39 protein-coding genes are annotated in these 41,137 nt (G+C 61.3%); 14 read left to right on the top strand and 25 right to left on the bottom strand.

The genetic code is table 11. From position 1 onward, the window contains the following. The 3 genes from brxC to AB5758_RS04885 all read right to left on the bottom strand — a co-directional run. Positions 1-2,117 (bottom strand): BREX system P-loop protein BrxC (gene brxC / locus AB5758_RS04895; RefSeq protein WP_368155413.1); only part of this gene is annotated, 2,117 nt, incomplete at its 3' end. A gap of 77 nt (positions 2,118-2,194) precedes the next feature. Further along, positions 2,195-2,887 (bottom strand): DUF1788 domain-containing protein, encoded by a 693-nt coding sequence (locus AB5758_RS04890; RefSeq protein WP_320678079.1) that lies wholly within the window; start codon positions 2,885-2,887, stop codon positions 2,195-2,197. A 1-nt stretch (position 2,888) separates the two neighbouring features. After that, entirely contained in the window at positions 2,889-3,539 is a 651-nt protein-coding gene (locus AB5758_RS04885) for a DUF1819 family protein (RefSeq protein ID WP_320678080.1), read from the bottom strand. A 644-nt stretch (positions 3,540-4,183) separates the two neighbouring features. Between AB5758_RS04885 and serC the strand changes: the two genes are divergently transcribed. The 4 genes from serC (at position 4,184) to AB5758_RS04865 (ending at position 8,662) form a co-directional block, all read left to right on the top strand. Beyond that, complete coding sequence (gene serC, locus AB5758_RS04880; protein ID WP_320678081.1) at positions 4,184-5,308, top strand: 3-phosphoserine/phosphohydroxythreonine transaminase; 1,125 nt, start codon at positions 4,184-4,186, stop codon at positions 5,306-5,308. 69 nt (positions 5,309-5,377) lie between these two features. Further along, positions 5,378-6,541: a phosphoglycerate dehydrogenase gene (locus AB5758_RS04875; protein ID WP_006235446.1), complete on the top strand. Its 1,164-nt coding sequence runs from the start codon at positions 5,378-5,380 to the stop codon at positions 6,539-6,541. Between the two features lie 177 nt (positions 6,542-6,718). After that, positions 6,719-7,939, top strand: a complete 1,221-nt coding sequence (locus AB5758_RS04870) for a M20 family metallopeptidase (RefSeq protein ID WP_320678082.1) — start codon at positions 6,719-6,721, stop codon at positions 7,937-7,939. A gap of 39 nt (positions 7,940-7,978) precedes the next feature. Further along, positions 7,979-8,662, top strand: a complete 684-nt coding sequence (locus tag AB5758_RS04865) for a DUF1015 family protein (RefSeq protein ID WP_368141217.1) — start codon at positions 7,979-7,981, stop codon at positions 8,660-8,662. 129 nt (positions 8,663-8,791) lie between these two features. Here the strand turns inward: AB5758_RS04865 and AB5758_RS04860 are convergent, their stop codons facing one another. The 3 genes from AB5758_RS04860 to AB5758_RS04850 all read right to left on the bottom strand — a co-directional run bounded on the left by AB5758_RS04860 (position 8,792) and on the right by AB5758_RS04850 (position 10,741). Further along, positions 8,792-9,427 carry a histidine phosphatase family protein gene (locus tag AB5758_RS04860; protein WP_320678084.1) on the bottom strand — a complete coding sequence of 212 codons (636 nt, stop codon included), beginning with the start codon at positions 9,425-9,427 and terminating at the stop codon, positions 8,792-8,794. Between the two features lie 17 nt (positions 9,428-9,444). Further along, positions 9,445-9,987, bottom strand: a complete 543-nt coding sequence (locus AB5758_RS04855; RefSeq protein WP_152067871.1) for a histidine phosphatase family protein — start codon at positions 9,985-9,987, stop codon at positions 9,445-9,447. Between the two features lie 82 nt (positions 9,988-10,069). Further along, positions 10,070-10,741, bottom strand: coding sequence for a nitroreductase family protein (locus AB5758_RS04850; protein WP_320678085.1), 672 nt, complete (start codon positions 10,739-10,741; stop codon positions 10,070-10,072). 264 nt (positions 10,742-11,005) lie between these two features. On the opposite strand from AB5758_RS04850, the gene AB5758_RS04845 reads away from it, so the two are divergent. After that, a complete protein-coding gene (locus tag AB5758_RS04845) occupies positions 11,006-11,608 on the top strand; it encodes an HdeD family acid-resistance protein (protein ID WP_035137275.1) in 603 nt (200 codons plus the stop codon). Further along, complete coding sequence (locus AB5758_RS04840) at positions 11,609-12,091, top strand: YaiI/YqxD family protein (RefSeq protein WP_195239477.1); 483 nt, start codon at positions 11,609-11,611, stop codon at positions 12,089-12,091. It begins immediately after the preceding gene. A 106-nt stretch (positions 12,092-12,197) separates the two neighbouring features. On the opposite strand, the gene AB5758_RS04835 is transcribed toward AB5758_RS04840, so the two are convergent. Beyond that, the gene (locus AB5758_RS04835; RefSeq protein ID WP_161115852.1) at positions 12,198-13,286 is read right to left on the bottom strand and encodes a putative manganese transporter; all 1,089 of its coding nucleotides are present in this window, start codon (positions 13,284-13,286) and stop codon (positions 12,198-12,200) included. 172 nt (positions 13,287-13,458) lie between these two features. On the opposite strand from AB5758_RS04835, the gene AB5758_RS04830 reads away from it, so the two are divergent. The 5 genes from AB5758_RS04830 (at position 13,459) to AB5758_RS04810 (ending at position 19,088) form a co-directional block, all read left to right on the top strand. Further along, positions 13,459-14,427 (top strand): 3'-5' exonuclease, encoded by a 969-nt coding sequence (locus tag AB5758_RS04830; RefSeq protein ID WP_117639708.1) that lies wholly within the window; start codon positions 13,459-13,461, stop codon positions 14,425-14,427. A gap of 351 nt (positions 14,428-14,778) precedes the next feature. Next, positions 14,779-15,969: a putative endonuclease domain-containing protein gene (locus tag AB5758_RS04825; protein WP_320678086.1), complete on the top strand. Its 1,191-nt coding sequence runs from the start codon at positions 14,779-14,781 to the stop codon at positions 15,967-15,969. A 419-nt stretch (positions 15,970-16,388) separates the two neighbouring features. Further along, on the top strand, positions 16,389-16,754 hold the full coding sequence (locus AB5758_RS04820; RefSeq protein ID WP_035137284.1) for an ArsR/SmtB family transcription factor: 366 nt from the start codon (positions 16,389-16,391) through the stop codon (positions 16,752-16,754). Positions 16,755-16,816: 62 nt separating this feature from the next. Then, positions 16,817-17,035: a cation transporter gene (locus tag AB5758_RS04815; protein WP_035137286.1), complete on the top strand. Its 219-nt coding sequence runs from the start codon at positions 16,817-16,819 to the stop codon at positions 17,033-17,035. Between the two features lie 100 nt (positions 17,036-17,135). After that, positions 17,136-19,088 carry a heavy metal translocating P-type ATPase gene (locus tag AB5758_RS04810; RefSeq protein WP_320678087.1) on the top strand — a complete coding sequence of 651 codons (1,953 nt, stop codon included), beginning with the start codon at positions 17,136-17,138 and terminating at the stop codon, positions 19,086-19,088. A gap of 263 nt (positions 19,089-19,351) precedes the next feature. Here the strand turns inward: AB5758_RS04810 and AB5758_RS04805 are convergent, their stop codons facing one another. The 9 genes from AB5758_RS04805 to AB5758_RS04765 form a co-directional block, all read right to left on the bottom strand. Next, on the bottom strand, positions 19,352-19,741 hold the full coding sequence (locus tag AB5758_RS04805; protein WP_035137287.1) for a metal-dependent transcriptional regulator: 390 nt from the start codon (positions 19,739-19,741) through the stop codon (positions 19,352-19,354). 187 nt (positions 19,742-19,928) lie between these two features. Continuing rightward, positions 19,929-20,699, bottom strand: coding sequence for a Cof-type HAD-IIB family hydrolase (locus AB5758_RS04800; protein WP_035137289.1), 771 nt, complete (start codon positions 20,697-20,699; stop codon positions 19,929-19,931). Between the two features lie 6 nt (positions 20,700-20,705). After that, positions 20,706-22,565: an ABC-F family ATP-binding cassette domain-containing protein gene (locus AB5758_RS04795; RefSeq protein ID WP_320678088.1), complete on the bottom strand. Its 1,860-nt coding sequence runs from the start codon at positions 22,563-22,565 to the stop codon at positions 20,706-20,708. Between the two features lie 204 nt (positions 22,566-22,769). After that, positions 22,770-23,642 carry a phosphate ABC transporter ATP-binding protein PstB gene (gene pstB, locus AB5758_RS04790; protein WP_199409513.1) on the bottom strand — a complete coding sequence of 291 codons (873 nt, stop codon included), beginning with the start codon at positions 23,640-23,642 and terminating at the stop codon, positions 22,770-22,772. Next, positions 23,639-24,565, bottom strand: coding sequence for a phosphate ABC transporter permease PstA (gene pstA, locus AB5758_RS04785; protein WP_171021525.1), 927 nt, complete (start codon positions 24,563-24,565; stop codon positions 23,639-23,641). Before pstA ends, pstB begins: the two co-directional genes overlap by 4 nt. Continuing rightward, positions 24,558-25,466: a phosphate ABC transporter permease subunit PstC gene (gene pstC, locus AB5758_RS04780; protein WP_368141220.1), complete on the bottom strand. Its 909-nt coding sequence runs from the start codon at positions 25,464-25,466 to the stop codon at positions 24,558-24,560. Before pstC ends, pstA begins: the two co-directional genes overlap by 8 nt. Before the next feature lie 25 nt (positions 25,467-25,491). Further along, complete coding sequence (locus tag AB5758_RS04775) at positions 25,492-26,448, bottom strand: phosphate ABC transporter substrate-binding protein (protein ID WP_229030421.1); 957 nt, start codon at positions 26,446-26,448, stop codon at positions 25,492-25,494. 275 nt (positions 26,449-26,723) lie between these two features. Next, positions 26,724-28,160 carry a M20 family metallopeptidase gene (locus AB5758_RS04770; RefSeq protein WP_138374904.1) on the bottom strand — a complete coding sequence of 479 codons (1,437 nt, stop codon included), beginning with the start codon at positions 28,158-28,160 and terminating at the stop codon, positions 26,724-26,726. 54 nt (positions 28,161-28,214) lie between these two features. After that, complete coding sequence (locus AB5758_RS04765) at positions 28,215-28,910, bottom strand: HAD hydrolase-like protein (RefSeq protein ID WP_368141856.1); 696 nt, start codon at positions 28,908-28,910, stop codon at positions 28,215-28,217. 123 nt (positions 28,911-29,033) lie between these two features. Between AB5758_RS04765 and AB5758_RS04760 the strand changes: the two genes are divergently transcribed. Then, positions 29,034-29,894: a DegV family protein gene (locus AB5758_RS04760; RefSeq protein WP_195246612.1), complete on the top strand. Its 861-nt coding sequence runs from the start codon at positions 29,034-29,036 to the stop codon at positions 29,892-29,894. Between the two features lie 93 nt (positions 29,895-29,987). On the opposite strand, the gene AB5758_RS04755 is transcribed toward AB5758_RS04760, so the two are convergent. The 6 genes from AB5758_RS04755 to AB5758_RS04730 all read right to left on the bottom strand — a co-directional run bounded on the left by AB5758_RS04755 (position 29,988) and on the right by AB5758_RS04730 (position 34,268). Next, the gene (locus tag AB5758_RS04755) at positions 29,988-30,296 is read right to left on the bottom strand and encodes a type II toxin-antitoxin system RelE/ParE family toxin (protein WP_138374901.1); all 309 of its coding nucleotides are present in this window, start codon (positions 30,294-30,296) and stop codon (positions 29,988-29,990) included. A gap of 2 nt (positions 30,297-30,298) precedes the next feature. Further along, a complete protein-coding gene (locus AB5758_RS04750; protein WP_117747007.1) occupies positions 30,299-30,598 on the bottom strand; it encodes a type II toxin-antitoxin system RelB/DinJ family antitoxin in 300 nt (99 codons plus the stop codon). Between the two features lie 114 nt (positions 30,599-30,712). Further along, a complete protein-coding gene (locus tag AB5758_RS04745) occupies positions 30,713-31,471 on the bottom strand; it encodes a TIGR00730 family Rossman fold protein (RefSeq protein ID WP_368141854.1) in 759 nt (252 codons plus the stop codon). Between the two features lie 210 nt (positions 31,472-31,681). Further along, complete coding sequence (gene tgt, locus AB5758_RS04740; RefSeq protein WP_138374899.1) at positions 31,682-32,821, bottom strand: tRNA guanosine(34) transglycosylase Tgt; 1,140 nt, start codon at positions 32,819-32,821, stop codon at positions 31,682-31,684. 443 nt (positions 32,822-33,264) lie between these two features. Further along, positions 33,265-34,065 (bottom strand): SDR family NAD(P)-dependent oxidoreductase, encoded by an 801-nt coding sequence (locus AB5758_RS04735; protein WP_006235414.1) that lies wholly within the window; start codon positions 34,063-34,065, stop codon positions 33,265-33,267. 11 nt (positions 34,066-34,076) lie between these two features. Beyond that, positions 34,077-34,268 (bottom strand): hypothetical protein, encoded by a 192-nt coding sequence (locus tag AB5758_RS04730; RefSeq protein WP_368155411.1) that lies wholly within the window; start codon positions 34,266-34,268, stop codon positions 34,077-34,079. A gap of 91 nt (positions 34,269-34,359) precedes the next feature. Between AB5758_RS04730 and AB5758_RS04725 the strand changes: the two genes are divergently transcribed. Then, positions 34,360-36,135 (top strand): coiled-coil domain-containing protein, encoded by a 1,776-nt coding sequence (locus tag AB5758_RS04725; protein WP_368141878.1) that lies wholly within the window; start codon positions 34,360-34,362, stop codon positions 36,133-36,135. A 334-nt stretch (positions 36,136-36,469) separates the two neighbouring features. Here the strand turns inward: AB5758_RS04725 and queA are convergent, their stop codons facing one another. The 3 genes from queA to AB5758_RS04710 form a co-directional block, all read right to left on the bottom strand. After that, complete coding sequence (gene queA / locus AB5758_RS04720; protein ID WP_368141881.1) at positions 36,470-37,681, bottom strand: tRNA preQ1(34) S-adenosylmethionine ribosyltransferase-isomerase QueA; 1,212 nt, start codon at positions 37,679-37,681, stop codon at positions 36,470-36,472. Positions 37,682-37,751: 70 nt separating this feature from the next. After that, positions 37,752-38,327: an epoxyqueuosine reductase QueH gene (locus tag AB5758_RS04715; protein WP_138375223.1), complete on the bottom strand. Its 576-nt coding sequence runs from the start codon at positions 38,325-38,327 to the stop codon at positions 37,752-37,754. Positions 38,328-38,337: 10 nt separating this feature from the next. Then, complete coding sequence (locus tag AB5758_RS04710) at positions 38,338-38,904, bottom strand: DUF3267 domain-containing protein (protein ID WP_138375224.1); 567 nt, start codon at positions 38,902-38,904, stop codon at positions 38,338-38,340. A 132-nt stretch (positions 38,905-39,036) separates the two neighbouring features. Here AB5758_RS04710 and AB5758_RS04705 point away from each other — a divergent pair. After that, positions 39,037-41,137, top strand: a 2,101-nt coding sequence (locus AB5758_RS04705; RefSeq protein ID WP_368155410.1) for a class I tRNA ligase family protein, incomplete at its 3' end; no start/stop codon positions are given.

Below are 41,137 nucleotides of genomic sequence, written 5' to 3'. Positions count from 1 at the left end.
CTCAAAAGGACATCGGCCTCTTTCTCGTTATAGGCTGCCTCGCGCATCTTGGACTCGACGATCTGGCGCGTACTCGGCTGAAGCTCCTGGAGATTTCGCGTCTTGGCGTACTTGCGGATCTTGGCGGCGTTGACGAGCGTCTCCCAATAATCCGCCTCGTCGCTCAAAGCCACGATGGCTTTGCCCGAAGAAGCCAAGGCCAGCTCGGTATCGTCCGCACGGCCCAGATCGCTCGCCATAGTCGCCACGCAAAGCTCCATGCCGCCCATGCTGGCACCGTGGATTGAGCCGTCCACATAGCGGTCAAAAGGAAAGTCGTTGGCCCCGCGGTTGAGTTTACGCGCGGTGTAGATGCTGTCGAACAGGCGCTTTTTGATAGACTCGATCACCTGCGCGTTATCGACCGGAGTGCGTGCGATCTCCTGCGCTATCTCCTGCTCCTCGTCGGTGAGGAAGCTATAGGCATCGCCCTGGCGTGCCACGTAGTTCTCGCGCTCCAGGCGGGCAAGGGACTCCTTGACGCGGTCCTTGAGGGCGCGCATGTCCACGTCGAGGCCGTCGATCATGAAGATGGAGATGTTCTCGACCGTGGCCTTAACGTAGCCGATGTAACGAATCAGGTACAGGAGCTTGAGCACCTGAACGTCGTAGGATTCAAGGCCCTTTGCGTCCTCGGCCGCACGGACCGCGCGGTCGACCACCTGGTTGATGCCGTGCTCAAGGTCTTTGGAAATAGTGTCGAAGAAGCACCAGAACGGCACGAGTGCACCGGTCTGGTCATACTGGATGGCCTGAGCGCTCTCCTGGAACGCGCTCAGCATGGAGCGCTCGCCCGTTGACATGTGCTTGGCCTTGACACCGTGCTTGCGCACCTCGGTCATCACGTCGGGCAGGAGCTTAAACTGGTAGCCCACAAACGGGTAGCTGGCCACAAAATCCTTGGAGTTGGCGTAGCCGGCAAGGTCGGAGCGCGAGCCACCCTCAAAGGTAAAGTTGTTTTTAAGCACGGCGGCGTCTTGCTCGTAGACCTGTGCAAGCATATCGGCCGTCGGCGCGGTCTTCTCGAGCACACGGCGCTGGATGACCTCGTCCACGCTGGAGCTGGAGAGCGAAAGGCGGGTATTGAAGCGGCCCTGGATCTTTGAAAAGTCGTTGCCCACGGGCAGGCTCAGGTTGTCGATGGCCTCCTGGCTCGTAACCATCACCCACACGCGGCCACCGCAGGCGGCACCCAGCTCCTCGACGACGGTCTGAAGGCTCAGCATAAGGCTTGGGTCCTTGTCGTTTGTAATAAACTGACCCACCTCGTCGACCATAAAGAGCAAACGGAAGTTGCCGCCGTGGGCCGCTGCCTGAGCGTCTACGTAGTCCTTGACCTTTTTGGCAAAGACATCAGGGGCCAAAACCTCGTCCTCAGAACCCTCGAGCCAGTTCCATGCGGCCTTTTCGCTCATGCCGAGCACGCTCTGCAGCACCTCGACGACGTCGTCCTCAAAGTAGCTGTAGGTATCGCGGGTCTGGAGCCAAGACTCGCCGTTGACGCGCTCAAAGGCCTCGCGGAACTCCCGGGTCTTGCCCAGGGAATCGATGTAGTCCTCGAGCTTTGCAAGCTTGAGGTCCTCGCCGTAGAAGCCGCGCGCCTCGTAGAACATGCGCTCAAAGCCGCGAAGCAGCGCCGTGGGAGCCGTATCACCCTGCTTCCACTGGCCCGCCTTGCTATCGATGTTAAAGAGGATGGCCTGCGTGGGCACCGAGCACGCGCGCTCCATGGCAGCCGCGACCATGGGGTCGACGATTTTGCCGTCAAAGTAGCGAATGGCGCTCATGCCACCGATCTGGCGATTCTCGAGCAGGTAGCTCAGCATCTTGAGGAAGTGCGATTTACCGGAACCGAAGAAGCCACTGATCCACACGCCGATCTTGTCGGTGGGCACATCGATGGCATCGCCGTATGCCTTGAAGAACGTGGCAAGGTGCCCTTGCAGCTCGCGCGTCACCACGTACTCGTCAAGCTCCTGGCGGATGGACCCATCTTTTGAATCCTGGACCTTGACCACGCCGTTGATGGAGCGGTTGATGTCTTTTGCAAAGAGGTCGCGAATGATAGTGTTGTCCATGGGTGCTCCTTTGGGTTTGGGAACGTATGGCAAAGGGTTGTTGCCGGCGGCAGTGCCTTGTCTGCGGGGAGCCGTGCTTACGAGATATCGATGGCGCGGTAGTAGTTGTCGGCCGGCAGACGGTTAAAGAGCTGGAAAGAAGAGCCGTTGAAACTGCCCGGATAGGCGGCGACCACAGGCACCTCATCAAAATCCGCAAGCATGCAGTGGAGAAGCGTGTGTATGCGAAAGAACGGGAAAACCTCGCCCGCGCCGGTGAGGAGAACGACGTCTCCAGGCGCGTGCGGCTCGGTCTGCTCAAGGATGTACACGGCGACTTTCTCGGGCGAGGCGAACTTGGCCACGTCCTCGAGCACGCGCTGGGTACCGCGGCGCTCCTCTTGGTGCGGGATAGCCTTGAGGACACGGCGCTTTTCGAGAATTGCCAGCACGGCGTCGTAAAGGTTCACGACCTTGAGCGTGCACGGAAGCTTGTCGGCCTCGGCATCGCGTGAAAGGGTGTCAAATAATGCACGCGCCTCAAACTCCAGCGCGGGGTCATAGCAAAAAGTGTGGAAGCCGATCTCATTGCCTATGCCCTTGTTGGCCAAAAAGTCCTCGCTGCACAGGCACTCGCGCAGAAGCTGCGCACGGCGCTCAAATTCCTGACAGGCGCGCTCGGAGCGGGCATGCGCCGCCACGACGCTCTTGCGGGAATGGATACCGATATTGGTGGTGAGATCAGTCGCCGGGGTGATAACAGGGTCGACGGCGCTTTTGACGGGAGCCACGCTACATCACCGCCCTGCCGGTAAGGGCCGCGATAAGCGACTGCTCGCCCAGCTGAACCAAGGCTCGCTCGACATCGGAATCGAGGAAGAGTGGTGACAGGCGCTCGGACTCCGGGCCCTGGCCCTCGCCGATAAGGCCGGCATGGCGGAGCGTCTGGCGGAGCGAGCCCTTAATGCGCTTGACCGTGGCCTCAGTCCAGCGGGCCGCGTCCGGATACTCCGTGGTAAAGCGTGTCATAAAGGCGTTGAGGTCAACCGCCGTAAAGGCATAATCGAAGTTTTGTAGGCGCTCCCCTACCTCGACGAGCACGAGCTCGCGCACGATATCGTAGCGGCAGATCATGCTGTAGAAGATGGCCTGGTCCGCCTGCGTGGGAGTGCCGGATGCCATGAGCCTGGTTAGGGATGACGCAGCCTCGACGGCGGTTTTGGGGTCGATGCCGCGCGCGGCGCATACGGCGTCCGTGGGCACCATGGCGTCAAGGCGGCGAAGGCACACGGTTGCGCGGTTGGCGACCATGCGCTCCGTGGGATATTGAAAGAGGTTCTCGCTCTTTACGCGTACAATGACCTGCTCGTCGCTTGCGCCCTGCATACGAAGGGCAGCGACGATGCGCATCTCATGCGGGAGGAATTGCTCGCGGGTGAGCACCCCCCCCCGAACGCTTTTTGTGGTTACATCCACAGTACACGCTCCAAGGGTGTCAAAGGCTGTCACAAGTGCGCCGCAACCCGGCAGGCAGGCGCGGCGCACATGACAATAATCATACCTGTTGGTAAAAAAGTTACCACGCCCAGAGTGTCAAATGTTGAGCAACAAAATTTAATCCGGTTAACGGTCATTTTCGCAGCTTAGAAACTTTAACGAGGTCGCCCCAAATCACACTTGCCAGACAACCGCGCTTACGAATGCAGGCACGCATACGCACAACGCCACCCTCCGCTACACTCAACATAGAGTTCTACATATGATTCTATGTAAGGAGTTTCATATGCCTGTCGTAAAGCCTATTTCTGATCAGACGCGCGCTAACTACCATTCAGGAACGCGAAGATCACATTCAACGTACCATCGCTCATGGTTATGACGACCTCACCAACGGTCGTGTGCGCCCCTGGAAACAAGCGAAGGCCGAGGCAGATCGGATGCGAGCCATCAGGTAAGGTCACCCCCCATGTAACCATCCTGTAAATCATAGCGGCGTAGTCGAGTTTTACCGTGATGCGGTCGCGCCTGGCGCTCCACTGTGCTAAAGTATCCCGAACGTTCAAACGACTACGAGGGGGAACTAGAAGATGGCACGTGTGCACAACTTCTCAGCTGGCCCGGCCGCGCTGCCTACCAGCGTGCTCGCCGAGATCGCCGACGAGATGATGGACTACCGCGGTTGTGGCATGTCCGTGCTCGAGATGAGCCATCGATCTAGCATGTACCAGCAGATTATCGACGACGCCGAGGCAACCCTGCGTCGTCTGCTGAGCATCCCCGACAACTACCGTGTCCTGTTTTTGCAGGGCGGCGCCACGCTGCAGTTTGCGGGCATCCCCATGAACCTCATGCGCCGCGGGCGCGCCGGCTACATCGTGACCGGCAACTTTGCCAACAAGGCATACAAAGAAGCCGCCAAGTACGGCGAGGCCGTGCTGCTCGCGAGCTCCAAGGACACCAATTTCGACCGCATACCCACCATGGCCGACGTCAACGCGCGCATTGCCGCCGAGGCCGCGGGCGACGGGCTCGACTACGTTTACATCTGCCAGAACAACACCATCTTTGGCACCATGTACCACGAGCTGCCCGCTTGCGGCGACGTACCGCTGGTCGCAGATGTCTCGAGCTGCTTTCTGTCGCAGCCGCTCGACGTCGAGCGCTACGGGCTCATCTACGCCGGCGCTCAGAAAAACGCCGGCGCCGCGGGCGTGACCGTGGTTATCGTGCGCGACGACCTCATCGCCGACGGCCCCGCCTTTGCGCAGACACCGCAGTACATGGACCTTAAGGCCCAGGCCGCCAAGGGCTCCATGCTCAACACGCCCAACACCTTTGGCATCTACGTGTGCGGCAAGGTGTTCCATTGGGTCGAGGAGACCGGCGGACTTGCCGCCATGGCCGAGCGCAACTGGGCCAAGGCCAACCTGCTCTACGACCTGCTCGAGCACAGCGAGCTGTTCCATGGCACCACGCAGGCCGACAGCCGCTCCATCGCCAATGTCACCTTCCGCACCGGCGACGCCGAACTCGACGCGGCCTTTGTCGCAGGCGCGGCCGAGCACCAGATTCAAAACGTCAAGGGCCATCGCCTGGTGGGCGGCATGCGCGCCAGCGTCTACAACGCCGTAACCATGGAAGACGTGCAGGCACTGGCCTCGTACATGAAGGACTTCGAAACGCAGCGTAGTTTGAGCCCGCGATCTAACTAGCCCGCAACGCGCGGGCCGACCAGCCACTTCAAACCACCTGTTTAAACCAAACCTGCTAAGGAGTTTTTCATGCGCAAGATTAAGACCATCGACGACATCACCAAGGACGGCAAAGTCGAGTTTGGCGAGGGCTACGAATTTGTGAGCACCGCCGAGGAGGCCGACGCCATCCTGATGCGCTCGACTGACCTGCACGGCTACGAGCTGCCCGAGGGCATCCGCGCCATCGCCCGCTGCGGCGCCGGCGTCAACAACATCCCCGTCGAGGAGTACGCCAAGAAGGGCGTCGTCGTCTTTAACTCCCCCGGCGCCAACAGCAACGCCGTTAAGGAGCTCGTCCTAGGCATGCTGGTGCTCTCGAGCCGCGGCGTGGTGCAATCGATGAACTGGGTGCGCGACAACGCCGACGATCCCGAGATTCAGGTCGATGCCGAGAAGGCCAAGAAGGCCTTTGTGGGCCGCGAGCTCAAGGGCAAGCGCATCGGTGTCATCGGCCTGGGCAACGTGGGCTCCAAGGTCGCCAACGCCTGCGTCGACCTGGGCATGGACGTTTACGGCTACGACCCGTTCATTTCCGTCGAGCATGCGTGGGTGCTGAGCCGCGAGGTGCAGCGTGTGGGCACGCTCGAGGATCTCTGCCGCGGCTGCGACTACCTCACCGTACACGTGCCCAGCAAGGCCGACACCATCGGCATGATCAGCACCGAGCAGATCAACCTGCTGGCCCCGGACGCCGTGCTGATCAACTACGCACGCGAGACCATCATTGACGAGGACGCCGTCGACGCTGCCCTGCGCGAGGGCAAGCTGAGCTGGTTTAGCTGCGACTTTGCCACGCCCAAGACCGTCAAGATGCCGAACACGTTTATCACCACGCACTCGGGCGCCGGCACTGGCGAGGCCGAGGCCAACTGCGCCGATATGGCCATCAGCGAGCTCAAGGATTACCTGGAGAACGGCAACATCGCACATAGCGTCAACTACCCCGCCTGCAGCATGGGCAAGGCGCGCGCCGCAAGCCGCATCGCCTGCCTGCACGCCAACGTGCCCAACATGATCGGCCAGATCACGGCCATTCTCGCCAAGGACAACGCCAACGTGCAGCGTATGACCAACGAGTCCGCTGGCGAGAACGCCTACACCATGTTCGACACCGACGAGCACCTGGACAGCAGCACCATCGAGGCGCTCAAGCAGATTCCGTCGATGTATCGCGTGCGCGTAATCAAATAGCGCCGGCTGATCTGACGGGCAGTTCCCCATGTGGCCTGCCCGTCACTGACATTGAATGCCCGCGGGGACGCCTTTCGCACGAGAGGCGCCCCCGTTTTTGTGAGCACTCCATTAAATACACCGAGCCGCTTCTTGACATACAATCTGTATATTGACCTAACTATCTGTGAGGTGCCTATGGTTGATACAGATTTTGCTTGGCGGCTTACGCAAGGACTCGTGCGGATCGACAGCTCAGACCCGGGTGCGTATGAGGACGAGATTGAGCGCTATATCAAAGCGTTGGTTGAGGAACGGGTGGCACAGCTGAGCCATCCGGTGCTCCATGCCGTGCAGGTTGAGGAACTCGAGGTGCTGCCCGGGCGCCGCAACCTTATGGTCACCGTGCCGGGACTGAGCGACGAGCCACGGCTCGTCTATATCTGCCATATGGATACCGTTACGCTGGGCGATGGCTGGGACGCGGACATTCCGCCGCTCGGAGCGATCGTGCGCAACGATAAACTCTATGGCCGCGGTGCCTGCGATATGAAGGGTGGCCTGGCCTGCGCCATTGCCGCACTGGTCCATACGCTCGAGCGCGTGGCGGCAGAAGGCGAGCTGCCCCGCCGTGGCTTCTCACTCATTTGCTCGGTCGACGAGGAGGACTTTATGCGCGGCTCAGAGGCCGCGATCGATGCCGGCTGGGTCGGCTCGCGCGAATGGGTGCTGGACACCGAACCCACCGACGGACAGATCCAGGCGGCGCACAAGGGGCGCACGTGGTTCGAGATTGAAATGGCTGGCGTAACGGCGCATGCGAGCCAGCCGTGGAAGGGCGCGGATGCCGTCGCCGCCATGGCCGAGGTCGTGTGTTCGCTCCGTCGCGCGTTTGTGGCGCTGCCCGCGCACGATGAGCTGGGGCCTTCGACCATCACGTTTGGCCAAATCGAGGGCGGATATCGCCCCTATGTCGTGCCCGACCGCGCCAAAGTCTGGGTCGACATGCGCCTGACCCCGCCGACCGATACGGCCGCCGCGACGCGCATGGTAGAGCAAGCCATCGCCGTTGCCGAAGCCGCGGTCCCCGGCTGCCATGGAAGCTACACCGTGACAGGCGACCGCCCCGCTATCGAGCGCGATCCAAGCTCTCCTCTTCTAGCCGCGCTCAAGCGTGCCGCCGATGACGTGACGGGGGCGGACACGACCGTCGGCTTCTTTACCGGCTACACCGACACCGCTGTCATTGCCGGCAAGACAGGTAACCGCAATTGCATGAGCTACGGTTCCGGGTCGCTCGCGCTCGCGCACAAGCCCAACGAATATGTGCCCCATGCCGATATCGTTCGTTGTCAGCAGGTGCTGATCGCGCTCGCCGATAACGTGCTCTGGGACGCGAGCGGCCAAGTTGGGGCATAATAAGCCGCGAACAAACCGACTCGTGCGTTAGGACCGCCCATGAAAGCACTTCCGTTTCCCTGCATCCGCCCGGCTCAGGACCGCGTGCTCGAGGCGCTGCCTGCAATGGGCAGCATCCTGAGCGGCAACGATGCTCTGCGCGGAGCCATTGCCGATGGCCTGATGCTCAAGGACCCGGGCGCGGCGTATTACGTGTACGAATGCTCGGGCGAGCCGGGGCGCGTAACAGGTGTCGTGGCGATCTGCCCGACGAGTGTACTTGCGGGCGGCAAGGGCGTTGCCAGCGCTGACGTGGCCGCCGCTGCGCACGCGATCGCCGAACTCAAAGTTCAGCCTCGTCCCGTGTCGCTCGCCTACGAGGCCTCGCCCGTCATGGATATCATCCTGGGCGCCGCCAAAGAGGGCGCGTCGCTCTACGCCGTCACCGACCCCGCGGGCATTACGCACCGCGCGTGGGAGGTCAAGCGCGAGGACGCCGTCGGGGCCATCCGCGCTATGCTCGACCAAGCACCGGAGCCAGCACTGGTCGACGACCCTACCTACGCTGCCGCGCTGGTCGGGGCATCACAGCTCCTGACCGACGATGCCCGTGCCGCCGGCACCTACACGGGCAAAGAGCCGTTCAACTTTGCCGTAGCTGTGCTCTTCCCCGCCGCGCAGGTCAGCGGCGCCGCGCCGCAGGTTCCGACAGGTCTGCTCACGCACCAGGTCGCGCGGTTCTAGCAAGACCAGACCGCCCAACACAAAAATCGGCAGTTCAACAAACAGGGGGCGGAGATGCAGCAGGTACATGCATCTCCGCCCCTTTTGCGTCGAGTGGTTATGCCGGCGACTCGTGCCGCCACGTTCGCGTTATCCGCGCTGCGGACCTGCAGTAGCCACAAGCGGTTCAAGCCCCAGCTCGCGCGCGTAATCCTCCTGCGTAAAAATCTCAATCAGCTCAAACGTACCGGCCTCGTCGTCAAACACGAAATGCAGCACCGAGCAGTTGCCCGGCACGCGTTCGCGCTCGTCGGCCGCCGCACCCCTCACGTGGTCCATGAACTCCTTGATGGCCGAGCCATGGCTTACCGCGAGCACGCACGTATGGTCCGGACGCTGCATAAGCTCGGTCAGCGTCGCCACCATGCGCTCGCGCACCTGCATCTGGCCCTCGCCGCCAAACTGGCGATAGAAGTCGCGCCACGGGCGCTCGGGCATGAGCATCACGCGCTCGGCCTCATAGTCACCAAAGAACCACTCACGCAGGCCGTCCAGGCGCTCGTACGCCAAGCCCGGCCACAAGTTGGCGATAGTCTGCTCGGTGCGATGAAGCGTGGAGGTGTAGGCATGATCGGGCTCAATGCCGCGCGCACGTAAAAACATGCCGGCGCGCGCCGCCTGGTCGCAGCCCAACTGCGTAAGCGGCGAGTCACTCCACCCCTGAATGATACGCTTGAGGTTGAATATCGTCTGTCCATGACGGACCAGATACAGATCTTTATTCATAGGGGTCCTTTCGTTCGTTACCAATCAAGGAGCGAAAACGCCCCGTCGCAATAGCCAAAATGAAGCACGGCGCCGTTGTCGGGTAGCTCCCCCTCGCCAGTCACATACTCAAGAAACTCCTGGCAGGCTGAGCCGTGGGAAACCGCCAGCACGCAGTCGTGCTGCGGCCTGGCCATGATGCGGGACAGCGCCGCGACCATGCGCGACTGAAGCTCACTTTCCGACTCGCCACCAAAGGCAACCGGATAATCACCCCAGGGCTGCGGCGGCATCTCGCGATTTGATGTGCCCTCCAGCGAGCCAAAATGCCACTCACGCAGGTCATCGACCAGCTCTATGGAACGGCCCTCGCCAACGATAAGCTCGGCCGTATGCCGCGCCCGGCCCAACGGCGAGGAATACACATGATCAAAGGCCACGCCACGCGCCGCAAACGCCGTACGCGCCGTCAGCGCCTGCTCGCGCCCGCGCGCCGTAAGCGACGAATCGTGCCAGCCCTGCAAAATGCTCTGCACATTGAGCTCAGTCTGCCCATGCCGAACCAAATACAGATCTGCCACACACCCTCCCCTCGTACCACCACAAAGGGGACAGGCACCTTTGTGGTGGTTTACCGCCGGATCACACCGCGGTGACACTCAACTACACCAGCACGTCGGCGAGCGAACGCTTGGGTACGTGGTGCACCTGCGCCTCGTCGCGCCAATAATTGATGGAGCCGTCGGGGTTGGAATCGATCGCATCGATCACCTGTGTCTCGGCCGGAACGCCAAACGCCATGATCAGCTTGAGCTCATATTTGTCGTTATCGAGCCCCATGGCATCGATCGCGCGGGGCGTAAAGGCCTTGAACATGCAGGCTGCCACCTCGGGCGAGGCGCTGCGGGCGGCGAGCATCATCGTCTGCGCGGCAATGCCCGTGTCGACCTCGGTAATGGGAGCGGCGGGCTTGCCCGGAACGGCGCGCTCGGCCAGAATCGCGATGTAGCCGGTCGGGCGCTCACCCTCATCGGGGCCCGGCCAATCCTTGAGCGCACCGGCCCATGCAAGCTCGTCAAATACACGCGCGCAGTCCTCTGCACCGCTTACCACATGAAAACGCAGACGCTGAGCATTGGCGCCACAGGGAGCCAGGTGCGCCAGTTCCGCCAGCTCGAGCAAAAACTCGCGCGGCACGCGCATGGACTCGTCAAAGCGGCGGCACGTGCGAGCGCGGCGAACCAACGCATCGAACGCATCCAGGCCGAGCTTTTCGCAACCTTGCTTTGCCATCGATTCGACACTCGACGGTGCCTCGGGAACTGCTTCGTTCATAGGGACCCCCAATACAAGCCAATTGTCCTTAGGAGAATCTAACCTAAAACCTAGGCAATTACATACAGCGGCGTAATGTTCTACAATTGTTGATTAATCCTCACTGGAGCGGGAACAAAAGTAACAATTCGGGAATGTGGGGCGGCAATTCGTCCTTCCCGCCCCATGCATCGGCGCCCTTGGGCGATACTTGTTGCAGCACTTTTGGCGTACGCCGCACGGAGAGCAATGAACGCGACGTGCACCGCACGGAAAGGAGACATTATGGGCATCTTTAAGAATGATGACCAAAAATCGAGCCAGTTTGGATTTGACGAGAAAAGCATGGCAGGCAAGGCCGTCAAGGCCGTGCGCTGGATTTACGCCATCACGGGCGTCTTGGCGCTCGTCGCCGGCATCGCACTGCTGTTTGCGCCTGCCAAGTCCCTCGTCTTCCTAACGACCGTCTTGGGCTTCTACTTTGTGATCACGGCCGCGATCAGGCTGTTTACCGCTGTTTTCGAGCCACTGCTGCCCACCGGCTGGCGCGTGACGAGCATCATCTCCAACCTACTCATTATCTTGGGCGGCGTCATAATCCTGCGCAACCAGGCCTTCTCGACCGCGACGCTCACCACGATGGTGGTTATCGTGGCCGGCTTTGGCTGGATCGTCGAAGGTGTCATGTCCATTCTGGAGTCCGAGCTTTCGTCCAACCGTGCCCTCGCCATCCTGAGCGGCGCACTCTCCATCATCGCCGGCATGTTCGTGTTTATCTATCCGCTGTGGTCGGCCAAGATGCTCGTCATCTTTAGCGGCGCCGCACTGCTGGTGTTTGGCGTAACGCTGATTGTTCGCGCTATTCAATTTGGCAAACTGGTGCACTAGATGCCGCGAACGCTCTTTATTGATGCAGACGCCTGCCCGGTCACGCGCGAGTCGATTGACTGCGCGCGGCGGGCGGGCGTTGCCGTCGTTATCGCCGGCAACAGCACGCAGAACCTGGAACGCCACATTCGCCGCAACGATCCGCGCGACGTCGAGCATGCGCGACGCGGATTTTGGGTCACGACGCTCGATGTGAGCGTGGGCGCCGACAGCGCCGACTTTGCCATTGTCGAACGCCTGCAGGCGGGCGACGTAGTCGTGACGCAGGACATTGGCTTGGCGAGCATGGTGCTCGGGCGCGATGCCGCCGCCATCGGCGTGCGCGGGCGCGTCTACGATAAGGCGACCATCGACATGCAACTGTTTATTCGCCACGAGGAAAAGAAGGTGCGCCGCGCCGGCGGTCGCACTCGCGGTCCGGCGGCATTTACCAGCGAAGACCGGGCCCGCTTTAAGCGCAACCTCACCGAGCTGCTGCGCTAACCAAGGTAGATTTTCGGGACATGCCTAAAAATCTACCTTTTTGTTTTGGCAGCGGGGAATGCCCTGGTCACAGGGGTAGATCGTAAGACATGTCCCAATAATCTACTTAAAGGCCAACGGCGGATAGGATGAGGCCCCAGCCGGCACCGATGACGTACATCATGATCAGGAACAGGACGTTTTCGCGGGCGCTGCGGTTGGTGCGGAACAGCACCAGGTAGCCCACACCAGCAGAGATGAGCGTGCCGGCGAGCATCGGGGCCAGCTGCAGCGCGCCTTCCAGGTACAGTTGTGTGATGACGACGCTGGCCGAGCAGTTGGGAATCAGGCCGACAAGCGCCGAACCCAGGACGGCGAGCGTCTCGTTGCCACGCAGGAACTGCTCGATCGCGGACTCGCCGAAGGTCTCGAGCACGGCGACCAGAATCAGCGTCACCAGAAAAATGAATACCGATACCTGCACGGTGTGCGAGATGGCGCTGCGAATAATCGACAGGAGGGGCGCGCCCTCGTGAGAGCGGGAGTGACCGTGGCCATCATGGTGTTCATGCTCGTCCTCATGACCGTGATCGTGGCCATGTCCGTGTTCGTGCTCGTCCTCGTCTTCATCGCAACCGCAATGGTCGCGCTCGCACAGCTCATGGATGTGATCGGCGCTCACGCCCGCCTCGGCCACCTCGTCGATGATGTCACCGCCAGTGTGGTCGTCGTGCGCGCAGTTCACGTGGGCCGGGTTGGCCGCGGTTCCCAGCACGGTACGGCGAATCGCCGCATGCGCGCGAGCGTTACGACGCAGGCCGCGAATGGCGGCGTCCACGATAAAGCCCGTGACCAGCGCGATCAGTGCTTTCGAAGCCAAAAGCATCGCCATGGTCTGCACGGGCACCTGCTCGGCGAGCAACAGCGGCAGCATCTCATCGGAGGTCGAAAGGAACACCGCCACCAACGTGCCCAAGGTCACGACGCGACCGGCGTACAGTGTGGCCGCCATTGCCGAAAAGCCGCACTGCGGCACCATGCCCAGCAACGAGCCAACCACGGGACCCGCGGCGCCGGCGCGCTTGATGGCCCCGTTAACGCGGTCACCCGCGACGTGCTCCAAGGTCTCGAGAGCCAGATACGTCACCAACAAGAATGGCACCAGCGAGAGCGTGTCCTTGCCGGCGTCAAGCAGAATATCAATCAGCAAATCCATGACGGATGGAACCTTTCGTGTCTTTCGGCAGCATTGTAAAAGTCCTAGCGGTCAACTAGGGTATTGTAGTTGTCCTAGGCGCGATGCCAATAGTTGCCCATGGTAAACTATCATCTCGCCACATCTCAATGAACCCGAGCCGCGCGGTGCGGCCCGTCCAAGGAGCAGTTATATGAACGTTTCACAAGCACTCGAATACGAGCGCCAGCCGTTTATTCCCATGTTTATCTATGGCGATCACGGCGCCATGGAGTCCGAGCGCCAGAAGGGCGAGGAGGCCCTCAAGGTGCTCGAAACCGAGTACTTTACCGCCGAGGGCGACCCCAGCTTCGACTTTGCCACCGTGCGCGACCTGGCCGACCGCAACCGCGACCTGTGCGACCAGATTGGCGAGGCACGCCTGCGCAACGTGACGCCCGCGACGCTTTCGCGCGGCCTGTCCGATGCCGACACCTGCGCCGCCATCGGTAAGATGCAAAAGCGCACCGCCGCGTCGGTCATGCGCGAGATCCGCGGCGACCGCGACGCGCTCGGCGTGGCCTACGCCCGCAAGCCCATCCAGGGCACCGTGCTCGGTATCGACATCGAGACCACCGGCCGTGCACCCGAGCGCGGCTATATCATCAACGTGGGCTGGGAGATCATGGATCTCACCAGCGACGCCGTGCCGCATGACGCCGAGGCACACTACTGTGGCCTGCCCGACATCTACCGCGGCGAGGATGTGCCGTTGTCGAATATCCACCACATCACCTGGGACGACATTGACGGCAAAAAGCCGTTCCGCGAGAACAAGGAATTGCAGAAGCAGCTGCTCAAGCTTATGAAGAAATACCCGTACATGGCGCATAACGCCGCGTTCGAGGACAGCTGGTTCAAAATTCATCTGGACGGTTACGCCGAGGCACGCCGCGCCGGCAAGATTATCGTCATCGACTCGCGCCAGATCTGCCGCAGCCTGGATGCCGACGTGCGCTCGCTCCCCCGCGAGTCCGCGCCCGCCGCGCTCGAGAACTGGGCCCGCCGCCGCGGCACCCTCGCCGCCGACGCCAACGAGCAGCACCTGGGCCTCGACGACACCGACCTCATGCTCCGCACCGTCCAAGCCGAGTTCAACCTCAAGAACCTGTTTGCCAAGTAGAAACGTCTACGACAAACTCCGACGTAGATCACGAGCGGCCTCGCAGCGGGAAACCCCGCAGCGGGGCCGCCCTACGTTCCACAGATAGATCTGCCATCACAAATTCTGAACCCTCATTTTGAACGATTTCGACCAATTCCCAACACGCAATTCGTTGTCGGATGGTGATACATCGATATCAAATGTGCAGCAATTGAGTATTTATATGCTATAGCTAAGCTGCGAAAACTTTTATTTAGGGCATACCAACTCATAATTGCGTCAAGCTTTTGGACAGCATTTGGTTAGACCTCTAAAACGGCTTTTCCACTCAGCGCCGTCAACACGGCATTAGCTGACACGATATATATCATGAGTATCGTATTGTCACATACCACTGCAAAAGCGGTCTACCAGGCCGCGCATTCGGTGTCTGCGAAAGGCATCGAGTCCTGTAACCCTGCCGCGATTTACGGATCATGTCCCACCGGAACGCTCCTTGACGCAGCCGCAGAATGGCTCACCAAACATGATGTTTCCCTCGACGCGAATGATTCCCTCGAGGTGATGGTGTTTGATCGCAGGAATGCGCGCCATGCAATGAACTGTCAATGCCACGTTTCTTCAAAACGATTCTCGAACTCACGCTTTATAGAGCTTGAAGATGGCATCTTCATTGTTGGCGTTGAGCTTTGCGCACTTCAGGCCGCCACCTATCTTCCTTTTCGCGAACTGGTGGAGTACTACTTTGAACTATGCGGCGCTTATTCCCTTGGAACCGACTCTCCCACCTCCTATACCGAGCGTTTCGCGCTCACCTCGACCGAGAGATTGAAACAGTTCTTTAATTCCATTACCAGATGCGACGGTCTGGCTCTTGCCCGAAAGGCGATCCAATGTGTGCGCGACGGATGCCGGTCTCCTATGGAAACAGCCTTTGTCATGATGCTAACGCTGCCCAAAAGCGAAGGAGGGCTTGGTATTAAGGGAATTGAGACCGATTACGAGGTACAGGTCACCGCTGCCGCAAAGAATCTCACGAGACGCAAAAAGTTCTTTATGGATGCGTATCTAAAGAAATCTCGCACAGACATTGAATACAACGGTTTTTATCATGACGCGGAAGAAGACCGCGCCATCGATGAGGAGCGCAAGAATGCACTTGCGTCCATGGGGTACGGAATCATCACCGTCAGTCGTTATTCCTTTATGCATGCCAGCTCTTTCGTTAGGGTCATGGAAGCAATCCAGCGGAAAGAGGGCGTACGCCCCTCGCGTCTGCCAAAAGACTTTCAAATCATGCAAGAGGACCTGAGACAGTTTGTGCTCAGAAGGTTTATAGAAGAGAAAAAGCGAATTCAGAAGCAGCTTCGCCAGGATTCCGAAGAGCGTCAACGAATCGACCTCGAAAAAGCAACGCTCGAAGGCATCACGCTGGATGACCCGACAATTAATGAAGTTCCGGCAATCGATGACATGCAGACTGTCGAATCCGACAGCCCATCATTTGCCCAAACAAGCAGCCTCGCGCCCGAGGGCAGGGTCTTCGGGGCCGGAGACTAGGCCGGCTAACAAGGTGGGTACCCTAGCGACGTGCAAAATTGCGAGTATTCAGCAGAGCCGGGTGTCTATCACCCTCGAGTGGATCCAAATGTGAAGCGAAATCACTCTTGCGTGAGAGCGTTAGGCAACATTTGAGGAAGAACTCATCGGATTAACACCCTAAGATAACTCTTGAACTGCATTATATGGCCTGCAATAAATTAACAGACCCCCTATCGTTGCAGAATACTCCAATTTTTGCACGGCTCAGGGGCACCCACCCCGGCATCGGCTATCAAAACCGCTCAGTCCGGGATCTCGTCCACTATTCCCCATCATTTTGTACAACGAATTACCTGAACGTCATTGACATATGAACATGCACTCATATAATCGAAAGTAAATTATATGAGCGCATGTTCATATGAAAGGATATTGCAATGAGCATCCGCGTTGATGAAACGAAACTCGACATCGAGGCCACCGAACCCGCGATCCCGACCACCTGCTCGCCCGAGGACCTTCCCGACGAGGAGCTTCTCTACGACCTCGCCGACCTGTTCAAGGTCTTCAGCGACACCACGCGCATCAAGATCCTCTATGCCCTCATGGGCCGCGAGCTCTGCGTGGCAGACATCGCCGAAGCGACCGAAACCTCGCAGTCCGCGGTGTCGCACCAGCTGCGCACACTCAAGCAGTCGCACCTGGTTAAATTCCGGCGCGACGGGCGCAATATCCTCTACTCGCTCGCCGACGACCACGTCTACACCATGCTCAACCAAGGCATGAGCCACATCTGCGAATAGCGACCAACCACGGTACCAGCGCGGCCTGCACCCAAGCCGCAAATACAGAGAAAGGAACCCCCATGAAAAAGCAGTTCAAGCTCGACGAAATCGACTGCGCCAACTGTGCGCGCGAGCTTCAGGACGAGCTGGCCAAGCTCGAGGGCGTCAAATCCGTGTCCGTCAACTTCATGACCCAAAAATTGACGCTCGAAGCCGATGACGCCGAGTTCGACGAGGTACTCAACCGCGTTGTAGAGTTTACGGCCGACGCCGAGCCGGACTGCGAGATCATTCTCTAGCCCGGGTTTACGCCAACCTGCAAGGCCGCGCTTGCCGCGGCCTTTGCTCGCGAAATTATATGAGCGAGTGTTCATTCATTCAAATGGGAGGATACGAGTCATGACCACCGCCGATCCCAAAAAGAAAAAGAAGAAGCGTAAGAAGAAAGAGTCCCTTGAGCATAAGCGCAACCGCATCGTGGTAGCGCTGGGCATTTTTGCCGTGGTGTACGCCCTCGATGAGTTCGGCACCCTCACCGCCGCATTCGGTACCCCGGGCGACATCTACGCCAGCTTTATGCTGTTCCTCATACCGTTTTTGATTGCCGGCTACGACGTGCTGCAAAAGGCATTCAATAACATCCGCCGCGGCAAGGCCTTCGACGAGAGTTTCCTTATGGCCGTCGCGACCATCGGCGCGTTTGCCATGGTGCTCTTCCCCGATACCGACCCGCACATGGCCGAAGGCGCCGCCGTCATGCTGTTCTACCAGGTCGGCGAGCTGTTCCAGGCATACGCCGTGGGCAAGAGCCGTAAATCGATCAGCGCCATGATGGACATAGCACCCGACTACGCCAACGTCGAGCAACCCGACGGCTCACTCGAACAGGTCTTCCCCGATGACATCGCGGTCGGCACCGTGATCGTGGTCAAGCCCGGCGAGCGCGTGCCCATCGACGGCGTCATCGTCGAGGGCGAAACCCAGCTCGACACCGCCGCCCTTACCGGTGAGTCGGTCCCCCGCCCGGCCAAAACCGGAGACGATATCATCAGCGGCTGCATCAACATGACGGGGCTCATCCACGTGCGCACCACCAAGCCCTTTGGCGAGTCCACCGTCGCACGCGTCCTGGAGCTCGTGGAGAATGCCAGCGAAAAGAAGGCACGCACCGAGAACTTCATCACGCGCTTTGCCCGCATCTACACGCCCGCCGTCACCGGCGCTGCCGCGGTGCTCGCGCTCGGCGGTGGCCTGGTCACCGGTGCCTGGTCCGACTGGATTCTGCGCGGCCTGACCTTCTTGGTCGTCAGCTGCCCGTGCGCGTTGGTGATCAGCGTGCCGCTCAGTTTCTTTGGCGGCATCGGCGGCGCGTCCAAGCTGGGCGTTCTCATCAAGGGTTCTAACTACCTCGAGACGCTCGCCGACGTGGACACCGTCGTCTTTGACAAGACGGGCACCCTCACCAACGGCACGTTCTCGGTGGTCGCGGTACACCCCGAGGCAGGCTATACCGAGCAATCGCTGCTTGAAGTCGCAGCCCTTGCTGAGTCGTTCTCCGATCACCCCATCGCGCAGTCCGTACGTGTCGCCTACCAGGGCGAGGTCGACCCCAAGCGCGTAAGCGACTCCACCAACGACGCGGGCCATGGCGTGACGGCAACCATCGACGGCAAGCACGTCGTCGTTGGCAACGCAAAGATGCTCGCCGCGGCCGGAGTCGAAGCGCCCGATTGCGAGGTCGTCGGAACGATTCTGCATGTGCTCGTTGACGGCGTGTACGCCGGCCACATCGTGATTGCAGACACCGTCAAGGCCGATGCTGAGCAAACGATTCGCGACCTGCACGCCGCCGGTGTCAAGCGCACCGTCATGCTCACGGGCGACCGCGAGGAGGTTGCGGCGTCTGTGGTCAAGCAACTCAGTCTCGACGAGTTCCACGCGCAGCTGCTGCCGGGCGATAAGGTCGAGCGCGTCGAGGCGCTGCTTGCAACCGAGAGTGGCAAGGGCAAGCTCGCCTTTGTGGGCGACGGCATCAACGATGCGCCCGTGCTTACGCGCGCCGATGTGGGCATTGCCATGGGCGCTATGGGTTCTGACGCTGCGATCGAGGCCGCCGATGTCGTGCTCATGGACGACAAGCCGTCCAACATTTCCCGCGCGATCCGCGTGGCACGCAAGACCATGACGATCGTCTGGCAGAACATCATCTTTGCGCTGGGCGTTAAGCTGCTGATCCTTGTGCTGGCAGCGCTGGGCATCGCCAACATGTGGCTTGCCGTGTTCGGCGACGTAGGCGTGGCGATCATCGCCATCCTGAACGCCATGCGCGCGATGGGTGTCAAGAACTTGTAGCGTTCGTGGGCTGTCCGGCCGGGGCCGGGCTTGGTTTTGAAAACGTCCTCGACCAATGAAGTGCCCCCGTTCTGCTCCTTCGGAGCTACGAACGGGGGCACTTCTGGTCTGCGGAATGTTTTCAAAACCAAGCCCGGCCCCGGCCTGCGGTAACGTTGCTGGCGGTTCTTGGGCATCGCTTGCTGGTGGGGTTCCTTGTCTGAGTTGGACTTAGTTGGTGGGACCACTCATCTCGGTCGCTGTCCCGCGCCGCTGCGGGAGTGCTAGTCGGTCATTATTGGCGCCGAAGCACCGTCCCGTCCCAGCATCGCCCTCAGCTTCTCGAAGCTTTCCTCGCTTAGGCAGTGCTCCATGTGGCAGCCCTCTTGCGACGCGACCTCAGCCGAAACACCCGCATCCTCCAGCAGCCCCACGAAAAAGCAGTGACGCTCCCACATTTGACGAGCGACCTCCAGACCACGCTCCGTCAGATGAACATCTCGCTTGCCCATTTCGACGTAGCCGTTGTTCTCCAACGTCGCCATAGCTTTTGAAACGCTTGCCTTAGTTACGCCAAGGTACTCTGCAACATCAATCGAGCGCACGATGCCCTGACGTTGCGACAGAACGTAGATCGATTCGAGATAGTCTTCTCCGGATTCACGTAGGGCCATGGGCCGCCTTTCGCAATGATTGCTAGTTAGCCTTTGGATACTTTCCACGGCTAACTTTACCGCAAAAGTTGCCCATGTCTTACTACTTTGCCTAAAAGTTAGCCGCGTTTCACAAAACGTGCGGGACGAAAACAAAATGGGGACGCCCCGCAAGGAATGTCCCCAGGTGCCAGGTGCCGGCCCGCAGCTACACGAGTCCAAAGTGCTTCGCAGCGTTGTAGATGCCGTCGTCGTCCACGGCAGTCGTCACATAGGTCGCTGCAGCTTTCACCGTGTCCTGCGCGTTGCCCATGGCCACACTTGTGCCCACGGCCGAGAACATCGACAGGTCGTTCTCGCCGTCGCCAAAGGCAATCGCCTCGCTCGCGTCGATACCAAGCCGCTCGAGCGTCGCCGCCACGCCCAGGTCCTTGCCGCCGTTAGCGGGAATAATGTCGCAGAACAGGTCGCACCAGCGCGTGGTGAGCGAATGCGACACGGCGTCGGTCACGATATGTTCGTCGGCCGGGTCCACAAAGGCGCAGAACTGGTAGACCGGTGCGTCAAAGGCGTGCTCAAACGGCTCCTCGTGGTAGACGATTCCCGCGTTGCTGCCAGCCGTCACCACGCGCTCGGACAGGCGGTTCACAAACGAGTTCTCGCCCTGCATGCACAGCGAGTCGTAGCGCCCCTGCGCCACCTGGTCCACAATCACCGCGACGTCGTCCGGATCGATCGGACAGCTGCGGTAAACCCCCTCGGCATCAAAGCAGTGCTGACCCGAGAGCGTAATGTACGCATCCCAACCCAGGTCGAACAGCCAGTCCGGTATCTGGTAGGTCGGGCGACCCGTGGCGATCACGCACGCAATCCCCTGCTCGTGAAAGCTATCGAGCACCTGCTGCGCCGACGCCGGAATCCGGTGCGTCTTAAAGCTCAGCAGCGTGCCGTCGATATCGAAAAATGCGGCCTTGATCATCCTCGTCTACTCCTCGCCCTCGAGCTTTTCGCTCGCCTCGAGCCACGCCATCTCCAGCTCGTCCATGGCGGCGTGAGCCTCGTCGATCTTTGCCTGCTGCTCGCCGAGCGCCGTGTAGTTGGTGGGATCGACTTGGGCCATTGCTGCCTCGGCCTCCTCAACGCGGGTGCGCTGCGTCTCCATCTTGCGCTCGAGCGAACTCACCTCGCGGCGGAGCTTCTGGCGCTCGGCGTTGGACAGGCCGTTGGGCTGACCGCTCGACTTGGGCTTTTCGGCCGCAGCTGCCGCGGCACCGGTGTCGAACGTGCCGGTCTTGGCGCTCGGCGCGCCCACGGGCTCGCCCTCGGCGGTAGCGTTGCACAGGCGCAGGTACTGGTCCACGCCACCGGGCATATGCGTCAGGTGGCCGTCGAGCAGCGCCCACTGCTGGTCGGTCACGCGCTCCATCAAAAAGCGGTCGTGCGTCACCAGGATCAGCGTGCCGGGCCAGCCGTCCAGCAGGTCCTCGACAATCGCGAGCATGTCGGTATCCAGGTCGTTGCCCGGCTCGTCCAGGATGAGCACGTTGGGCTCGTCCAGAATCGTCAGCAACAGCGACAGGCGACGGCGCTGGCCGCCCGAAAGATCGCCGATGCGGCTCCAGAGCTGCTGCGTCGTAAAGCCCAGGCGCTCGCAAAGCTTCTCGGGCGAAGTCTCCTTGCCGTCGATGACGTAGTACTTCTTATAGTGGCTGAGCACCTCGCGGATCGTGTCGCCCATGTAGGGCTCGAGCTCCTCGAGCTGCTGCGACAACACACCAAAGCGCACCGTCTGGCCAATCTTTACACGGCCGCGCAGGGGCGCGATCTTGCCCTGAATCACGTCGAGCAGTGTCGACTTGCCGGCGCCGTTCTCGCCCAAAAGACCATAGCGGTCGCCCGCGCCGATGAGCCAGGTCACATCGGTGAGCACCTGCTTGGGCGCGCCGTCGGTATCGGCATAGCCGGCGTCCACGTCGACCACATCGATAACCTGCTTGCCCAGGCGGCTCACGGCCAGGCGCTTGAGCTCCAGCTCGTCACGCACGGGCGGCACGTCGGCGATCAGCTCACGAGCGGCATCCACGCGAAACTTGGGCTTGGTGGAACGAGCCTGGGCACCGCGGCTCAGCCACGCGAGCTCCTTGCGCGCCATGTTGCGACGGCGCTCCTCGGTAACGGCGGCCATGCGGTCGCGCTCCACGCGCTGCAGGATGTATGCCGAATAGCCGCCCTCGAAGGGATCGACCTGGCCGTCGTGGACCTCCCACATGCTAGTGCAGACCTCGTCCAAGAACCAGCGGTCGTGCGTGACCACGAGCATGGCACCCTGGCCGCGCTGCCAGCGGGCCTTTAAGTGACGCGCGAGCCAGTTGATGGTGCGCATATCCAGGTGGTTGGTGGGCTCGTCGAGCATGAGCACGTCGTAATCGCCGATCAGCAAGCGCGCGAGGTCCACGCGACGGCGCTGACCGCCCGAAAGCTCGCCCACCGTGCCCTCCCAGGGCACATCGCTGATGAGGCCGGCGAGGATCTGGCGCGTGCGGGGGCTCGACGCCCACTCGTACTCGGGGGCGTCGCCCACAACGGCATGATGCACGGTATCAGTATCGACCAGGTTGTCCTTTTGGCCGAGCAGACCGATCGTCGTGCCGCGGCGGTGCGTCACGCGTCCGTCGTCGGGCTCCAGCGTGCCAGCGAGCACGCTCAGCAGCGTCGACTTGCCGTCGCCGTTTTTACCGACAATACCAATGCGGTCGCCCTCGCCCACGCCGAGCGTCACGCTATCGAAAATATGCTTGGTGGGAAACTCTAGGCTGACGGAATCGCATCCCAAAAGAATCGCCATATGCCCTGCTCCTTCGTAGAAATTCAACGTTGTCCATGATAGCAGCGAGCCCCACCCCAAACCACCACGAAGGCGCCTGTCCCCTTTGTGGTGGTCGTTTCGGTCGCAGAGTAAAAGGCGGGCCATCTCCCACAAGAGATGACCCGCCTCTCCAATCAGTCCCGTGGCAACCGTGGCCGCCGCGGGCCTCAAGCATGTCCCGGACTAGGAGAACATGCCGGTGAGGTAATCATTCAGCCGCTTATCCTTGGGCCGTTGGAAAATCTCGTCAGTCTCGTCGTACTCGACCATATCGCCCATGTAGAAGAACGCCGTGCGGTTGGACACGCGCGACGCCTGCTCCATGTTGTGCGTCACGATAACGATGGCGCGGTCGGCCACGATCGACGACATAAGGTCCTCGATCGCCAGCGTCGAGATGGGGTCGAGCGCCGAGCAGGGCTCGTCGAACAGAATCACGTCGGGGTTGAGCGCCAGCGTGCGCGCGATGCACAGACGCTGCTGCTGGCCGCCCGAAAGCGCGTAGGCGCTCTTGTCGAGCTTGTCTTTGACCTCGTCCCAAAGCGCCGCGCCGCGCAGGCTTTCCTCGACCATGCGGTCGAGCTCGTCGCGGTCGGTGATGCCGTGGCGCTTAGGCGCAAACGTGATGTTGTCGCGAATGGACTTGCGGAACGGGTTGGGCTGCTGGAACACCATGCCAATGGAACGGCGCAGCTCGTAGGTGTTTTCGGTCTTGGTGTTCACGTTGCGCCCGCGATAGTTGATCTCGCCCTCCACGCGGCAGCCGCGAATCTCGCGATTCATGAGGTTGAGGCTACGCAAGAAGGTCGACTTACCGCAGCCCGAAGGCCCGATGAGCGCCGTGATCTCGCCCTTGTGAAAGTCGAGCGACGTATTGTGCAGTGCATGGTGGTCGCCATAGTACACGTTGACGTCCTTGGTGGAGAGCACGACCTCGTCGCTCACGGCCTTGCCGCTCGCGCGCACGCGCTTCTCGCTCTCCCCCACGCTCGACAAAAAGTCCTGGGTCTCGGACGATGCCGCCTCAGTTGCGGGCGTTGCATTTATCTCGCTCATTCGGCCGTCATCTTCCTTGCCAGTTGTTTGCCCACGATACGGGCGACTACGTTAAACAGCAGCACGCAAATCATCAGCAGCGCCGCGGTGCCCCAAACGATCTGCTGGGCCTCGGGGCTGCCCTCGCCATAGATCTTGTAGATGTGCACGGCGAGCGACTCACCGGGGCGGAACACGTTCCAGGCGCAGGTGGGGCTCGACAGGTTAAAGCTCAAGAAGTTCAGACGCACCGGCGAGCTCATGCCCGAGGTAAAGAGCAGCGCCGCGGCCTCGCCAAAGACGCGGCCGGCCGAAAGCACGATGCCGGTCACGATGGCGGGCATGGCCTCGGGAATCAGGATGTGCAGCGTGGCCTCCCAGCGGGTAAGGCCCATGGCCAGGCATGCATCGCGCTGGGCCTGTGGCACGTCCTCGAGCGCCTGCTGAATCACGCGCACCAGAATGGGGATATTGAACATGGTGAGCGCGACGGCGCCGGAGATGATGGAGTACTTCCAGCCCAGCTGCACCGAGAACACCAGGAAGCCAAACATGCCGACGACGATGGAAGGCAGCGAGGACAGCGTCTCGATGGCGGTAGAGGCGATGTCGCGGATAGGGCCGTTCGGCGCGTACTCAACCAGGAAGACCGCTCCGCCTAGGCTGATGGGCACCGAGATGATCAGAGTGATCAGCAGCAGGTAGAACGAGTCGAACAGCTGGTAGAGCACGCCGCCCTGCGTTCCGTTGGCGCGCGACGGCTCTGTGAGAAAGCCCGGCTGGAACAGCGTCGAGATGCCCTCGAACAGGATATAGGCCACCATGGAGATGACGATGAGCATGACGATGGCGACGATCGCCGTCAGCACGCCCGTGGCGATGCGATCCTGCTTTTGGACACGCCCGAGCCTCGCCTCGTCGATGTGGATGCGCGTGCTAGCCACGAGCCTTCGCCCCCTTGCGGCCAATGAGATGGATGATCAGGATGAAGATGAGGCTCATGCCCATCAGCAGCAGACCGAGTGCCCACAGGACGTCGTCCTGGGCCGAGCCCTCGGCGTAGACCGCCATGGACGTGGTGAGCGTGGTGGTGATGGTCGAAGCCGGCGACAGCAGCGACGTCGGCATGGCCTCGATGCCGCCGATGACCATGCGCACGGCGAGCGTCTCGCCAAAGGCGCGGGTCATGCCCAAGATAACCGCGGTCATGAGCGACGGCATGGCGGACTTGAGCACCACGTGCCAGATGGTCTGCCAGCGGGTGTAGCCCAGCGCGAGCGAGCCCTGTCGGTAGCCGTCGGGCACGGTGCGCAGGCCATCGACCGAAAGCGTGGTCATCGTCGGCAGAATCATGACCGCCAGCACGATGGCGCCGGGCAAGATGCCCAGGCCCGTGCTCACATGGAAAACACTCTTCATAAGGCCGACAACCACGTGAAAGCCGATCAAGCCAAAGACGACCGAGGGAATGCCGGTCAAAAGCTCAATAAGCGGCTGAAAGATCTTGGAACCAAACTTAGGCTGGATCTCGACCGCAAAGATGGCAGAGCCGATGGCGATGGGCAGCGCGATGAGCGTGGAGAGCACCATGACTGCAAACGAGGTGACGATCAGGGGCAGGGCGCCGGTATAAGGCAGGCCGTTTTCGGCCGTGTTGGCCAGGTCCCACTTGGTGCCGGTAAAGAACTCGACGACCGAGACGCCGTCCTTGATAAAAGCCGAGAGGCCCTTTTGGGCGACCATAAAGATGAGCGCGGCAACGACAAGCGTCACGAGCGCTACGCACGCGCCCGTGACGCTCAGGCCCACGTTCTCAAGGTCGCGCTTTGGCAGCTGTTTTGCCATTGCAAACCTTTCCGGGGGCGATTACTTATTTAGCAGAGACCTTGCCGCTGGCGTCCTTGACGACCTTCATGGCAGAGACGGGGATAAAGCCCTGCTCCTCGACGAGCTTGCCCTGGACGTCGTCGGAAAGCATGAACTCCAGGAAGGCCGTGGTGGCCTCGTCGGCGTCCTTGGAGCAGTACATGTGCTCGGTAGCCCAGATCTTGAAGGAGTCGTCGGTGACGTTTGCGCTCTTGGGCTCGACGCCCTCGACCTTGATGGCGTTGAACTTGGAGTCATCGAAGTGCGAGAAGTCGAGGTAGGAGATGGCGTTGTCGGTACTGCCCATCTGAGTCTGGACGTCGCCGGACTTGTCGAGCTCGGCGTCGCCCTTAAAGTCGACTGCCTCGTCGCCAAAGACGGCAGCCTCGAAGGTGGCGCGGGTACCGGAACCGGCCTTGCGGTTGAGAACGACGATCTTGGCGTCGTCGCCGCCGACCTCCTTCCAGTTGGTGATCTGGCCGGAGAAGATGCCCTTGAGCTGCTCGAGGGACAGGTCGTCGACCTTCACGTTCTTAGAGACGACGGGACCCATGCCCACGACGGCGACCTCGTGGTCGACGAGGTTCTTGACCTGGTCGGCCTCGAGCTTGGTCTCGGCGAAGACGTCGGAGTTACCGATGGTGACGGTGCCGGCGGCAACAGCGGTCAGACCTTTGCCCGAACCGTTGCCCGAGCCGGAGACGGAGACGTCGGGGTTGGCATCCATGAACTTCTCGGCAGCGGCCTCGACGAGAGCCTGGAACGAGGAGGCACCGTCGTAGGTCACCTCGCCGGAGACGGACTCGGCAGCAGCGGCGCTACCCTTGTCGGCGGCGTCGGATGCGCCTGCGCCACCGCAGCCAACGAGACCGAGACCGACGATGCTGGCAAGACCACCAGCGAGGCCGAGGAACTGACGACGAGAATAAGCCTGATCGAGCATGATCTTCCTTTCGTACATGCGAATCGCGGGCACCCTGCCCGCTTTGCTGTTTGGAAAGATACGACCCCGACCGGGCAGCACCCGCGCCAACTGCGGTTTCTTACGGGCATTTGATAAACCCTTACCGCAAGCGCGGCAGGGCTTTACAAACGAATAACAATCCAGCGCCAAATATGGCGCACCTTTTACACCAATAAAAGCAAAGTTGCGGTGAAATAGTTCCTGTTTGGCTGTTAGGCAGCCGATTCTAGGAACTATTCCACCGCAACTTAGATTGGCAAAACGCCGCAACCTTAAAGCTCGAGCTCGTTGAGCCTTAAGATCGCAACAATATAGATCTTGAGCGCTTGCTTGAGCTGTTCCTCGTTGGCGCACTCGTTGGGGCCATGCATCTGGCCGCCCCATGCGGGCAACTCCAGGCCGGTCTCCTCGGGGCCAAATGACACGGCGCGGGCAAAGTTGCGCGCGTACGTGCCGCCGCCCATGGCAAAGGGCTCGGCATGCTTACCCGTAAACTCGTTATAGGTATCAATCAGCGCTTTCACGGCCGGATCGTCGGCAGAGACCGAGAACGGCACCTTCGCGCGACCCAGCTGGCACGTCACGCCAAAACGGCCCACGAGCGGGTCGAGCTGCTCGCGGATGGTATCGGCACTCGTGCTGTCGGGGAAGCGCACGTCGATGACCTGCTCAATATGGCCATCCGCCACGCGGATGACGCCAGCGTTGCAGGTAAGCGGGCCAAACGCCGAGCTCGTCGCATCGATACCCAAGCCGCGGCCATAGGCGTCTGCATGTACAAAGGCCAGGAACTTGACGAACTCGTGCTCGGCAGGCGTCAGCAGGCGCTCGTCACGGGCACCAAACGCGTCCTCGGCCTCGCGCAGGTACGTCACGATCAGGCCGACGGCGTTGATCGTCCCCTCGGGCATCGAAGCATGGCCACCGATACCGTGCGCGAAAATCTGGGCATGGCCGTTCTCGAGCGCCGTGATCTCCAGGCGGTCGGCGTTCTCAATGGGCGCCGGCAGTTCATCGGCGGCAATCGCAAGCTCGCAGATAGACTGCGACGGAATGGCGTTGCTCGCCTCGGCACCGCTCCACGATACGATGCGCCCTCCATCGATCTTGGGGCTCACAAACGTCGCCCCAAACTGGCCCTTCTCGGCATTGCAGACCGGGAACTCGGCATCGGGCGTAAACAAAAAGTCGGGGTCTGCGTGGTTCTCCAGATAATGGTGAACGTCGGACATGCCCACTTCCTCATCGCAGCCCAGCAGCGCGCGGAAGGTATAGCGCGGCACAATGCCGTGCTTGAGCAGGTAGGCACCGGCGTAGAGCGACAACACCGCCGGACCCTTGTCATCAATCACGCCACGGCCGAGCAGCCATCCCTCGCGACGCTCCATCGCAAACGGGTCGGTGTTCCAGCCGGGGCCGGCGGGCACCACGTCCACGTGGCAGATGGTCGCGAGCTGCTTGTCGCCGCGACCCGGGATATCGGCAATGCCCACATAGCCCTCGTCGTCGCTCGTCTGGTAGCCGAGCTTTTGCGCAATGCCGAGCGCGCAATCGAGCGCATCACGAACCGGGCGGCCAAACGGCGCGCTAGGCTCCGCATCGGCAGCAACGGCCACGGACGGATAGCTCACCAGTTGTTCGATATCGGCGACGACATCTTCCCAGACCTCGTCGACATACTCAGCGACGCTCTGCTCCACCTGATTCATGGACTGCCTCCTTACCAATGAGCGACGGGTACGCCCGCCCCTCACATCAAGTACTTATATAGCGAAAAGTTTAGCAAGCTCGGCCACCGAGTGCACCACTGCATCGGCACCCGCCGCCTCGTGCTCGCCCGGCGCCGCCGCGCCCGAATAGATGCCAATGCACGGCACGCCCATCGCGTGCGCGCCCTCCACATCGTTAAAGCGATCGCCGATCATCACGGCAACGTCGGCCGTCGCGCCGAGCGCCGCCAGAGCATCGCGGACCGAATCGGCCTTGGTCTCGCGACCCTGCGGCGGATTCATGCCAACCACCGCCTCAAACTGAGAAAGCCCGAGCTCACGCACCATGTCGATGCACTTTGCCTCCATGCGCGACGTCGCCACGGCCATACGCTTGCCCCGGGCGGCTAACCCATCCAGCAGCTCGGGGATCCCGTCAAACACGGGATACTCCTCCGGTCCCAGCTCATCAAAAAAGACGCGATACTCATCGGCCACCACAAGCGACTCCTCGCGGGAAAAGCCGTAAAAGTCGTGAAAGCTCTTCCACAGGGGCGGCCCGATCATGCGGCGCAGATCACCCATCTGCGCCTCCGAAAACCCGCGCGTAGCCAGCGTCTTGCGCGTCGAGGTCATCACCGCCCGACCCGTATCGGCCACCGTGCCATCGAAATCAAACAGCACGACCGGCCGCCTGCATATCTCCAGTGCCTCCATCGGCATCCCTCTTCCCCAGTTGACGATTTCCACACCGACACTTCAAACTGTTGACTATTCAACAATTGAACCTAGAAATGTGGAACGACTCCACTATACTTGTCGCACTTTGCTCTCAGAAGGCGGCGCCGTCGCGCCCCAACGAAAGGTGCAATTATGTCTTTTGCCATCATAACCGACTCCACGTCGGACATCTCCCCCGCCCGTGCTCAAGAGCTCGGCATTTACGTGATTCCGCTGCATGTGATTATCGAGGGCGAGGACCTGCTCGACCAGGTGCAGATTACCGCCCAGGAGTACGTCGCGCGCATGGCTGGCTCCGAGCAGCTGCCGCACACCTCGCAGCCGAGCGCCGGCGAGTTCAAGGCACTCTTTGACCGCGTGCGCGCCGACGGCCACGACAGCGCCATCTTTATCTCGCTGTGCAGCGAGTGGTCCGCCTGCTACGCCAACGCGTGCCAGGTGGCCGATACCCACGAGCTCGACGTGCGCTGCATCGATTCGCGCACCGGCTCGGGCGCCGAGGGCCTGCTGGTGGAGTACGCGCTCGCCATGCGCGAGGACGGCCGCAGCCTGGACGAGACCGAGGCTCAGATCCGCGCGACGCTGCCCGACGCCCACCTGCTGCTGATTCCGCGCACACTCGAGAACCTGGTCAAGAACGGCCGTGCGCCCAAGCTCGCCGGCCAGCTCACGCAAATGCTCAACATTCGCCTGGCCGTTTCGCCGGAGTGGAAATCGGGCGAGATCAAGGCCATAAAAAAGGGCCGCGGTGCCAAGCGCATCGTTACCAACACCATGGCCGATTGCCTCGCATTTTTGGCTGAGCATCCGGGCTCCAGCGTGCGCGTGCTCACGACCGGCGCCGCCGAGGAGCAGGAGCTCGTCAGCCAAGCGCTCGCAGGCCAAGACTATGTAGACGCCGGCACCGGCCCCATCGGCTGCACCATCGCCACCCATGTAGGCGTCGACGCCATCGCCATCAGCTACTGCCCCCGCTACCAGCCCATCCACTAGGGGCACCTTTACCGCTTGCGGTGGAATAGGGACTATTTTTGGCTTATCAGCCGCAAATCAATCCCTATTCCACCGCAACCTAGAAATCGGCGATCAGCCCAGCGGGCCCTGAAACAGCTCCTGATGAGTGCCCATTCTCACCAGCCTAATCACTGGGTTAGTCTTATGGGGAAGATAAAGAACGACCACATCGACCAAGCCATCGGATAGGTGGAAATCGATGTGGCCGTTGTAGTTTCCGCCCGGGTTTGAGAGCTCGTGGGCGCCGTACTCCGCTGGAAGCGACCCATGGGCCACAAGCTCTGCAACCGCCGCTTTAAACTCACTCTTTAGCTGCGGATGGATGCGCATCGTCCGTTTGTAATCCGCCTTAAACTGAGCCTCGACTTTAATCTCAAACATCGCTAGTCCTCATCGAGGAACGACATAAGCTCATCAGCGTCGTTGAATGACGGGCTATCGTCCGGCAAAATCCCCAACTCATGAGCCTCGGCGATTACCATGGCACGCCTCGTCGCTTCGTTGGGCACTTCCGCCCTTCCTACGATCTCAAAAGGAATCTTTCGCTGATTTACAAGCTGCCGAACGGCAAGATTCAGATAGGAATTGAGGCTGAGGCCGACCGAATCCAAGAACTCAGTCGCCTGCTCCTTGAGCCCCTCTTCGATGCGAACCGTCGTAGGCTTAACCGTTGCAGTAGACATACGCGACCTCCTCGCCCTCGTCTTTTGCATCAGTATACCCAATATAAATGGCAAACTGACGTTAGATAGCATCAGATTGCTATATATATTCATATCGCGGTGGGCACGATTGCCCTACATCAGCCCACTCAGGGCAATGTCGACGGCTTCGTTGAGGTCGTCGGTGATGTGTACGAGCTCGGGATCGAGCGGGCTGATCATACCGGCATCCATCACCGGGCCGTTGAGCCAGTCGAACAGGCCCTGCCAGTACTCGCTGCCTACCAGCACGAGCGGCATGCGCTTGACCTTGTGCGTCTGCACCAGCGTGAGCACCTCGAACATCTCGTCGAGCGTACCAAAACCTCCGGGAAACACGATGGCGCCCGAGCTGTATTTGACGAACATGGTCTTGCGCACAAAGAAGTAGCGGAAGTCCATACCCAGGTTCACGTATTTGTTGAGCCCCTGCTCGTGCGGTAGTTCGATACCCAAACCGACCGACTTGCCGTTGGCGCTCGCCGCTCCCCTGTTGGCCGCCTCCATGATGCCAGGGCCGCCGCCGGTGATAACCGCGACGCCGCGCTGGGCGATTTTGCGGCCGACCGTGCGCGCCGCCTTGTAGAGCGGATCGGTCTTGGGCGTGCGGGCACTACCGAAGATGGTCACCGCGGGCCCGAGCTCGGCAAGCGCGCCGAAGCCATCGACAAACTCGGCCTGAATGCGCAGCACGCGCCAGGGATCGGTATGCAGCCAGTCGGTCGAGTCCTCGGGCGCCAGCAGATTGGCGTAGGTGTTGTCCTTAGGAATCATGGGGCCGCGCATGACCACGGGGCCGCGGCGGTACGTCTCGTCGTAGGCGGGCTCGCCCTCGACGTTCTCATTCTTAATCATGGGTACTCCTATCGAAAACAGAAACGGGCGGGGTCGACGCCATGCGTCAAACACCCGCCCGAACATCAACCATTCGGTATGGTACCCACGATGCATCAAGCGCTTGCAAGACATCGGTCAGCGGTCTTGCAGACCATGTTAGCGAACGCGACGACCGATCGCCGCTTGGCCTTTGCCGTTGCCCGCGCTCCGCAAGCGTCCGCGCCGTCCTTAGTAATCCACCGCCGCGGGGCTGTTCATCCAGTCGCTCACGAACGCACCGTAGCGGCCCTCGATAATGGCCTGACGGGCACGCTGCATAAGGTTGAGCAGGTAGTAGATGTTGTGCATCGACAGCAGAATACCGCCGAGCATCTCCTTCTGCGTGACCATGTGACGGATGAGCGCGCGGCTGTAGCCGCCCGTGCACACCGGGCAGGTGCAGGTGGGATCGATGGGACCGTCGTCGTGCGCAAAACGCGCGTTGCGGAAGTTAAGGCGACCCTCGCTGGAGAACGCCGTGCCCATGCGGCCGGTGCGCGTCGGCAGCACGCAGTCGAACATGTCGATGCCCACGCCCACACCGCGCACGAGGGTGGTGGGGTTGCCGACGCCCATCAGGTAGCGCGGCTTGTGCTTGGGCATGTACTCGGAAGCCAGCGGCGCCAGGGTCTCGAACATGGTCTCGTGGTCCTCGCCCACCGAGTAGCCGCCGATGCCGTAGCCGGGGAAGTCACCGCACTCCTCCAGATGGCGCAGCGAGCGCAGGCGCAAGTCCAGATGCATGCCACCCTGAACGATGCCGAAAAGTGCCTGGTCATCGCGGGTGTGAGCCTTGTAGCAGCGCTCGGCCCACATACTCGACAGCTCAACGGCGCGCTCAACGTAGGCGCGCGTGGCGGGATAGCCCGGGCACTGGTCCAGCTGCATGCAGATGTCGGAGCCGAGCTTCATGGCGATTTCCATGTTGTCCTCGGGCGTCCAGAACACGTGGCGACCGTCGTAGTCGTTGACGATAAAGCGTACGCCCTCGTCGGTGAGCTTGACGGCGTCGTTGTGGCTGAACACCTGGAAGCCGCCCGAGTCGGTAAGAATGGGGCCATGCCAGTTCATAAATTTGTGCAGTCCGCCCAGCTCAGCGATGGTGTCCTCGCCGGGACGCATGGACAGGTGGTAGGTGTTGGCGAGCACGATCTGCGCACCGAGCTGCTTGACGGTCTCGGTGGGGATGCCCTTGACGTTTGCCTTGGTGCCCACGGGCATAAAGATCGGCGTCTCGATGTCGCCATGCGGGGTGTGCAGCACGCCGGCACGCGCGTGCGTCGTCGGGTCCTCGGCGATCAGGTCGAATTTAAAAAGGTTCTGGTCCATAAACTGGAACTCCTTGGTTGCGGCTCATACGCAAACCATTATACGGGCAACCCGCAAGGAGCACCGACTCGACAGAAACTGGCGCATTAAACAACTAGCCGTTGGGGACGTTCTTAAACGACTAGTTGTTGGGGACAGCCTTCAGCGCCATCTTGCAAAGGAGTGTCCCAATCTGCCGGCACTTAGGGACCGTCCCCAAGTGCCGACAAGACTGTCCCCTTCGACTAGTCATTTAAGAACGTCCCCAACGACTACTTTTCGTCAGCAACGCAAACGCCGATGCCCTGGCAACGTCAGCGAGCGGTCGCCAGAGCGAACAAATTGGCATGAAAAGAGGGCGGCATAGACCTTCTGGTCATGCCACCCTCTTTGAATGACAAGTTGTCGCTCTGGTGACCGCGCAGCGTCGAGCCGTTACGCGGTTTGGTAAAACCGCGTAACCCCTACGGACGCTGGCCCATGCCACCCTCGAGGGTGACGGTCTCGCCGTTCATATACTTAAAGTCGGGGCCGCAAAGCTGAACGACCACGCGGCCGATCTCCTTCTCGACGTCGCCGTAGTGGCCCGCCGGCGGCATGTGAACGTTGGCCTTGAACGCCTCGGGATAGGCATCCTGGAAGTTCTCGAGCGCAGCAGTCCAGGCAAGCGGGCACACGATGTTGACGTTGATGCCGTCCTTGCCCCACTCGTTGGCGGCGACGCGGGTCAAGCCGCGGATGCCTTCCTTGGCGGCGGCGTAGCTGCACTGGCCGTAGTTGCCAAACAGGCCGGCGCCCGAAGCAAAGTTGACCACGGAGCCCTTGGTCTCCTTCAGGTGCGGATAGGCCTTCTGCATGTACAGGTAGGTGGCATACAGGCCAGAGTAAATGGCCAGGTTAAACTGGTCCATAGTGTGGTCGGCGATGGTCACGCCCGAGGCGCTGGCCTGGGCGTTGTTGACGACGGCGTCGATGCGGCCGAACTCCTCAATCGCCTTGTCGATAACGTTCTGTACGACGGCCTCGTTGTCCTGACCGGCAGAAACATCGGCCTGAACAGGCAGAACCTTGACGCCGTACTCAGCCTCGAGAGACTCCTTGGCGGCCTCGAGCTTGGCGACGTTGCGGCCGGTGATGACGAGGTTCGCGCCCTCCTTGGCAAAAGCGATATCGATGCCGTAGCCGATGGAGCCAGCGGAGCCGTCCTTGAGCGTGGCCTTGCCGCCGCCGGTGACGATCACGGTCTTACCAGTGAAAAGTCCCATACAAAGTCCTTTCAAATCGCGACGGGCACGCCCGCCGACTGCGCGTATCCAACTTCACGCGCCAAAAGCTGAGATGCAACTTTAGCGTGTTCAAGCGAAAATAAAAGACCGCGGTAGGCGAACGGCACCACGTCGTTCGGCGAAGGGATTGTCAAGTACAAACTGGATAAAGCGGCCGAGTTATCGTTATCAGATCGAGCCATCGAACACGTTTTGAAACTTTGCTGCAGCGCGTGGGATGTCGGCGCGAGACTTTATCATAGGGTGACAAACAACGATGAGGAGCACATGCCTATGACAGACGAGCTGGACCCCCAGACTCAGCAGCATATTGATCATTCCGAAGACGCCGTCGACGACTGCGATACTCCTACCTGCGTCGACGCCTCCACCGATGCGCCCGCCACCGCAGATGCGCACGCCGGTGCGGATAAGGCAACAGACACAGACGATACTGTCGAGCATGATGAAAGCGAGCAGCCGGAGCCGAGCGATGCCGAACCTGACACGGACCCCGCCCCGCAAGCAGCGGGCCCCATCGAGGTGTCTTCGGAAGAAGAGCTCGATGCCGTCATGGACTCCATGATGGATGCCGTCAAAGCGATGAAAGACGCCGTGGCCGATGCCGATATTGATGCCGAGGAAGAGGAGGCCGCCGAGGCGGCCTCGACCTTTGTACCCGGCGAGACCCCCGTTGCCGACCAGGGCAGCACCATGCCCTCGTTTCTGCAGCTCGAGCACCCCACGATTGGCGCCGATGCGGTCGATCCGCACGCAGCGGGCTTTTCTGTGGTCGAGGGCGGTACCGGCAATATCGCCGCGCCGCAGGCTGCCGATGCGGACGCTGTCGACACCGCTCGCCCGATCGCCCCGCACTCCCCCGACGCGAACCGCGATCTGGGGACCGCTGTCTCGAACACCGCGAACGCCGTGGGCACCTTTATTGCCCAGGGCGCCTCGGCCATGCGCGAGATGAACGCCGCGAAAAAGGCACTTGCCGATGCCCGCGCCCACCTGGCCGAACTTGAGCAGCGCATTGTCGATCAGGCCGAGGAGCTCGAGACGCGCCAGGATATCGCAGGCCGCTACGACCAGATCGTCGCCGACCAGCGTCAGGCGATCGCCACAGCGCAAAAGACCGCTGCGGCAGCCGAGATTGACCGTGATGCCCACGCCGCCAAAGCGACAGAGCTCAAGAGTCAGCTCGAACAAATGAAGACAGAGGATGACGCGACCGAGCTCCGCCTGAAGGCCGCGCTCGACGCCGTGGAGGCCCGCGAGGCAAGCTCGCGCGAGACCGGCAACCGCCTCGTTCGACGTCTTGAGGATTCCAAGCGCATCCGCGACAAGGTGCAGGCCGAGCGAGACGCCGGCATTGCCGCCGCACAACAAACCGTCGACGCCACGCGCGCCCAGCTCGAGACGCTGCGTCATGAGTATGCCGAGCTGCAACGCAATCCCTCGGCAAATCCCGCCAACTATACGGTGCGCACCAGCGAGCTCTCGATGCAGATCTCCGACACGGCAGATGCCCTGCGTAAAGCCGAAGAAGATGTCCCGCGCATCACCGCCGACCTTGAGCACTCGCTTGCCGCAGCCGAGCAGGCCGTCGAGCAGGCTCAAGCCCCCACTGCCGAAGCCAAACGCGCGCACCAAGCCGTGACGACTGAGGCTGATGCCGCGCGCGACGAGCTGCAGACGGCGAAAACTGCCGCCACGACGCGCCAGCGCGAACTGCGCGAGAAGATCGCCGCCGAGGACAAGGCACGCCGCGACCAAGAGCAAAGCATCGCCAACGCCCAAGCAGATGCCGCACATGCACAGTCGATCATCGAGCAGGCGACCGAGGTACATGACCATCCAGAGATCACTGAGTCGCTTGCAGGATCCTTGGCCCGAGACAAAGCCGAACACGCCGAGACCGAGCGAGAAGTCGCCCAGCTCGAGGCCACCGAGGACGCGGTGCGCGAGCGCACCCGCGACTCACGCATCAAATTCACCGGCGCCATCGTCTGCATCGTCGCCGCAATCCTGGTGATCATCCTAGTCTGGCTGTTCGCGAGCAAGTAAACCAGCCGCCAAAAAAACGCTCAACGCAGTTGCGGTGAGATAGTTCCTGTTTAGCCCAAAAAGGCCAATTCAAGAACTATCTCACCGCAACTTATTTAGATTGATGCAAGGTAGTCGTTTAAGAACGTCCCCAATGACTACACCGATGTTTTGTTGACAACCAAAGAAATGCCGGTGTTTTGGCAACGACAGCGAGCGGGTCGCATTTGAGGCAAGGTGACGTGAAACGAAAGGGCGCTGACCTTCTGGTCGCGCCCTTGAAGTTGAACGTCAGATTGTCCAAATGCGGCCCGCGCAGCGTCGACCGGTTACGGCGTTTGTAAAACGCCGTAACCTACAAGATGAGCATGGCGTCACCAAAGCTGAAGAAGCGGTAGCGTTCTTCGATAGCAGCGGCGTAGGCATCCATGATCTGGTCGCGGGTGGCAAGTGCGCTTACGAGCATCATGAGCGTGGAGCGCGGCACGTGGAAGTTCGTGATCAGCGCGTCGACCACGTGATAGGTCGAGCCGGGCATAAGGTAGAGCTGCGTTGTCGCGTTCTCGCGCACCACGATGTCGCCGCGGCCGAGCGTGTCGGCCCCGTCCTCGCGGCCCTCAAAATAGCGCGCCGTCACAGCCGGATCGGACACCGGCGCGTCCGCGTCAAACGCGCTCTCGAGCGAGCGCACTGCGGTAGTGCCGACGGCGATCACACGATGGCCCTCGGCCTTCGCCTTATGCACGGCGTCGACAACCTCCTGCGACACGTGGTAGCGCTCGGTGTGCATCACGTGCTGCGCGGGGTCGTCCTCCTCCACCAGACGGAAGGTATCGATACCCACCTCGAGCTCGACGGCGGCAAACTTGGCACCCTTGGCCTCGATGGCAGCCATGAGCTCGGGAGTAAAATGCAGACCCGCCGTGGGAGCAGCGGCCGAGTGCTCCTCCTTCATGGCGTAGACGGTCTGGTACTTCTCGGGATCGCCCTCGTAATCGGTAATGTAGGGCGGCAGCGGCACGTGGCCGGCAGCATGGATGGCCTCGTCGAGCGTGCGCGGCTCGCCGGCGGCATTGCAACCGGCCGGCTCAAAGCGTACCAGGCGGCCGCCGCGGCTATCGGTGACAAAGTCGACAACCTCGGCCGTCAGCACCACGGGAGCCCCCTCGGGCGCATGGGCGCCACCGGCGCGATACTCAATATGAGCACCGGGCTTCAGGCGCTTACCCGGCTTGACCAAGCACTCCCAAACATGGCCCAGCGGGTCAACATCCTCGCGGCGCTTGAGCAGCAACGTCTCGACCACGCCGCCCGAGCCCGTCTTGCGACCGATAAGACGGGCCGGCATCACGCGCGTCTGGTTGATGACGAGCACGTCGCCCGGCTCGATATAGTCGATGATGTCACGGAAGATGCGGTGCTCGACGGTGCCGCCATGCCCTAACGGCGTTCCTGTCTCGGAGCCTTTGCGATCAACCACCAGCAGGCGGCAGGAGTCGCGCGGCTCGGCAGGCGCCTGGGCGATGAGCTCTTCGGGCAGGTTATAGTCAAAATCATCGGTACGCATAGACACGTCGGATTCTCCTTATATAGCTAAAGTCCGCTCTACATCCTAGCAGGCTGACGTCCCAAGTGAACTACTTTTTGGCGGCTTTGCGCTCGTCGCGGATGCGGGCGCGGTCCATGGCCGCCTCGACGGCCGAGAAACGGCAGCCGCAGTAGTTCTGCCGATACATGCCCAGCTCGCGCGAACGACGTGTCGCCTCGGGGTAATACGTGCGAAAATCGCGAATCACCGGAGTGAGACCGCGGGCAGCAGCCAGACGCTCCAACACATCATTGCAGGTTTCGAACAACTGGTACGGCGAGACGGCGAGCGTCGTGCCCACAAACTCAAACCCGCGCTCCTGGGCCACACGGCACGCCTCGGCCAGACGCAGGGCATAGCATGAGCGACAGCGACGGGCTCGATCGGCGCCCAGCGGGGCCACGCCGGCCTCCCAGCGCTCCCGGTCCTCCCCCGCCTCGATAAGCTCGATGTCGCCATCGGCACACCACCGGCGCAGCTCGTCCAAACGCCGCTGCCATTCATCGTGCGGCTGAATATTGGGGTTTGTCCAGCAGATTGTGGGCTCAAACCCTTCCTCGCGCAGCAGGCGGACCGGCTCAAGAGAGCACGGCGCACAGCACGCATGCAGCAACAACGGCTTCATCGACATCTCCTCACCCGAAAAAGCGCACGCCAAAGGACGTATCCTCGCAGGCGACAATGCGGCGGTCGCGCAAAATGGTCCGCACGTAATACCAGTCGCCCACACAGCCCGACAAATGCAAGCCGGCCGCCAGGTAGCACAGCAGCGGATAGCCCGAAAACGCAAACCCCAGGGCAAGCGCCGCCGTCACAACAACCGTCGGCGCCAGGCAAACCGCCATGTACCGCCGGCGCGAATACACAACGCCCTCGGCGCAGGCATAGATCATCGCCGTCTCGCGATTCGCCCCAAAGGTCACCTTCGCGCCCGCAGGCGCCAGCAGCTTAAAAAACACACCGTGCACCAGCTCGTGCACGGCGAACGACGCCATTGAGATCGCAGCCAAGCCGACTATCCAGCCCACGACAGCCATCCAGCCGCCCGCGTCAGCCGCATCCAAGTCTGCAGGCCCACCCAGCAACATAAACACCGGCACCAAGCACACGGCAAACACGCCGACTACGACCATCCCCCACACAAAGCAAGCGTGCAGAAAATCCTCGTCTTCAAACGCATGTATGTTGGAAATCTCATTCATAGCATCTTAGGATAGCGCCCCTGCCACGTACCCGTCCGCATGTGCGATAATGTCGAACGATATGCACGAATTGACCACCGCGTCGCCAGGCCTTGCGCCCGGCCGCGCTCTCACCATATGCGAAGGAGTCCCATGGCATCCAAATACTCCATGAACGACCGTCCCAGCTGGCCTCGCCGCGCCATCGTTACCGCCGGCGAGCCCTACGGCAACAAGGGCCTTCACTTTGGCCACGTCGGCGGCGTCTTTGTCCCTGCCGACTTCTTCGCCCGCTTCCTGCGCGACCGTCTGGGCCGCGAGAACGTCATCTTCACCTCGGGCACCGACTGCTACGGCTCGCCCATCATGGAGAGCTACCGCAAGCTCAAGGAGAACGAGGGCTACGACAAGTCCATTAACGAGTACGTCGAGTCCAATCACTCCCGCCAGGCCGCGACCCTCAACAACTACAACATCAGCTGCGATATCTACGGCGGCTCGGGCCTTGAGCCGGCTGCGCAGATTCACAACGAAGTGACCGCCGAGATTATCGAGCGCCTGCATGAGCAGGGCACCATCTCCAAGCGCTCCACGCTGCAGTTCTACGACGCCAAGGCCGGCACGTTCCTCAACGGCCGCCAAGTGATCGGCCGCTGCCCCATCCAGGGCTGCAAGTCCGAGAAGGCTTATGCCGACGAGTGCGACCTGGGTCACCAGTTTGAGCCCGAGGAGCTCATCGCACCCAAGAGCCAGCTCACCGGCGAGGTGCCCGAGCTGCGCCCGGTCGACAACCTCTACTTCGACCTGCCGGCCTACCTCGACTTTATGAAGACCTACACCGCCAAGCTCGCCCAGAACCCGCAGGTTCGTTCCGTGGTCTCCAAGACCATGGAAGAGTGGCTGCTGCCGGCGCAGCTCTACATCCAGAACAAGTTCCGCGAGGCCTTCGATGCCGTCGAGGACCAGCTGCCCGAGCACACCGTGCTGGAGCCCGAGGGAAACAAGAGCAGCTTTACCGTCACCTTCCCCAGCTGGAAGGAGCGCGACGACGCCCATGCGGTGCTCGCCAACGGCGGCGTGCGCTTCCGCAGCGGCAAAGCGCTCGTGCCTTTCCGCATCACCGGCAACATCGACTGGGGCGTTCCGGTGCCCCAGGTCGACGGCGTTTCCGACGTCACCTGCTGGTGCTGGCCAGAGAGCCTGTGGGCGCCCATCAGCTATACGCGTACCGTGCTCGCGCGCGATGCCAAGGCCGCCGGCGTGACCGAGGGCGTCGCCGCCCAGGATGCCGCCCTCATGGGCGAGCCCGCTGCCGACTCCACACAGGTGCCCGCGCCCACCTACCAGCACAGCTCGCTCGACTGGCGCGACTGGTGGTGCTCGGACGACGCACAGATCTACCAGTTTATCGGTCAGGACAACATCTACTTCTACTGCATCGCGCAGACCGCCATGTGGGAGGCCCTGGGCTGGGACCTCACGCAGAGCACCGTCAGCGCCTGCTACCACCTGCTCTACATGGGCAAAAAGGCCAGCTCGTCCTCGCAGACGCCTCCCCCGCCGGCAGACGACCTACTCAACCACTACACCTGCGAGCAGATGCGCGCGCACTGGCTGTCGCTCGGCCTGTCCGAAAAGCCGGTGAGCTTTAGCCCCAAGGCATACGACACGCGTGTGACCGGCAAGGACAAGGACGGCAACGAGGTGCGCGCCTGCGACGACAAGCGCGTTATCGATCCGGCCCTTAAGGAGAGCGCCCTTTTGACCGGCGTATTCAACCGTCTGGCCCGCAGCTGCTTCTACGGCGTCGCCGTCAAGGAAGGCGACGAGAGCCCCTATCGCAACGGCTGCATCCCCGCCGGTGCCGCCTCTGCCGCCGTGGTCGAGGCTGCCGAGCAGGCAGCTCTTGCCTTTGAGCAGGCCATGTACAAGTTCGAGACGCACCGCGCGCTTGCCGTGTGCGACGACTACCTGCGCGCCGCCAACAAGCGCTGGAGCGACGCCTCCAAGGCCGCCAACAAGCTCGAGGGCGACGAAGCAAACGCAGCGATGACGCAGGCCCTGGTTGATGCCTTTACCGAGCTGCGCGTGGCGACCGTCCTGATGCACGGTATCGTCCCGGCCGGCTGCGAACTCATCTGCGAGTACTTCGACGTCGATCCGGTCGCCTTCTTTAGCTGGGATAACATCTTTGCCTCCACGGACGAGTTCGTAGAGAGCCTGGGCGAGAAGCCCGGCGACCACCGCGTGAAGC

Source organism: Collinsella aerofaciens, from assembly GCF_040926405.1.
Taxonomy (GTDB): Bacteria; Actinomycetota; Coriobacteriia; order Coriobacteriales; family Coriobacteriaceae; genus Collinsella.
Note: the sequence above shows the minus strand (reverse complement) of the source record. Positions and strands in the feature narration are given on the sequence as shown.

Excerpts from the sequence above, each read along its gene's own strand:
- AB5758_RS04860 (WP_320678084.1), bottom strand. The coding sequence starts at position 9,427 with ATGAATAAAGATCTGTATCTGGTCCGTCATGGACAGACGATATTCAAC.
- AB5758_RS04775 (WP_229030421.1), bottom strand. The coding sequence starts at position 26,448 with ATGTACGAAAGGAAGATCATGCTCGATCAGGCTTATTCTCGTCGTCAG.
- AB5758_RS04835 (WP_161115852.1), bottom strand. The coding sequence starts at position 13,286 with ATGGATTTGCTGATTGATATTCTGCTTGACGCCGGCAAGGACACGCTC.
- AB5758_RS04760 (WP_195246612.1), top strand. The coding sequence starts at position 29,034 with ATGTCTTTTGCCATCATAACCGACTCCACGTCGGACATCTCCCCCGCC.
- AB5758_RS04710 (WP_138375224.1), bottom strand. The coding sequence starts at position 38,904 with ATGAATGAGATTTCCAACATACATGCGTTTGAAGACGAGGATTTTCTG.
- AB5758_RS04755 (WP_138374901.1), bottom strand. The coding sequence starts at position 30,296 with ATGTTTGAGATTAAAGTCGAGGCTCAGTTTAAGGCGGATTACAAACGG.
- AB5758_RS04830 (WP_117639708.1), top strand. The coding sequence starts at position 13,459 with ATGAACGTTTCACAAGCACTCGAATACGAGCGCCAGCCGTTTATTCCC.
- AB5758_RS04730 (WP_368155411.1), bottom strand. The coding sequence starts at position 34,268 with ATGGCTCGATCTGATAACGATAACTCGGCCGCTTTATCCAGTTTGTAC.
- AB5758_RS04875 (WP_006235446.1), top strand. The coding sequence starts at position 5,378 with ATGCGCAAGATTAAGACCATCGACGACATCACCAAGGACGGCAAAGTC.
- AB5758_RS04870 (WP_320678082.1), top strand. The coding sequence starts at position 6,719 with ATGGTTGATACAGATTTTGCTTGGCGGCTTACGCAAGGACTCGTGCGG.
- AB5758_RS04805 (WP_035137287.1), bottom strand. The coding sequence starts at position 19,741 with ATGGCCCTACGTGAATCCGGAGAAGACTATCTCGAATCGATCTACGTT.
- AB5758_RS04745 (WP_368141854.1), bottom strand. The coding sequence starts at position 31,471 with ATGATTAAGAATGAGAACGTCGAGGGCGAGCCCGCCTACGACGAGACG.
- pstC (WP_368141220.1), bottom strand. The coding sequence starts at position 25,466 with ATGGCAAAACAGCTGCCAAAGCGCGACCTTGAGAACGTGGGCCTGAGC.
- AB5758_RS04715 (WP_138375223.1), bottom strand. The coding sequence starts at position 38,327 with ATGAAGCCGTTGTTGCTGCATGCGTGCTGTGCGCCGTGCTCTCTTGAG.
- serC (WP_320678081.1), top strand. The coding sequence starts at position 4,184 with ATGGCACGTGTGCACAACTTCTCAGCTGGCCCGGCCGCGCTGCCTACC.
- tgt (WP_138374899.1), bottom strand. The coding sequence starts at position 32,821 with ATGGACCAGAACCTTTTTAAATTCGACCTGATCGCCGAGGACCCGACG.
- AB5758_RS04825 (WP_320678086.1), top strand. The coding sequence starts at position 14,779 with ATGAGTATCGTATTGTCACATACCACTGCAAAAGCGGTCTACCAGGCC.
- AB5758_RS04865 (WP_368141217.1), top strand. The coding sequence starts at position 7,979 with ATGAAAGCACTTCCGTTTCCCTGCATCCGCCCGGCTCAGGACCGCGTG.
- AB5758_RS04735 (WP_006235414.1), bottom strand. The coding sequence starts at position 34,065 with ATGGGACTTTTCACTGGTAAGACCGTGATCGTCACCGGCGGCGGCAAG.
- AB5758_RS04845 (WP_035137275.1), top strand. The coding sequence starts at position 11,006 with ATGGGCATCTTTAAGAATGATGACCAAAAATCGAGCCAGTTTGGATTT.
- AB5758_RS04820 (WP_035137284.1), top strand. The coding sequence starts at position 16,389 with ATGAGCATCCGCGTTGATGAAACGAAACTCGACATCGAGGCCACCGAA.
- pstB (WP_199409513.1), bottom strand. The coding sequence starts at position 23,642 with ATGAGCGAGATAAATGCAACGCCCGCAACTGAGGCGGCATCGTCCGAG.
- AB5758_RS04800 (WP_035137289.1), bottom strand. The coding sequence starts at position 20,699 with ATGATCAAGGCCGCATTTTTCGATATCGACGGCACGCTGCTGAGCTTT.
- AB5758_RS04725 (WP_368141878.1), top strand. The coding sequence starts at position 34,360 with ATGACAGACGAGCTGGACCCCCAGACTCAGCAGCATATTGATCATTCC.
- AB5758_RS04810 (WP_320678087.1), top strand. The coding sequence starts at position 17,136 with ATGACCACCGCCGATCCCAAAAAGAAAAAGAAGAAGCGTAAGAAGAAA.
- AB5758_RS04770 (WP_138374904.1), bottom strand. The coding sequence starts at position 28,160 with ATGAATCAGGTGGAGCAGAGCGTCGCTGAGTATGTCGACGAGGTCTGG.
- AB5758_RS04795 (WP_320678088.1), bottom strand. The coding sequence starts at position 22,565 with ATGGCGATTCTTTTGGGATGCGATTCCGTCAGCCTAGAGTTTCCCACC.
- AB5758_RS04815 (WP_035137286.1), top strand. The coding sequence starts at position 16,817 with ATGAAAAAGCAGTTCAAGCTCGACGAAATCGACTGCGCCAACTGTGCG.
- queA (WP_368141881.1), bottom strand. The coding sequence starts at position 37,681 with ATGCGTACCGATGATTTTGACTATAACCTGCCCGAAGAGCTCATCGCC.
- AB5758_RS04850 (WP_320678085.1), bottom strand. The coding sequence starts at position 10,741 with ATGAACGAAGCAGTTCCCGAGGCACCGTCGAGTGTCGAATCGATGGCA.
- AB5758_RS04840 (WP_195239477.1), top strand. The coding sequence starts at position 11,609 with ATGCCGCGAACGCTCTTTATTGATGCAGACGCCTGCCCGGTCACGCGC.
- AB5758_RS04750 (WP_117747007.1), bottom strand. The coding sequence starts at position 30,598 with ATGTCTACTGCAACGGTTAAGCCTACGACGGTTCGCATCGAAGAGGGG.